Source organism: Marinobacter denitrificans, from assembly GCF_008795955.1.
Lineage (GTDB): Bacteria > Pseudomonadota > Gammaproteobacteria > Pseudomonadales > Oleiphilaceae > Marinobacter > Marinobacter denitrificans.
Map to the genome: position 1 here is coordinate 173,015 of NZ_VMHN01000006.1, position 41,116 is coordinate 214,130.

The following is a 41,116-nucleotide window of genomic DNA, read 5'->3' on the forward strand; positions in this document are numbered from 1 at the left end:
CTATTCAACCACCAGGTCACCCAGATACGGGAAGTTCATGACATTGAGCACCGGCTCAATATTCACATTCTTCTTAGAGGCCCAGGCCAGGTCCTGCCAGTGCAGGGGGACGAACGCGGCATCGTCATACAGACGCTTCTCTGCCTCCTGCAGCATGGCGGCTCGCTTGTCCAGATCCGTCTCAACACTTGCCTTGTCCACCAGCGCGTCCACTTCCGGGTTGCAGTAGTTACCTGCGTTGTACTGGCCGGCGCCGCTGTCTGCATCCGGGCAGAAGGTCAGGAATTCGAAGAAGTTGGCGGAGTCCTCGGTGTCCGCATGCCAGCCAATCAGCATCATGTCGGCGGCACGGTTATCGAACTCTGTCCAGTATTGGGCCTTTGGCAAAGTCTTCAGATCCACCTTGATATTGATTCGCGACAGCATGGCCGCTACCGCCTGGGCGATTTTGTCGTCGTTCACGTAGCGATTATTTGGCGCCATCATGGAAATGGTGAAGCCATCCTCATAGCCGGCTTCTTTCATCAGTGCCTGGGCCTTTTCCACATCAAAGCGCGGTGCCAACGACTCGTTGTGGCCCTGGTACCCGGCGGGAGACATCTGCGCTGCCGGTGTAGCAAACCCTTTCATGATCTTGGCGGCAATGCCTTCCTGGTTGATAGCGTAGGCAAAGGCCTGGCGAACCTTCGGATCCTTGAATGCTTCCACCCGCTCCTGGTTCATCTGGAACAGGATGACGCGGGTACCACTCATGGTGACCAGGTTGGCATTCTTATCGCGCTTGATCCGCTCGAGGTCATTGGGTGGTACCGGCGCAATGAAATCCACCCCGCCAGAAAGCAGAGCGGAAACCCGGGTGTTGTTCTCCTTGATTGGCGTCAGCACAATCTTGCCGACATTGCCCGGGGAGTCGGTATCCCAGTAGTCCTCAAAACGCTCGAACTCCATACGTACGCCCTGCTTTCGCCTGGTGACAGTATAAGGGCCCGTACCCGACAGGTTCTCGGAAGCGAAGGAGTTGCCGTGCTTGAGGATAGCGCTCTTGTCTTTACCGCCCTCGGTCTGGCCGCTGTAGAACTCGCTGTCCAGCGGGAAGATATAGGTTGCGGTGTTCAACACCAGCGGGTATGGCTCGCTGGTCACCAGCTCGAACGTATAATCGTCGATGATATTGATACCGCTGAACGGCTTGAAAATCGCCTTGAAGTCCTGACTACGCTTCAGACGGTCCAGGGTGAACTTCACATCGGCCGCGGTCAGTTCATTGCCGGAATGGAACTTCACCCCTTCGCGAAGTTTGAAGCGCATCGTATTCTCGTCGACCCGCTCCCAGCTCTCAGCCAGCCGCGGTTCGAAGCTCAGATCGCTTTTCCAGCGCACAAGGGGGTCGAAGGTCATGTGGGACAACTGCAGGATCCCACCTGAAAGCTGCTCGTGAATGTCGAGGGTTACCGGGTCGGCGTCATACGCCATTTTCAGTTCCTTGGTGGCTTCGGCAGACAGGGCTACTGGTGCCGCAGCCAGGACCATGGAACCCAGGAGTGCTCCAATCAGTTTTTTCATCGCGTTTTCCGTCGCTGTTTTAGGAGTTTTCACGGAATATCGGCGCAGAAGGACGCCGACTGCCTGAACAACAAGCTAGTCGCGGAAATCCCTTACAGCAATCGAAATTGCGACATGGGGTTATTCGTCAGATGAATCACCCGTTTGAGGGCGAAGGCTATTGGCGAGGTTACAGGTGGAACACCAGGGGCAGGATCATCGCAGTAAACACTCCGGTGAGACCCATACCCAGTGAAGCAAAGGCGCCGGCGGTCGGACCTATTTCGAACGCCCTGGCTGTACCGAGGGCATGGCCGTTCAGTCCCAGGGCAAAACCGAGGATTCGCTGGTCAGTAATGGAGAGCCAGCGGGCGATCAGGTCCACAAACAGCGTAGCCAACATGCCCGTAATCAAAAGCCCGCCCATCATCAGGGAGACGGAACCGCCGAGTTGCTCGGTGATGCCAATCGCAATGGGCGCCGTCACCGACTTCGGCGCCAGCGATGCCAGCACTTCCTCCGAAGCCCCCAGCGAGGCGGCGATCACCACGGCATACACCGCGGCCATCGTGGCCGCCACTGGCAGAGTGAACAGGATGGGGCGCCACAACGCCCGGATGTGATGCATCTGCTGGTACAGTGGCACGCCCAGTGCGACCGTGGCCGGCCCCAGCAGGACCGTTAACCATTGCGCGCCTTCGCGATAGTCTGCGTAATCGATGGTCAGAACCGCAATCATCCCACTGACCAGCATGGCCGAGATCAGGATGGGCGGCAGCCACACCGGTTGCTTCAATAACCTGAAAATGCGGTTACCGGCAAAAAAAGCCCCGAACGTCAGCACAATCGCCAACGCCGGGCTGGTAGAAAGCAGGCCCAGCAATTCCTGAAAACGGGCGGACAATTCACTCATGGCTACCATCCTCTGGCCCGCTGAAACGCTGCATCAGCCATAGGGTAGTGAGTACGCTCAGCAGGGTGCCTGCAGCCAGCGCGACACCAATGGCCAACCATTGCCCCGCAAACTCGTCGACCACAAAAAATACGCCCACGACGCCGGGCATAATCAGCAACACCAGCACCGAAATCAGTGCCTGGCTTGCTCCGGCAAGACTCTCACTGATGGATCCCCTGGCCATCAGCAACAAGGTGAGCAGTATCATTCCGATAACGCCGCCACTCACTGGCAATGCCAGCAGCACCCTGAGGACCTCACCGGCAATAAAGAATACCGTCAGCACCAGAAAACCGTACAACATCGACATGGCAGTTGTTTCTCTACGGAGTATTTGATTTACACTAGACTTCCGGCCAAACCAACGCAGGAAGCTCAATGGCTCTCAAGGCAACCATCTTCAAGGCGACACTGAACATCGCCGACATGGACAGACACTACTACGCTGACCATCACCTCACCATCGCCCGCCATCCGTCAGAGAACGACGAGCGCATGATGATACGCCTGCTGGCTTTTATACTGAACGCCAGTGAAAGCCTTGAATTCACAAAGGGTATCAGCACGGATGACGAACCGGACCTGTGGCAGAAAAGCCTGAGCGACGAAATCGAGCTGTGGGTCGAGCTTGGTCTGCCGGACGAAAGCCGCCTGCGTAAAGCCTGCAACCGCTCTGACCAGGTGATCCTCTACACCTACGGCGGCCGCGCAGTGCCCCTGTGGTGGGAAAAACACCAGGGCAAACTGTCCCGCTTCAACAACCTCACCATCATCAACCTGCCGCCGGAAGGCACCGAGCCACTCGCGGACCTGGCGGAACGCGGCATGAACCTGCAATGCACAATCCAGGACGGCACAGTGAATATCGGTAACGAGGAAACCCTCGTCAGCCTGACGCCAGAACCGCTCTACCCTGAATAAAAATCACCTTTCGGGGTCTACCAGAATTATACAGTTTACGTTAAGGTAAACTTTAGCCGATGTTGACCGGGGCCGCACCAGGTTCCGAGAGATTGGCTATACTCAAAAAAGCATCGACACCCTCACAAGGGGTGTTTTGTTCCTCAGGCCACCACCCCAGGAAGAGGATTATGACAACAACAAAAGCCAAAGTTGTTTATTCCCCGGTTTTTACCGACGGTGCGGAATTCCGTATTCCCACCTTCAAGTTACTGAAGCAGGACGGTTCGCTCTATAAGGGAGCCAAAGCCCCTGATCTCGATAAAGAGAAAGCCCTGCGCATCTACCGCGCGATGGTCACCACCCGGATTCTTGATGAACGCATGCTCGCTGCCCAGCGGCAGGGACGCCTGAGCTTCTACATGCAGTGCACCGGCGAGGAAGCCGCCGTTATCGGCAGTACCGCCGCGCTGGATGACGGCGACATGATCATGGCGCAGTACCGCGAACAGGGCTCCCTGGTTTACCGCGGCTTCACCATCGACGAATTCATGAACCAGCTGTTCGGCAACGAACTGGACTATGGTAAAGGGCGCCAGATGCCCGTTCATTACGGTTCCGCCAAGCTGAACTACATGACCATATCATCGCCCCTGGCCACCCAGATTCCACAGGCTACCGGCTACGCCTATGGCCAGAAAATGTCAGGCGAGGGCCATTGTACTATTACCTATTTCGGTGAAGGCGCCGCCTCGGAAGGGGATTTCCACGCCGCCCTGAACATGGCCGCTGTCCATCGCGTTCCGGTGATTTTCCTGTGCCGCAACAACGGCTACGCCATATCCACTCCGGCCGCCGAGCAGTTCGCCGCCGACGGGGTGGCACCCAGAGCCTATGGCTACAAGATGGACGTGATCCGTGTCGATGGTAACGACATTCTCGCCATGCACGAGGCCACCAAAGCAGCACGCAGCCTGGCGGTGGAGCACAATCGCCCGGTGCTGATTGAAGCCATGAGCTATCGCCTTGCCGCCCACTCGTCTTCCGACGACCCGTCCGGCTATCGCAGCAAGGACGAGGAAGCCGTGTGGCGCGAGAAAGACCCGATCCTGCGCATGCGCCTCTGGCTCGAGCGCAAGAAATGGTGGACCGAAGACGACGAGAAAAAACTGCAGGAGAACATGCGCCGCGAGGTTCTCGAGACCATGAAGCGGGCGCAGAAACGGCCACCACCTGCGCTTGATACCCTGGTGAGCGACGTCTATGACGAAGTGCCACCGGGTCTGGCTGAACAGTTCGACAGGCTCAAGGCGCATATCCGGCGGCACCCGGACGCGTACCCGAAGAGTGCAGAACACGCTAAGGGAGGCGCCTGAGATGACACAGATGAATATGCTCCAGGCCATTAACAACGCCCTTGATACCGCCATGGCCGCCGACGAACGGGTGCTGTGTTTCGGTGAGGACGTGGGCATCTTCGGCGGCGTTTTCCGGGCCACCAGCAACCTACAACAGAAATACGGCAAAGCCCGCTGCTTCAACACACCACTGGTTGAACAGGGCATCATTGGTTTTGCCAACGGCCTGGCGGCCCAGGGTTCTGTGCCGGTCGCAGAGATACAGTTTGCCGATTACATCTTCCCCGCCTTTGACCAGATCGTGAACGAGTCGGCCAAGTTCCGTTACCGCTCCGGCAACCTGTTCAATGTGGGCGGATTGACCATTCGCGCACCCTATGGCGGCGGCATTGCCGGCGGGCTTTATCACTCACAGTCACCGGAAGCCTATTTTGCCCACACACCGGGGCTCAAGATCGTGGTGCCGCGCAATCCGCACCAGGCCAAGGGCCTGCTTCTGGCTGCCATCCACGACCAGAACCCTACCCTGTTCTTCGAGCCCAAGCGGCTGTACCGCGCTTCCGTCGGCGACGTGCCGGATGAAGACTACCGGCTGCCACTGGGCGAAGCCGAAGTGCTCAAGGAAGGCACGGATGTCACCGTGCTGGGCTGGGGCGCACAGATGGAAGTGATTGAACACGCCGTCGAAATGGCGGAAAAAGAAGGCATTTCCTGTGAAGTCATCGACCTGAGAACCATTCTGCCGTGGGATGTGGAAACCGTCGCCAACTCGGTGTTCAAAACCGGGCGCCTGGTGGTGACCCATGAAGCCCCGCTGACCGGCGGTTTTGCCGGCGAAATTGCGGCGACGATACAGGAGCGTTGCTTCCTGTACCTGGAATCCCCGATCGCTCGGGTGACCGGGATGGATACCCCCTTCCCGCTGGTGCTGGAAAAAGAGCACCTGCCCAATCACCTGAAGGTCTATGAGGCCATCAGGTCGAGCGTGGAATTCTAGGTTGATATCAGGACAGGAGAGCAATCATGAGTGATTTTATACTGCCCGATATCGGCGAAGGTATCGTGGAGTGCGAACTGGTCAAATGGCTGGTCAGCGAAGGCGACATCATCGAAGAAGACCAGCCGGTTGCCGAGGTGATGACCGACAAGGCGCTGGTGGAAATTCCCGCGCCGTACAGGGGCAAGGTAACCCGCCTGTATCACAAGGAAGGCGACATCGCGAAGGTTCACGCTCCGCTGTTCGAACTGGTGGAAGAAGGCGGTGACAGCGATCAGGAGACAGCGCCTCAAGCCCCATCGAAAGAAGCCGGCGCAGACACCAGGGAAGCAGAGCCTGTGCATGAAACTTCTGGCACCACTACCGCCAATGACGACGAGACTGAAGACTTTATCCTTCCCGATATCGGCGAAGGCATCGTTGAGTGTGAGGTGGTGGAATGGCGCGTCGCCGAAGGTGACGAGATCGAGGAAGACCAGCCGGTAGTCGATGTCATGACGGACAAAGCCATGGTCGAGATTACCGCGCCCAAGGCTGGCCGCGTCACCAAGCTTTACCATAAGCAGCAGGAGATGGCCCGGGTGCACTCCCCACTGTTTGCGTTTATTCCTCGCGACCGTGACGAGCCCACCGAGGCAAAAGCTACTTCGAAGCCGGCACCGGAACCCTCCCCGGCCACCGAAAAACCGGTCTCAACAGGAAACCGGCAACGGATTCCCGCCAGCCCTGCCGTGCGCCGCCTGGTGCGTGAGCACAACCTCAACCTGGCGAACATCGCCGGTTCCGGCAAGGATGGCCGGGTACTGAAGGCCGATGTGCTTGCCCACCTCGATAAGCCCACTGCTCCTCCGCAGAGCCATGAAGGCGCTGGGGAATCGCAGCAAGCCATTCAGAGCAGCGGGCGCAGAATGCCGGAGCGTGAGCAGGAAGTACGGATCGAACCGATCAAGGGCATGAAAGCGGCGATGGCCCGCAGCATGGTCAAGTCGGCAACCACGATCCCCCACTTCATCTACAGCGAAGACATCGACGTTACTGACCTGCTGAAGCTGCGGGAACAGCTCAAACCGGAAGCCGAAGCCCGTGGCTCACGGCTGACACTGATGCCATTCGTCATGAAGGCGATGGCTTTGGCGGTTCAGGAGTTCCCGGTACTCAACAGCCGTGTTAACGAAGACATTTCCGAGATTCACTACCTGCCCAACTGCAATATCGGCATGGCGGTGGACGGCAGGGCCGGGCTGATGGTTCCCAATGTCAAAGGTGTTGAGAGCCTGACCCTGCTGGGCATTGCCGATGAAGTGGCCCGTCTGACCGAGGCGGCCCGCTCGGGCAGGGTAAGCCAGGAGGACCTCAAGGGCGGCACCATCACCATCTCCAATATTGGTGCACTGGGGGGCACCTACGCCTCGCCTATCATCAATGCTCCGGAAGTGGCGATTGTGGCTCTTGGCCGCACCCAGAAGCTGCCGCGTTTCGACGCCAGCGGCCAGGTGGTGGAACGGGCCATCATGACCGTAAGCTGGGCGGGGGACCATCGCATCATTGATGGCGGCACCATAGCGCGCTTCTGCAATCGCTGGAAGGGCTACCTGGAGTCGCCGCAATCCATGCTGTTGCACCTGGGCTGACGGGGCATCATGGCTGAGCAGAAGACACAACTGCAGCAGTTCTACATACCTGAAGAGCAGTCGATCTACCTGCTCAGCCATGATGATGCCAAGAAGCTCAAGGACTGGGTGGCACTGTGTGCCACCCAACTCCGCCAACTGGGTTACCTGGACATAGAACTGATTGGCAAAGGCGCCTACGGCTTCGTGTTCGCAGGCCGCCTGCCAAGCCCGGACCACAGCGGTCCCGAGCACGTTTTCAAATTCACCCGCATCAACCTGCCACAACACCTGCAGGACCGCCTGGAGGACGAAGCCTACATCCTCGAGCAGGTCCGGCACCCGAGAGTGCCCCGGCTGATCGCCTACCAGCGGGCACACAACCAGCCCATCCTGGTGATGGAACGGGCGGCCGGCCTTAACCTGGAAGAAGTCTCTTTGCGTGAGGGCCGCCTCAAACCGCGGGTGGTGATGCGCATCGCCGACCAGCTTGCAGACATCCTGCGCAACCTGCGCCGGGAGAACGGCCCCGCCGGGCGCCCTATCGTGCACGGCGACATCAAACCGTCGAACCTGGTGTTCGACGCCAGCACCGAGAACATCGCCCTGATCGACTGGGGCTCGTCGGTGTTCGCACAGCTCGACGCCAACCAGCAGTTCCTCACCACCAATGTCATGGAGCTGATGTCGGACAACCTGCAACAGACCAACGCTAGGCTGGGGGATGTCTACTTTATAGGAGAAGAACAGCTGAACGGCGGCCTGTCGTCTCCCCGCTTTGACGAACAGGGCGCGGCCGGTACGCTTTATGCGCTGGCTTCGGGCCAGTCGTGCCGCTTTGGCCACCAGGCCATTCCCGCCACCTCCCTCGGGCTTCCGATGGAATTCGCCCGCATGCTCGACGGCATGCTGGCTCCGGACCCGGAGACCCGCCGGGAAGCCGGCGACTACTATTTGAGCGAAATGCCCAGGATGGCGCGCACGGTGATGATCGATCTGCCGGAGCCGCCGGTGACCCCTTTGGTGCCGGTCTGGACACGCCCATCAGACCACGAAATCGACACCGTGGTGTACGGTTCCCGCAAATCTTTCCTGAGACAGGAAGGTGCCCCGGAAACCCTCAACGACGTCAACGACGTCCAGCTTGACCGCTACTATAAAAACTTCATGCAAGGGATGGGGGAGACGGAAAAGGCGTTTCTCGCTGCGGTCAGCCGGCTGGGCCGATATCCCGTGGAAGGTGGCCTCGCCGTGCGCTGGGAAAGCGACGGCGTGTACATAGACACATCACTGAACCTGCACGACCCCAAACTGAAGAATGCCTTCATCCGGGCCGTCAACAACATGGTCTACCTGGCCCAGGCCATTTACCGCCAGGGCATCTTCAAAAGCTGCCTGTTCAACGCCCGCAACACCCTGCACATCGACCGCGATGAACCAGTCCAGCCGTTCGTGCCGGAACCCGGCATGCAACTGCGGTACGAGGTAAGCGCGGCGCCGGAGGTGGAAGACGAATCCCGGGTACACTCCTACTTCGAGGATGGCCCCGATCCGGAAGAGTTTCTGGTGCTGCCGCAGACTATTATCACGGCGCTGGAATCCCTCAACGACATCCATCACACCGGCATGATCATCTTCGAAGCCCTGCCCCGCCACCTCAAGATCCACAGCCACTACCGGCTGCTGGATCCGGACCGGGAAGGCGAGTTTTCACGTCTGCTGGACGAAATCCTCTCCTCGGTGAGCAAAATCACCGGCCTGGGCGTTTCTGGCTTCATGAAAATGCCCTACAAGGACACCCGCTTCTTCCCCCACATCGAACGCCTGCCGGAACGGTACTACCCCAGAAATCCCAGGGCAGAGGCTGATTCAGCCTGAACCCTTAAACTGGCCAAACCAGAGCCGAGAGGGCTGGACAGAGCACCCCATCACACGTAAGATTGCGCACTCGAAATTGATGCCATCGCATTGATTCCGATACCCGCCCGTAGCTCAGCTGGATAGAGCGCTGCCCTCCGGAGGCAGAGGTCAGAGGTTCGAATCCTCTCGGGCGGGCCATTTTTATGGCAGATCAACACGTTACACGCTGCAATCTTTCCCAGTCACACTCAGTCTTCGAATCTGCACTTTTCCAAGCTTCTAATCGGGCAGTGACCTTTGCCCTGCTTTTAAAATCGTCCTGTTTAGCACATGAAATTGAGCTTGTGTCCAAATTGTGTCCATGGCGTGTCCGCACTAATTCGGAAGGAAATTGGCGCGATCGCAATCTGACCTTTGCACTGAAAAACCCAAAACACCTTTAGAAAAGAAGATTCATTGAGGGCGCTAAGGTCGCAAAGCGAACATTCAGCTTGGAAGATAGCGCCAGCCTAACGGGCCGATTCGTGGAATTGCACTGGAACACTCTGGTCCAGTTGACGGACTTTTTGAACTCGGAGCATCCCTTTCGCACCATCAAGCGGCAGTTAAGTTATGCCAAAGTCCGCGATCGCAGCCTGTCGAAGAACACCAACCTGTTCTACCTGTTCGCGGCGCTCAGCAACATGCGGAGTGACAGGTTCGCCGTTTTTAAGCCATTTTATGCGTCCTTCACCGCAGTAGTTCTTGTACTCTTCCGCCACGTCGGGGCGGCGGCTGCTTCGAATGCTTCTTTGGTCTTCGTGACACGCGCATGGCCCTGTTCTTCATGGAGCATCCATTGGTCGTCGCCGTAGATAATAGGCAGGTCCATGAAGGTCTTAACCCTCCATTAACCACCTCCTAGATAGTCTGTATCCCGTCGTTTACCGCAGATTTGACCGCGCCCGAATGGACTTTACCTATGTATCGCTTGCCCTGCTCGAAAGTAGTGCTGACTGCTTTATGCTGCCTGGTTATTGCAGGCTGCAGTTCGTTGTCCACGAGAACGGACTATCTCGCTCAGGCCGATTCCGAGCGTCAGAACGTCGTCTCCAAGTTTGAGATGGAGGTTGGTCTCGAAACAGCCTACCTGAATGAGCTGGTCAACAGCCATGACCTGGACGCGCTTATTGTCGAAGCGCGCGCGGCCAATCCTGATTTCCAGCAAACACGGCTTTCACTCCAAATTCTCCGTGCTCAATACCGAGCGACTCAGGCGGATCAACTCCCCGACGTCGAGGCTGGATTCGTCGCGAATAACACTGACGGTCTAGATACTGCCTACACCGGCACCGTCAGCATCAGCTGGGAGCTGGATTTGTGGTCGAAGATTTCTGATGAGGCGTCGGCTGCCGCCAGTGACGTTGCTGAACAGCTGGCTCTCTACCAAGCTGCGCGGGATACGCTCGCAGCCGAGGTCATGCAGGGCTGGTTGAAACTGGTGAATCTGAATCGCTCCGTTGCCATCGAAAAGCAACGCGCGGAGCTGGAAAAAAACGAACAGTGGATTCTTCAGCGTTACCGCTCGGGACTGGGTGACCTTGAAGATCTGGACAGCGCCCAAAGCTCTGCGGCCAGTGCCAGGGCGACATTGATTGCAGTTCAGGAATCCCTGCAGCAACAGCAAAGGGCGTTGAACCTGTTGCTCGGGCGAAGCCAGGCTAGCACGGTCATTTCCGCCGACTATCCGCAGGTTCTTTTACCCCTGTCCGACCTTGCAGAGCAAACATTGCAGCGTCGCCCGGACCTTAAAGCGGCCTATATGGCTATCAGGGCAAATGATTTTCGAACGTCCGTTGCCTACAAGGACATGCTGCCATCCATCAACCTGGAAACAGCGCTTAGCGAAACAGGCACATCGCCCAGTGACGCCCTATTGCGCAACCCGGTGTGGTCATTGCTCGGTCAGCTACCGCGTTGTGCCCTGGATCGACGAATTGATGGCAACGCATCCAGGTTTGAATCTCAGAGTTCAGATTACTGACACCAACGTGGACTTTTACCGGGATTCGGTCGACATGGCGCTTCGCTACGGCGCGCCCAGTGACACCAACCTGTATGGCTTCAAAATTTGCGATGTGCCGCGCCTGCTTTGCGCATCTCCTGATTACCTTTCGCGTCATGGTCGCCCCATTCATCCTGATGACCTTGAGAACCACAACGGACTGTTCTATCAGTTGCAGGACATCCCATTTGACCTCTGGACGTTCAAACGGGGAGACGAGGAATATCGAGTCAAAATGACGGGCGATCGCGCCTCAAACGATGGCGATCTGGTTCGCCGGTGGTGCGTCGCTGGTCGCGGTCTTGCGATAAAATCGTGTCTTGATATGTCGGATGATCTGCTTGCAGGCCGTGTCACCACAATCATGCCGGACTATGCGCCGCCGGTATCCGAGCTGTGGCTGATTTGTCCTACCCGACAGTCAATAACGCCGGCAATGAGGTTGTTGAGGGATGACCTGCGTGCAAAAGTAGGCGAACTGATGAATGCAATGATTGCCGGAGGCTTTTTTCCTCCGGATCGCTTGTCCGGAGGAAAAAAAGACGCCTGAAAAACAGCGGGTGCGTTATTGATGATAAGAAATTCTCATTAACGTGCAGTACACCACTGGCAGCACCACTAACGTCAATACCGTTGCAACACCCAAACCGCACACGATAACCACCGCCATGCTCGCGAAGAAGGCATCGCTGAACAGAGGAATCATTCCCAACATGGTGGTTACGGCCGCCATAAGCACAGGTCGTACCCGGCTTACCGCGGCCTCAACCACCGCAGTGAATGCATCATCCTGCTGTTCTAACTGAATATTGATCTCCTCAACCAGCACAACGGCATTCTTCAGTACCATACCGATCAGACTCAGAGTCCCGAGCAGCGCCATGAATGTAAAAGGCGCGCCGAGCAATACCAGTCCACCAATGATTCCAATCATCATGAGAGGAACAATCATCCAGATAGACAGAGCCTGTCGGAAGCTACCGAACAACAGCATCGAAATAATGAACATCCCCAGCAGTCCAAGAGGCAGCGAGGAGAAAAGCGAAGTCTGAGCTTCGGATGAGGTCTCGTACTCTCCACCCCACTCAATCGAATAGCCGTGGGGAAGCTCCAGCGCGTCGACCTGCGGGCGGATCCTCTCCAGCACACTCGCCGCCGTCTCCCCCGACAAAGGCATGGGTTCGGCATAAACCGCCAACATCCGCTCCCTGTTTCTGCGTTTTATCAACGGATCCCGCAGTTCCGTATTGATGGCATTGATGACGTTGCCCGCGCTGACATAGCGGCCCTGCTCTTCACTCCAGACATTGATCGAGGTAAGGTTTTCGATGTCAAAACGCTGCTCCTCTCTTGACCGCATAATGATCGGAATGAGGTCGCTCCCCTCACGGTACACTCCAACCTGCTGCCCCTGATTATTCAGCAACAACGCCTGGTGCAGTGATTCGCGAGATACGCCAAGGCGCCGGGCCTGTTCTTCGAGGAACTCCGGTACGATCACGGCTTCCCGATTACCCCAGGACAAGCGCACGCTGTCGGCCAGAGGTTCATTTTCAAAAATTGCCTGCACGCGCACACCGATTTTCCGGAGTTCTTCGGGATCTTCTCCAAAGATACGAGCTTCAAGACTGGCTTTGGCTGAGGGCCCCACCTGCAAAGCCTGCACTTTGTAATGCACGTTCGGGAAGTCTGTACGCAGTTGCTCAATGACTTCCTCCATACGGGCCTCTCTCGACGCCTTATCCCGGGTCTCTACGATCAATTGGCCAAAACTGGCGTATCGCTGCTCCGGTGAATACGTCAACGTAAAACGCTGGGCTCCGCCACCGGTGACACTGGTCACCTGAACGACCTGGTCCATGTCATTCACGCGCGATTCCAGCCGCTTTACGGTCTCTTCGGTTTGCAAGATGTCGGCGCCCTCGGGCAACCAAAGGTCAACAAAGAAGAGTGGCGTTGTGGCATTCGGGAAGAAAGCATTCTTAACCTGTCCCGAGAACGATAGAACCCCAGCCAGAAGCGCGATCGCAAGTGTTAATGTCACGAAGCGATAATGAATCGCGTAGGTCAGCAGGCGGCGGAAGACGACGAAAACAATTCCCTTATAGGGGTCGTTATCGGATGACTGCCCGACACTCTCGAGCTTGTCGGGATAGAACATATCAAAGAAAAACGGGGTCAGAGTGAGTGCCGTCAGCCAGCTCAGGAAAAGCGAGTAGCACAGAACCCAGAACAGGGAGCCAATGAATTCTCCGGTGGTGTCTGGTGAAAGGCCGATAGGAGCAAAGGCCGTAATGGCAATCACGGTAGCGCCGAGCAGCGGGTACCGGTTCTGCGAGACCACTTCTTTGGCTGCCTGCCTTTTGGACTTGCCCTTGGAAAGGCCAATCATCATGCCCTCGGTGACGACGATGGCATTATCGACCAGCATCCCCAGCGCAATGATCAGCGCACCCAATGAAATCTTCTGGAGCTGAATACCGTGTATTGCCATAAGCACGAATGTACCCATGATGGTAATCAGCAGGATCAGCCCCATGAGCAGGCCACTTCGCAGCCCCATGAACAGCAAAAGCACAATAATGACAATGCCCACCGCCTGAGCAAGGTTCATGAGAAAAGCAGATACTGCCTCCTCGACTACTTCAGGCTGGTTATACACTGTGTTCAGTGTCATGCCGATGGGTTGCTGTTTTTCCAGGCGTTTCAAAGCCTCATTGAGACTCTCACCTACATCAACAACGTTGGTGCCCTCTGCAAATGACACGCCGATGGTCAAAGCAGGCAATCCGTCAGAGTGGTAAAGCAAGGCGGGTGAGTCATTGGTCACCCTGCGAACTTCGGCCAGATCGCTGAGCCGGATAATACCCGAATCAGCGCTTCCAACTGCCAGTTGCTCAAGTGCCTGAACGGAATCAAGCTGACCGGTTGGCTGAACGGATAACGACAGCCCTTCACTGCGCAGGTGGCCAGCGTTGCCCACCGTATTCTGCGCATTCAGAAGGCTTGCCAGGTATTCTGGCGAGATGCCAAGAGCACGCATACGGTCACGGTCCAGTGACACGATCATCTGCTCGTCGACACGACCACCGATACTGACTTTTGCGACGCCCTCCAACAATCGCAGTTCTCGCTGAATGAGATCCGCATGGTCACCAAGATCTTTCAGCGAGTAGCCGTCACCACGCAACGTGAGCAGCAGGCCGAAGACATCGCCAAAGTCATCGTTCACGATGGACGTGTTCACGCCTGGTGGCAGACCAGGCTGGGCATCATTAATCTTTCGCCGAAGGATATCCCAATACTGGTCTAACTCCCCTTCTCTGACCGTCTTCTTGAGTTGGACAGTAATCTGCGACAAGCCGTCCGAGTTCACCGAAGTAATGTCATCGATGCCCGGCATCTGCTGGATCGCTTTTTCCAGAGGCAGCGTAACCTCCTCCTCGACTTCAAGAGGCGTTGCTCCGGGATATTGGGTGGTCACCAAGGCGGAACGTAACGTGAACTCCGGGAATTCAAGCTGGCCAAGACCCAGAAACGCGAACATGCCCCCAACCCCAAGCAACAGCGTGACCATCCAGCTGATGGACTTCCGATCAAGAAAATAATCGACCATCTCAGAGCCCGCCCTCTTTTTCCCAGGGACGGACCGAACGATCCCTGTTCATCCGGTGAGCGCCGGCAACCACGATTCTGTCGCCCGGGCTGAGCTCTCCCCGAACAAGCACGCCATCGTTCATTTTCTTACCCGGCTCGACATCCACCGGCTCGACGCTGCCCGTGTTATCGCCATTCTCACCATCGGCAGCAGCCACGTATCGCCAAACCACGCTAGTGCCGGGTTCTGCGTCAGGTGTTACAAGCGCCGCGGTTGGTATCAGCCACGACGGGGCGCTCTCTCCAGCCAATGTGCCGTAATCAAGCAGAACGGTCGCGCTCATCCCCGAAAGCACTGTGATGTCCTCGGGTTCAGGGAGCGTTACGGTAACCTCATAACTGAGCGACCCCTGAGAGGCATTGCTGTCATGCTCTTTGTAGCTCGCGGCGTAGCGTTTATCGGGAAGCTCGGGAAACTGTACCCACGCGATAGTGTTGCCATTGGCGCGAACGTTCCTGGATCTCTGTGGTTGAAGGCGGCGGACCTGTTGTTCAGGCATCTGGAACGAGACGTCGATAGAGCCGGGCCGTTGCAGTTCGGCAATGGCCTGCTGCGCTGATACAACCTGAAAGACATCCACCGGCACCCGTGAAATGACGCCATCAAATGGCGCTTTGAGAACGGTATAGGAAAGTTGGTCCTCCGCGCTGGCCAGTTGCGCTCTGGCAGAGAGGTACTCGGCCTCGGCCTCATCGAAACGGGCCTGACTGATGGCCTGGCGCTCCAACGATATTCGCATTCGCTCGAAGGTGGCCTGTGCCAGATTGAAATTTGACCGGGCGTTTTCCAGGCGGGTTCTTGCGTCCCGATCGTCCAGGCGGGCAACGACCTCCCCTTTTTCCACAGTGTCGCCTGCTTTAACGGCCAGCTCCGTCAGCTCTCCTCCCACTCTGAAAGAGAGTTCTGAATGGTCAGACGCCGAGACTCTGCCCGGATACTGATTGAGCGTGCCTGACTGCGCCTGCTCCAGCGTCATGAGCTTTACCGGGTAGACAGTTTGCTGTGTCAGAGGGGGCGCCTCCGCCGAACATCCCATCACCAGGAGGCTCGAAAGCATTGCAAGCGCTTGTAGGCCTCTCAAGGGCATGGCGGTACTGACCATCTTGAATTTCATAACGCGTCACTCTCCAGAAAAAATTAGGTATTCCGACGATCGGCAACCGCATCCCAAGCCATATTAAACGCTAATTCGATATGCTCATCGGTACCTTCGAACGACCCTTGCAGGCATCGTTGAACGAGGTGGTAAATCGGGCGGAACATAAACGTTTCGAGAAGTGGAAAAGGTACCGGTTTGATCAGCCCGGATTGCTTTCCCTGATCAACTGCATTCAAAAGATTTGCGGCTCGGCTTTCGTTTCGTGCCTGGATCTCGGGAGTCATCCAAGCAGAATGCGTGAACGTCTCGTGGTAGCGGAATAGTTCCGGACGCTCAAGGCCGATCCTGGACAGAATGGCCATTGGGGGCTCCATCAGGCATCTGTCTCCAAACCTGGACTGTAGTTTTCATGTCGTCACGAAGTCTCTTGAGCTCCTTTAACTCCTGATCCAGTCTGCAAAGGCGGTCTGTGAATAGCTCCTTCAGGTCGCTGCCAGCCAAGCCACCCTCCGTCCCATGACTTAGAATGACTTTGACTTCACGCAGGTTGAATCCCAGCTTGTTTGCCACGCGAACAAACCGTAAGCGCCACAGGTCTTCCGAATTATACAAGTTGTAGCCATTTCGGGGATCTTTTCGTGGCCGAAGTAACCCTTCACGGTTATAGAAACGAACGGTGTCCGGAGAGACATCCGCCAAGTTTGCAATTTCATTGACTTTCATCGTGCCCACATCGCTCGCATGAAACAGATCCCGATATATCAGAGGAGAAAACGCCAGCATGACCACTCTGAAACTCTCTCAATTTGTTATTGCATAAATGAAGTCGACCTTTATCCGCCCGTCGCCACCTTTACGTTATTGATCGGTTGGCTTTTCGACCAAGCGACTAACCCAAGGCCTCCAAGGATCATCGGCAAGGTCAACAACTGCCCCATGGTCACCCAGTCAAGGGCAATGAACCCCAGTTGCGGGTCGGGGAGGCGAACAAACTCGACCGCAAAACGGAAAATTCCGTAGAGCAACAGGAACAGGCCGGACGTTGCGCCCATCCGACGAGGGTGGCGTGAGAACCACCACAGCACCACAAACAGCACAACACCTTCCAGGGCAAACTCGTACAATGACGACGGGTGACGTGGCGCCGACCCCATATTCGGGAACACCATGGCCCAGGGCACGTCGCTGACCCGCCCCGGGAGCTCGTGGTTGATAAAGTTGCCAAGGCGCCCCGCCCCCAGGCCAATTGGCACCAGTGGCGCTATAAAATCCGTGAGTTGGAAAAACCGCAGGTTCTGCTTGCGGGCGAAGACCAAGGCTGCAATCAGGACGCCGGTCAAGCCGCCGTGAAAACTCATGCCCCCTTCCCAGATCTTGAGCAGCCAGAGCGGGTTGTCTGCCAGCTTGTCAAAACCGTAGAAGAGCGCGTAACCGACGCGGCCACCCAGAATGACGCCCATCGCACAGTAGAAAATCAATGTTTCAACAGCGTCTGCGTTCAACCCGAGTCGATGAGCCCGACGACGCCCCAGCCACCAGGCCGCGAGAAAACCGACAAGGTACATCAGGCCGTACCAATGGATTTTCAGTGGGCCCAGTGCAATGGCTACCGGGTCTATTTGAGGATACTGAAGCATAAGCTTCCCTGATTTCGTGTGTGAACGTGCGTTAGGGTTTCAATCAGTAACACGTTCCGCTCCATTGGCTGTCTCCTCCAATCGTTGCCTGGCAACAGCGATACCTTTACGAATGACCTCTGCGGAGGCGGAATCCTCGAAGCCAGCCAACGCTCGGCGCCAGTAACCGATCGCCTGTTCATAGCGGCCATCGTCGAAAGCCTCAACCCCCAGCATGCCCAACACTGTCGGCTGACGCGGATCCTTATCGAGTGTTTCATCTACCAGCGCCTGAACTTCATAGGTCAGGCTGCCTCCGGCCACATAGAATTTCAACTGAGCCAGTTGGGCCAGAAGATCGGCTCGGCGGCCTTCCAGTTCGATCAATCGCTCCAGGGCGCGAATCGACCGATCTGGCTGACCGACCTTCTGGTACAGCGGAAACAACAAAGCCCAGACCTTGGGATTATCCGGCTGACTCTCGGCCTGCTCTTCGAGCCGGACAATCAGGTTCTCCGGTGAGGCACCGGGAGAGTTAAGAACCTCCTGCACCACGGCATACAGAGCCAGATCGCCATTGGCGCCCACCCATCGATAGCCGGTTACGGTGGCGGCAATCAATGCCGTTATCACCAGAGGGATAACAAAACGTCCTGCCAGCGGGTTCCTGAGAGGCACGCGACGACGGGCCTCGGTGTCCTCCAGAAGATTGCGTTCAAGCTCGTGACGGCTTTCTTCAAAGCGTGCGACGTCAACCTCGCCGCGCTCGCAGGCGCTTTCCAGTGCCGCAAGCCGACGCTCATACACGGCCAGATTCTGCTCCTCCGCGCGGTCATCCGTTTCAAACCCTTGCTGCCAGTCATGGATCGCCCTTGCTCGCCGTAACGGTAGACTCAGGAACCACAGCGCTATAAGCAACAGTGTGCCGATACTTAACCAGAGCATAGTCATTCCGACCTCTCACGATGACGATGAATCAAAGAGGACAGGCGGGCACGCTCCTCCTCGGATAGCGGCCGAACTCGCCGGTGTCTGCGTGCCTGGACAAACGCAATCACAACCAGGCCACCACCCACTACCAACGCCGCCGGCAACGCCCACAGCAGCCACGTGCGCCCGTCAAGGCGCGGATTGTAAAGAACGAACTCGCCAAAACGATTAGCCATGAAATCGAGGATCTCCTTATCCGCACGCCCCTCATGAAGCATCAGCGCTACCCGCTCCCGCATGTCCGCCGCCACCGGCGAATTGGAACTGTCGATGGCTTGCGCATCACATTTAGGGCACCGCAAAGACGCCGTAAGGTCGCGATAACGCTCCGCCATCACCGGATCCTCGAAATGACGCGCATCGATTGCCGTGTCCGCCATCGACTGGAACGAAGCCAGCAAAAGCACGATGACCACACAGCAACGGCTCTTCAGGGTTAGTGCCATTTTTCTACCTCCGCCATGACTTCATCCACCTGGGCGGGCGTGATATACCCAACGTGCTTGTATCGAACGATACCGTTTGCGTCGACCAAGAAGGTTTCGGGCACGCCATACACGCCAAGCTCGAAACCCAGGTCACCGGCAGGATCGAAGATGTTGACCTCGAAAGGTTTTCCAAACTCTTCAAGAAACTGTCGTCCCAGGTCGCGGGCGTCTTTATAGTTGATGCCCACCATCTGAACGCCGCGCTCAGAGAGCGCCAGCAACTGGGGCATCTCCTCCTTGCAAGTCGGGCACCAGGAGGCCCAGACATTGACCAGAGACATCCGGCCACGAAGCAGGGATTCATCCACCTCGGCGCCGGGTTCCTCCAGCGTTGAGAGCGTGAACGACGGAAACTCCTGACCCCACAAGGCCGACTCGCGAGCACTGGGATCCAGCGAAAGCCCCCGGTATAAAAAGAAGGCCAGGCCAACGAATACCAGAAAAGGAAGCAGCAGCAACAGCCGGCGTATCATGCGCGGACCTCGCGCGTCGGCCCCGTCGATTCCCCGTTAGCGGCGACTGCACGGCGACGACGGTAGCGGCGGTCTGCCACGGCGAGGACGCCCCCGAAAGCCATCAACAGCGCACCCAGCCATAGCCAGCGTATGAAGGGCTTGACCTGTATGCGCATTGCCCAGCTACCGTCGTCCAGCTCCTCACCCATGGCCACATAAAGGTCCCGAAGCAGGCCAGGATGCAGCGCGACATCGGTCATCGGCTGCCCTCGGGCAATGTACAGGCGCTTCTCCGGGTACAGGGTGGTGACAATCCGGCCTTCACGGGCAACCTCGATGGTCGCCGTATCGGCGAGGAAGTTGGGCCCCCGACGCTCGCCCAGTTCGGTCAGCGTAAAATCGTACCCGCCCAGATTCACCTGCTCACCGATATCAAGCCGCACATTACGCTCCATGGCGTAGTTCGACACCATCACCACGCCCACGATGGTGACGGCCAGGCCCACGTGGCCGACCACCATGCCCCAGTATGAAGGGGTCAACTTACGCAATCCGGACAGCGCAGAGGACGCATTGCGGACTTTATCAAACAGGTCGCGCACCAACGCCAGTACTACCCACAGGGCCGCCACCATCCCCAGCGCCACGGCGACATTCCACTGGCCGTTGTAAAGAAACGGTATCGATATCGCAATCGCCAGTGCGGCCAAGCCCGCCCCCAGTAGTCGCCGGAACAGCTCCCGACCGGGCATCTGCTTCCAGCGTGAGACCGGCCCCAGCCCCATAAAGGCACACAGCATGACGGTCAGTGGCACGAACAGGCTATTAAAGTAAGGCGCGCCGATACTGACCTTGCCCAGCCCGAGTGCATCCAGGATCAAGGGGTACAGGGTGCCCATCAGGACCGTGATCGTCATGATGACCAGCAAAATATTGTTGATCAGCAACAGAGCATCCCGGGAAAGCCAGCTAAAGCCCGCATTGGCGCTCATTCGCGGCGCCCGTAGCGCAAAGATCAAAAGCGAGACGCCGACCGTTATTCCCAGCAACGCCAGAATGAAGAGCCCCCGAGATGGATCATTGGCAAAGGCATGAACCGAGGTCAGTACCCCTGAGCGCACCAGGAAGGTGCCCAGTAACGAGAGTGAGAACGTGAAAATCGCCAGCAGTGCCGTCCAGCTCTTGAACGTGCCGCGTTTTTCCGTGACCGCCAGTGAATGTATCAGCGCTGTCCCGCTCAGCCAGGGCAGGAGCGATGCATTTTCCACCGGATCCCAGAACCACCAGCCGCCCCAACCCAGCTCATAGTAGGCCCACCAGCTACCCAGAGCGATGCCGAGGGTCAGAAAGGCCCAGGCAATGTTGGTCCACGGCCGAACCCAGCGCGTCCAGGCCGCATCGAGACGCCCTTCGATCAGCGCAGCGATGGCAAAAGCAAAGACCACTGAAAAACCCACATAGCCCATGTAAAGCATCGGCGGATGGATGATCAGGCCAACATCCTGCAACAACGGATTCAGATCGGCACCGTCGGCTGGCATGCCCGGCAACAGGCGATCAAAGGGACTGGACGTAACGACGATGAAAAGCAGGAACCCTGCGCTGACGACACCCAGAACTCCCAGAACCCGTGCCAGCATATCCCGTGGCAACTGGCGGGAAAACAGACTGACGGCAAAGCCCCAGCCACTGAGAATCAGACTCCATAACAGCACCGAGCCTTCATGAGAGCCCCAGACGGCGGTGAACTTGTAGTACCAGGGCAGCATCGAGTTGGAATTACGGGCCACATAATCCACGCTGAAATCATCCAGAAGAAAACTGGCGGTCAGGCTGGCATAAGAAACCAGTAGAAAAACAAATTGCCCCCATGCCATGGGCTCTGCAAATGCCATCCACAACGGGCGCCGGGTGGCGGCTCCCAGCAAGGGCACGGTCGCCTGAAGCAGCGACAGGCAAAGTGCAATCAATAACGCGAAGAGACCAACTTCAGGGATTGTCAGGGTAAGCATTTCGGGGCCGTGTTCGGTTGCGGGTTCGGCGATGACCGAACCTATCGGTGAAGGTTTCTCAGGTATTGCTTCGTCAGCCAGCCACAAGGCCAGCTGACGAATTCTCTATTACTTCCGACCAGGTTGGCGGGTAACGCGCAGATACGGTGTCTGCTCATCCCATCCGTCGGGGAAGCGCTCTTTGGCCTCTTCGTTGGAGAGCGACGGAACGATGATCACATCCTCGCCATTCTTCCAGTCCACCGGCGTGGCCACTTTGTGGTTGTCGGTCAGTTGGAGCGAATCAATGACGCGCAGGATCTCGTCCAGATTGCGCCCGGTGCTGGGCGGATACGTCAGCATCAGACGGATTTTTTTCGCGGAATCGATAATGAATACCGTTCGAACAGTCACCTTGGGATCGGCTTTTGGATGGATCATTCCGTACTGGTCGGCAACCACCTGATCCTTGTCTGCCAACAGGGGAAAATTGAGCCCCTTGCCCTGGGTTTTCTCGATATCCTTCGCCCAGTCTTTATGGGAGTCGAGCGGGTCGACGGAGACCCCGATCAGCTTCACACCGCGACTGGCGAACTCGTCCTTACGCTTGGCGAAGGCGCCGAGCTCTGTGGTACAGACAGGGGTGTAGTCGGCGGGGTGTGAAAACAGCACGGCCCAGTCGTCTCCCAGCCACTCATGAAACTGAATGTTTCCCTCGGTGGATGCGACGGTGAAATCGGGAGCGGTTTCTCCAAGTTGCAATGTCATCGTTTCATTCTCCTTTGCTTTGGCTGTCGTTCTCGGTTCGTCAGTACAGACGATATCTTTAAAGTCAACTTTAAGGTCAAGGCGTTTGTCAGATGTTTTTTAGCCTGATCCATCGAGCTCGACGTTCGTGCCCGATTTTTCGGGTATGAAACTGACATAGAGGAAAAGCACGGTGCCCAGCACAATGGCGATATCGGCAAGGTTAAAGGCTGGCCAGTGCCAGGATTGCCAATAGACATCAAAGGAATCCACAACATAGCCACGAAATATCCGGTCAATCAGGTTGCCCACGGCACCGCCAAGAATAAGGCTGTACGCGATGGCTTCTCCCCTGCGGCGGCACTGAAGAATCAGCCCGATCAGTACAATCGAGACAACTACCGCGACTGTGATAAGAAAGTATCGCTGCCAACCTCCGCCATCGGCAAACAGGCTGAATGCGGCGCCGGTGTTCCAGACATGAACCCAGTTAAAGAACGGGGTCACCGGAATCGATTCGCCATACGCCATTGACTGCTGGACCAGCCATTTTACAACCTGATCAGACGCCGCAATCAGGCCCGAAATCGCCAGCAGGCTATACGGCAAGAGTTTTTTGGTAACGATGGACATTGTTTAACCCTTAAGCGCCAGGATGCGCCTGGCACCGTTGAGTACGATAATCCCCGCGATGCTGCCGATGATCAGGTCCGGATAATTGGAGCCAGTCCATGCGACCAGGGCGCCAGCGGTAATGACCCCCAGATTGATGACCACATCGTTGGCTGAGAATATCCAGCTCGCCTTCATGTGGGCACCGCCCTCCCGATGTTTGGATATCAGCAGCAGACAGGTGGTGTTAGCGATCAATGCGATGAACGCAATCCCCATCATTGCCAGCGACTCCGGCTCACTGCCGAAGACAAAGCGCCTCACCACCTCTGCGAGTGCGCCCACAGCCAGAATCAGTTGGAGTACGCCCGCGAGATGCGCCGCACGCACCTGCATTTTCACGCTGTGCCCAACCGCATACAGGGCGAGCCCATACACGGCCGCGTCGGCGAAATTGTCCAGGGATTCTGCAATCAGTCCGGTAGACTGGGCGATCAGGCCGGCCGTCATTTCCACCGCAAACAGGACGGCATTGATACCGAGCAACCAACGCAGGGTGCCGGACTCCTGCTCGGCCGAGATAGCCGTACCCCCGACCGCCTTGATTGACTCAGGGTCGGCAGCGGCCGTTTCCTGAAGCGAAGCTCCCAGCCCGAGGGTTGCCAGCTTCGCGGTGATAGGCTCAGCCTCGCCATCGTGCACAACCTTCAACCGCCGATCAGACAGCTCAAAGGACAGCCCGCGAATGTCTTCAAAACCGTTCAGGGCCAGGCGAATCATCCGTTCCTCCGAAGGACAATCCATCTTCGGTACGGTATACACACTGATCCAGTTGCCGGACGCTTCAGAGGCCCACGACCCGGTATTACCCTCGGCGGGTGTTGCGTCGCAGCCACAGGCGTCTTCACAGGATTTACTCATGATACGGCTCCACTTGAGTATTGTCGGATTATGATTTAAAACTATATAGTCACTATAAGGTCAATAGAACAGATACCATTTGTCGAGGAGAAGCCCGATGCGCATTGGTCAGTTGGCACGGTCCGTAGGCGTCGATACCCAGACCATCCGTTTCTATGAGCGAGAAGGCTTGTTACCACCGCCGGATCGTCAGGACAACGGCTACCGTATTTACACCGAACGGCATGTTGAGCGACTGGCCTTCATCCGGCGCTGCAGAATACTTGAGCTGTCACTCGCTGAAATTCACGAGTTACAGCGTTATCAGGGCGCGCCCCATCAGCCTTGCAGGGCCATCAACACCTTGCTTGATGATCAGATCGCTCATGTACAGTCTCAGATAACCGATCTGCAGGTACTGGAGAAACAACTTGTGTCGCTGCGAGCAAGTTGTAACGATGATCGGGAAATTGAGGCCTGTGGGGTTCTCGAAGGGCTCAGCGAAGGAAGCATGCAGTAGTAGCCTGAAGCAGGTATGCTCAGTATTAGGGTAGCCAGCGTGGAAAGATCAATATACTTGCGTAGGTGCTGAACATCCGCTCCCTGGCGGAGTTTTTCGACAACACGGAGCCTGAGTAGTCGGCAGATAGAGCAAGCACTTCATCATGTCTTGTTTCGTTGAAAAGGCTGCATCAACTGTTGCCAGTAGTTCATTGGTAATTCGGCGCTGAAACAATACCAAGATCCTTAGTGCTGATCGCTCGCTCGGAATCGTAGTAAGCCGTGCCGTGCAAGGATCTTAGCGGCAATGGGTGAAGTGATCATTTGTATCACTGCAAAGAATGCGGCAGGAATCGCAATTTCTGAAGGTAAGCCAGATGCGGCGACAAAAGCAGCAGCAATGCTAAATTCTTTTTTGCTCACGGTGAAGAGATAGGTAATCACTTCTTTCCGGTCAGAGGTTAGCAACCGTGAGGACATTCCTATCAGGTAGCCAATCAGATTAAGACTCAGGGCTGCTCCAGCAATCAAAAAAGCGTACCAGCCATAACCAATGATAGTTTCTGCGTTTGGGCCTACTACAGCCAGTAGTATCAGAAGATATATGATTGATCCAATTCCCGCGTACGTTGAATCATGGCGTGCAAAAAAATCTGGAAATCCTGTGCGTAAGCTCACTCCAACAACAGTGGGAACGAGAACGATCAAGGCTAATTCAAAGATGATTGCCCCGAGAGGAACTTCCAGCTGTATTCCAGTCAGCCATAAAAAAACGAATGGAACAATGAATGGCGATAGTGCTGTATTGACCGCATTAAAAACGGCTGCTAAGGCAACATTCCCCCGCGCCATTAATACCAGCAGCGGAGACGAAACATCTGTCGGCAATGTGCCAAGCAACGTTTGACCTGCTGCAAGAGGTCCGTTCCCGAAAAATAAACGGCCAGTCAGAAAACCGGCAATCGACATCGGACCATAGACCAGACCTAGTGCTAAAAATTGCCTTGAAGGTTTGCGAAAGACCACTCGAACGGCATGTGCGTCGAAGGTAAGACTGATGACAAGCATCAGCAGCGCGAGCAGTGGACCGATAAAGGGCTCTAGGTGCGTTCCTAACCCTGGGAATACTAAGACCAAACCAGCTAAAGTGATAACGAACCAAACAAGATTAGACTCCACAAAATAGATGAATCTGATCATATCTTGGAGTCCACCGTGCCCGATGAGGTTGGGCGACCTTCACACTGCGCGAACAACTCGATGGCTTTGTCGCAATAAGCACAGTGCCCATCGCAGCAGTCGTGCATCAGAAACGCTATGAGATCAGCAAGTACAGGAAAAATAGCACTGTCTTCGATCAGAAGAGCGTCGTCGGTGAAAATACGGTCGTCCAGACGGTATGCGAAATGGCCATCGGTATGGCCCGGCGTGTGAATCGGCTGGAAGCTGAGCCGACCGACCTGAAAGGGCCTCCCCTCCTCAACTCCTACGTCCGTGCAGGGCAGGCAATCCATGGCAGGCGCCGCGATTTTACTGCCCGCTTTCTGCTTTAGCTCGCGGGCGGAAGTGATGTGATCGGCGTGGATATGGGTATCCAGAGTGTATTCCAGCTTGAGCCCCAGCTTTGATACCTCTGCCAGGTCGCGCTCGACCGAGTTGATAACCGGATCAATCAGGACCGCTCGTCCGGTTTCCTCGCAGCCCAGAAGATAGGTGTAAGTGCTGGATACGGGTTCATACAGTTGTCGAAAGATCATGTGTTGTTCCCTGTCTGCGTCGGCGCTTCCATCCGCAAATGCTACCATCAACCTGCATGCTGCATGGGCAACCAACCCGGCTTGCTGTGTGCTTTATGAGAAAGAAGCTGCGTATATCTGGGATAGGATCCAAGCGTGCGTCAGCGAAAACTCTAGCCGATTCCGCGGCGACGGCTGCCTGGCTGATGTCGTATTTCGGCCCAGATAAAGAGGGCAGCACCGAGGACGATCCATACGTCCGCCAGGTTGAACGATGGCCAGTGCCACTGGGCATAATGAAAATCGAGAAGATCCTCGACGTAGCCCAAGCGTAAGCGATCTGCGACATTGCCCAACGCACCGCCGAGGATAGCGCTGAGTGCGAGCCGATAACTCAGTACGCTCGGTGAACGCCAAAGCCAGTACACCAGTAACGTCGAGATAACCAAGGCCAGCCCGATGAAAAGCGGCTACTGCCAACCGCCGGCATCCGCTAGAAAGCTGAACGCCGCCCCCGTATTGTGGCGGTGGACCCAATTGAAGAAGGGCGTGACCGATACACTTTCTCCATACATAAGCATGGTACTGGCAAGGTACTTGCTAGCCTGATCCGCCAGCAGTAACAGGAGCGAGAGCCACAGCCAGCGCATCGTTTTTCTCGGCTCGTGGGCTTTCTCTGCGAGCCAATTGCCATAAGTAGACAAATTCCTTCCTCCTCACCCAATTGAAAATCTGCTCGCTATAGAGTGGCGGGCGTCATGTACCCAGCCGATGATACTGGCGAATTCGAAGAAGCAGGAGCAAGCCGAGTCCGAGTGCGATCACACCAAGGACAGGCCAATCCCTCCAGCGCACATAAGGGGTCGCACCAGTTCGCGGTGTCACCTCGACGCTGAGGCTGGCTACGCGGAACTGAGGAGCGCGCTTGAGGATCTTTCCCTCGTAGCTGACAGCTGCTGTGATACCCGTGTTCGTGGCTCGCAGTAGGTCACGTCCGGTTTCGATGGCACGCATGCGGGCCATCTGGAAGTGCTGGAGAGGGCCGAGCGAGCTGCCGAACCAGGCATCATTACTGACATTCACCAGCACCTGCGCTTCGGGCAGAAGTTCCGTGACTTCAGCACCAAAGACCGCCTCGTAGCAGATGAGTGCCCCTACGGGCACCCCTGCTGCATTCAGGACGTGCGCGTCCCGTCCCGGTGTAAAATCGGACATGGGCGCCCCGAGCACGTCGAGGGCCGAACCCAAAAACTCCCGAAACGGAACATATTCACCGAAGGGCACCAGGTGGCGTTTGTAGTAGAAGCCTGAGGGATCGGAGAGGCTTACCACTGCATTATAGGCGCGGCCATCCGCCTCGCGTACCGGGACGCCAATCATTAACAAGGTGCCTGCCTGATCGGCTAACGCCTCAAGCTCAGCAAGATATTCTTTGGCCTGGTCATGCCACATCGGGATTGCCGCTTCTGGCCAGATCACGATGTCGGCCCCGAGATGCTGCTTCGTAAGCGCCTGATAGCGCTCAATTGTGATTTCCCGGTAATCCGGGTCCCATTTCTTGTCTTGCGCGATGTTTCCTTGCAAGAGGGCGACATCGATAGGGTCAGCGGCTGGCTGCGTCCACTCGCGGTCCAGGAGCTGCAAGCCAGCGAGAGTAACGATTAACACGGCACCGGCTACCGCTGCACGGCGCAGGCTTGGGCCTAAGATAACCCACGCAAGACCGCCGGCGAACAGTGCCACCAGAAAACTCACGCCAAGCACACCAAAGACAGGAGCGATAGTGGCGAGTGTGGTGTCGGTCTGGCTGTAGCCGATAAAGAGCCAGGGAAAGCCGGTCAAGAACCAGGTGCGCATCCATTCACTCAACACCCATGCCGCCGGTAGTCCTAGCCAGAGCGCCATCGCATCCATCTCAGGTCTCAGGCGGCGCACGAGATAGGCGACGCCCCATGGGAAGAGGGCGAGCAGCGAGACAAAGGCCGCTGTGGCTAACCCCGCCACCACAGGGCCATTGCCGTACTGGCTGATGCTGATGAAGACCCAGGAGACACCTACGCCGAAGTAACCAAGGCCAAAGAGGTAGGCCGACCATAGCACCTGACGCTTTGAAGATTGCGCGGTCAGGGCAAAAAATGCAGCCAGAGCGATCATTGCAAGCCATGCCCAGCCCACAGGGGCAAAGGCAAGCGGCATGGCGCCTCCGGCAAGTAGAGCTATCCCCCTTGTTAGAAGCTCCTTGTGGCGCATGCCCGTGGAGGGTAGCGCGTACTTATCACCCAATGCTCTCGCCTCCGAAGCCAGTATCAACCCTGTGGCTCATGCTTTTTTGCTCCGCTCAATTCAGTCCGCAGCCACAGGCGTCTTCACAGGATTTACTCATGATACGGCTCCACTTGAGTATTGTCGGATTATGATTTAAAACCATATAGCCACTATAAGGTCAATAAAGCAGATACCATCTGTTGAGGAGAAACCCGATGCGCATTGGTCAGTTGGCACGGTCCGTAGGGGTCGACACCCAGACCATCCGTTTCTATGAGCGAGAGGGCTTGTTACCGCCGCCGGATCGTCAGGACAACGGCTATCGTATTTACACTGAACGGCATGTTGAGCGACTGGCCTTCATCCGGCGCTGCAGAATACTCGAGCTGTCACTCGCTGAAATTCACGAGTTACAGCGTTATCAGGGCGCGCCCCATCAGCCTTGCAGGGCCATCAACACCTTGCTTGATGATCACATCGCTCAAGTACGGTCTCAGATAACCGATCTGCAGGTACTGGAGAAACAACTTGTGTCGCTGCGAGCGAGTTGTAACGATGATCGGGAAATTGAGGCCTGCGGGGTTCTCGACGGGCTCAGCGAAGGAAGCATGCAGTAGTAGCTTGAAGCATTACGCACCTGCCTTTTCAATTGCGTAAATCCAGTCAGTCCGGAACCCCTTCAATGGTGCGGGTCATCAAATCCACCATGGCCGGGCTGTCCCATTCCGCGGCACCGACCAGACGGCCAATTTCGCGACCGTCGTGATCAATCAGCAGCGTTGTAGGAACACCTTCTATGCCCAGTGTTGAGGTCGCCAGTGTCGACGGATCAATATAATGGCGAAGATGTTGGATGCCTGTTTTCCGGTAGAATTTCTCAACAACACTGATGCCTGCGTGGTCAACGGACAGCGGGACCACTTCAAATTGCTCGCCGCCCAGTTGAGCCTGAAGTGAGTCCAGCGTCGGCATTTCCTCACGGCAAGGCAGGCACCAGGTCGCCCAGATATTGAGCAATATCGCCTTACCCTTAAAGTCAGCCAGTGTCAGCGGCCTGCCGACTTCGTCTTGAAAAGCCAGCTCGGGCAGAGTGCGAGGGGACTCCCAGATCAGGAAACCCTGGGGCCCCACCGACTTCGGAACCTTCCCTGCAGCCATAACTTGAGCGGCTATGGAAATAGCAAGCGCGAAAAGGACTACGGCGATTCCCCGGGCGGCAGATATGCGCTGGTGACTCATTGGACATTACTCCTGATTACAGTGGTCGGTTTGTTGCCGGCATGGTGCCCCACGCGTTACTCACTCTGTAACAGCTCTTCAATTCGCCCGTGCAGTCGGCCCCAGAACCCATCATCGGCTGCCGCGTTGGGGCCTTTGGCAATGGCCGTCAGGTAGGTCACCAGGTGTTCAGGCTTGAATTTCAATCCATGGAACCGGGCCCGCATCTGCCCTTCCGGGTCAATCACGTGGGTTACCACACCATGGACCTGTACACCCTCACCCGTATCCCTGAACTGAACGCCGTAGGCTTTAGCAAGTTCTGGTGTCAGTTCAGGTGGTTCCATCCTGGCTCGGTAGAGGAATTGCCAGTTGCGGGGATTCAGATCGAAATTCTCGCCGTAGGCACGCATGTTTCTCCGGGTGCCTGCAACATCTTCCCGGTCCGTGGCAATGGTGATGAACACCACCTCTTCACTCAGCCCTTCTTCTTCAACCCCGGTTTGCAACTGCCGGATCAGGTTCATATGCAAAGGGCAGGCCTCGGTACAGCGCGTGTAGAGAAAGTTAAGCACAACGGTTTTGCCGTTTAAGTCGGCAAGGGCAAGGGTATTGCCATCAACGCCTGTAAGATCAAATTCAGGGGCCGGCTGATCCACAAACTGGGCATACCGCTCTTTCTCGTTCAACGAGGCCTCCACATCTTCCATGGAATGGGCCATGGCATTGGTGCTGACCTGGGCAACCATGGCAATCAGCAATTCTGAATACACTGTTCACAGTCATTCTCCATTTGAGTTGTTTTCCGAAGGGAGTCCCGGTTTATTGTGGCTTGATATCGTCCAGATTCAGCGCAACGGGCAGGTCAGCTGGTGCCAGGCAAACGCCCTCGTCACTGCAGGCCTGTACCCGTACCGTCATGTCTAGCTTGCCTGCCTCTTTCAGCGCGGCGGTCTGTTTTTCGTCTGGCAGCAGCCGGATACTCGCACCGTCGTCGTACACCTCCAGGGCGGTGTCACCCAGTGTGATGTCACTGACCCTGCCGCGGGGGTACTGGGTCGGGATGTCAAGCGACTGACCGTTGACCGAAGAACTGGCGACGGTGGGAATCAGGAACTCCAAGGAGGCCGGGTTGGCGTTCACGTGCCAGCCCGATTCAATGTCCAGTGTCAGAATAATTTCACCGGTCTCCCCTATCAGGGCTTTGCCGCCTTCCGCAAGATTGAGGCGGACCTTATCGGAAGAATCTGCCAACCCCGTGCGGGCAACTGGTGCCTGGGGGTCGGAATTGGCTCGTTCGGTCTGGGCCGAGCCAGGAGCGTTTCCGGAATTGGTACCGATCAACGTGAACGCCGCGATCGCGATCAGAAAAACCGCTACGCCGGTCAGCAATACTTTGGTTCGGGTTGTCATGGTTCATCTCCAGTAGCTAGCGTTGTGAGTTCTCGGTGCGGTTGATCGCCTCGACCAGGCTGTCGGTATCAAATAGCCCAGTGAAACGGGCGACAACGGTGCCGTCAGCGTCAAAAATCGCCGCAAAAGGTAAAGCCTGCCCTCCCGTTGCGGTTAACAATGCGTCTTTTTCGGGATCGCTTGCTGTCACATCAACCTGAATCGGCACCATGCCGGCCCGCGCTACGGCTTCAGCCACAGCGGGCTCTTTATACACGGTGCGCTCCAGGACCTTGCAGTTGATGCACCAATCGGCAGTGAACTCCAGCAAATACGGTGTGTCCCGGGCTTTTGTGTCCGCCAGGAGTTCTGCGGAGTAGGGCTGCCAGACAAGTTCGTCTTCGCCGCTGCCCAACGGAGATGCGAATACCACTGTCACCGCAAGGGCAAGGCCTGTCGCCGTTGCAGTGATCACGCGAACGGCACCGCTCCCCTGAACGAAACGACGGAGACCCCAGACCAGCACCAGCGCCAGCCAGGCCCACCACAGCCAGGGGTATACCGCTTTGGGCACCAGGCTCGCGCTGAAAAAGACGGCGGCGGCCAGCAATATCAGCGCGAGCACTTCACGAATGGCCAGGGTCCAGGGGCCCGCCTTGGGCAACCGGCTCAGCCACTCGGGCCTGAGCATCAGTACCGCGTAGGGCAACGACAGCCCCAGCCCGATACTGCCGAATATCCCCATGATGACCGGTGTCGGCTGGGTAACGGCAAAGGCCAGAACGCCACCGAGGAATGGTCCTGCGCAGGGCGCGGCCAGAATCGCACTCAACAGCCCGGATACATAGGCTTCAAAGTAACGCCGGCCATGCGCCGAGGCGGCGAATGTCGGGACGGGGATGGGCAGATCGAGCCAGGTAATCACCGCAAACCCGACCATTAACGCAACCAGGACGGCCACGAATAGCGTTGACTGGAACAACGTGCCCCAGTTCCACTGCAGCAGTGCGGTCAGGCCGCCCAGCGTCAGGAAAAAGGTGAGTGTTCCGGCCGTGAATGCCAACGCGGCCAGCACCCGATGGGACCTCTGGCCGCCCGCCTCCCGCAGGATGGTCCGGACCTTGATGGGAATCGCGGGCAGAACACAGGGCGTCAGGTTGAGCAGTAGACCTGCCATAACCGCCATCATGATCTGGCCGGCAATGAGTAATGAGGGCAGCTGATCCATTACTCAGTGACTCCCAGCATCCTGCCGAGCGCTTCCTGGCTGGGCACACCAGTCTGGCCCCGCCATTGTCCGCTCGTGTCCTTGAACAGCAGCCCTGGCGTCCCGCTGAAACCCGCCTCGGCCATCCACTGACCGTGTTGTTCGAGGGCCTGTTGAAGGTCGGCCGGGATCGGAGTGAGTTCAGAAATGCCGCGGCCGTCACCGCTTTTTCCGAAGTTTTCCTCAAACACCTGGAGCGCCGCGGCTCGATCCTCTGCGTTCATGATTGCTGCAGAAAGCCCCAGGCTGGACGGTTTGAGAAACCCGACCATGACCCAGTGCAACCTGACTTTCCCCTCCGCAACCCAATCCCTGGTTTGCTGCCAGAATTTGTGGCAAAAAATGCAGTTGGGATCCGCGAAGATATAGACCTCAGGGGCATCTTTACCGCCCTCGCTCACCAGATGGGGGTCCCGGGAGAGCTGCTCGGCAACCGACGCATACGTCGGCTTCGGTATATAACGAGCGGAATATTCGCTGGTCAGATCGTTGCCATCACTCTCCAGAAGTGCGCCGGAAAAAGTGAGGTCACCGAGACCATAGAGGATTCCGGTTTTCCCGTCGCCGGTCTTTACAACATAGCCGGTCACGCCCTCGGCTGGCGTGGAGAAGCGTTCAGTCACCGTAAAACCGATTCTCTCCTGCAGTGCCTTGATTCCCGGGTCCATTGGAGGGTTGGCAGACAAACGTGAAAAATAGTCTAAAAACACCCCTAACCAAATGAATTAGTTGTAGTTTAGCCCGTATTTTTCGGCTCATGTTTGGGGTTAACCTGATCACCGGCCGTCCCTTGAGGGGTAAGCTCAGCAAGTTTCAAATCAAACAACTGCTGCCCTACCGGACGTCTAAAGTCCAATGTGTAATCTCCAAAACGATTGATATGACGGGTTCGGTACGGCGATAGCGCTTTCAAGACATCTTCGGTGATGGCGATCCCTTCCGCTGCCATATCGCGTAACACCCGGCTGAGGGCTTCGACGTTGTGTAAGATAAGCATATTCGCCACCAGGTGGTTGTACTTCACCACCTTTTGCTGTTCGTGCCGGAGGTTGGCCGCAATGATGCCCTCGCCACCAAAAAAACTCCATTTTGCAAACCCGTTAAACTGCTCGTTCTTGTTGGTTGCGGCGTGAATGGTCTGACGTAATTCCACATCGTCGATGTAGTTCAACAGGAAACCGGTCCGCACGACCTTACCCAGCTCCCGGAAGGCGAAATACAGTTTGTTCTTGCGGCTGTAGGTTCCCAGCCGCCTCAGGATCGTTGATGCCGTAATTTTACCAAGCTTGATGGACACGGCCACACGCAACATATCCGGGAGGTGTCGTTCAATCCGCGCCCAGTCTATATGACCGTTGAACAGCTCTTCGATATGCGCGTAACGGAACCGCCTGTCGGGCCGGTAGAAGTTCAGATCCTTGATATTCCGGATACGCGGCATCAGCTTGATCCCCAGTAGGTACGCCAGCCCGAAAACGGGATAGCTCTGGGCCTGCGTATCACCGTGCAAGGTATCCGGCTGGATATCGCTCTGGTTCTCAAGCAATCCGTCGAGGATGTACACCGCCTCGTGAACCCCACAGGGGATGAAGTGACTGAACAGCGCGATGTAGGTGTCCGAGACGTGGTAGTAACCGATACCGCCGTAACCGCCATAGCGGATGTGGTATTCGCTGAGCAGGTTTTGCTCGTAGAGGTTCCATTTAGTGCCGTCGGCGGCAGCCCGTCGGCCTGTGCCCCAGTAACCGGGCAGTTCGTATTTTTTGTACGCGTTGATGACCTTGACGACCGCGCGGTCCAGTCTATCTTCTGTGACGTGGTTGAGATTGAGCCAGGCCACTTGGCGACGGTTCAGTTGCTTGATAGAGTCCGCCGTCTGGGAGGGACCCAGATTGCAGCCGTAGCAGAAGAGCGTAGCGATGAACCGTAGCCTGGGATTTTCCACGCGCCCCTCGTAGCCTGACAGTGGCCCGAATTCACGGTGTAACCCAAGCCATCGCTCCGCATCAACCAGTACGTCGACGATGCTGCGGGTGCCAAGCCGCCGCGTGATGTCGTCATCCAGGGCCTGCCAATTGGTCGGTGACCCCTGCTTCTGGTTGCGTTTGATCACGATGCGACCGTCTTCGATTGCGGCGTGTGTATTGTCCGGGAAGGCGGCATCCACCAAGCGGCTTACCTGAGTCAACTGATCTTTGAGATGGCGGCTGAGAGCCTTCGGTTCGATGGGAAGCTCCACTTCCAGCCCGTACTGATCAATTTCCTGCTCGTAATCCGACCAGCTCACCAGTTGATCGCGATGGTCATCGAAGCGATCCCCGTGAACAACCGCCAGATCGGCAGACTTCAGTTCCTGTTTCACCAGATTCAAAACGGCCAACTCAAAATATTTACGGTGAACCGTCACACTGTCCGGCCGGATGAAAATCAGACGGCGCCACTTTTCGAGCGTCCACTTGGTCTGCTGGATGCTTTCGACCAGATCCGGCGCATGGACCCGCAAATCCAACGTCTCGGCTTTCAATGAACGGGTCTTCCGGAGTAACTCGATCAGTTGAATCGACAGTAAGTCGCTGGAGGTGCTTTGAAACGTGAGTATTTCCAGGCAGTTGTACAGCAGGCTGCGTTTGGTTCGAAACGGTCGCAACATGAACGGCAGGTAGTTATTGCCCGCGTAGGCCAGATGCTCCTCGCATTCGTCCAGCCACTCCTGGCGCTTGTCTCCGACAACGGCCTGAAGCGATTGCCACGGGTTCGGCTCGGCCTCCATGGCAGTCAACACGTCTTTAAAGCAGGAGACCAGTCGATCGGTGCGCTGGGTCTGCTCCATTTGATAGGCCAGGAGATTTTGCTGGGCGGTGGTTTCCAGTTGCCTCATCAGCTTGATCAGAAGCTCGGCGGTATCATCCAGCGCCTGGGCATACTGTTGCCGGATCAGGACCACCGCCAGGGCATAGCGTTTACGCGCAGGGATTCGAGCCATTTTGGCCACATCCAGCGCTCGTGCTTCGTGGGCGAACTGTCGCCGCTTGATCACGGGAATTGATTTGACACCCGGCAATTGCTCGACGATATCCTTCAGCCACTTGAGGTGTTGCAGGTAGGACCGGATTTCTTTATTGGTCGGCTTGCGGATTTCTCGCTTCAGTCGTTGCCAACCGCTGATCTCGATTCCCGGTGGCGATACCAGCAAGTCATTGACCAGTGCCTTTGTTTCGTCGTTGAGTTCGCTGACGATGGACCGGTAACAGCGGTCATTGACGGTGGCCCGGGCATTCTTGGCGAGCCTCAATAACACCGTAAAGCCGGGAATTTCGAAACGGTGACGCACCAACTCTTCCAGAAGGATATTGATGATATCGGCCAGCACCTCGCGGGACTCGGCGGCTTTCGTTGCTTGGCTCGATAGCCAAGCATGAGCCGCCTCGTCCAGAGTCCGGCTGCCCACATAAGTTCGAATCCACGGGATATGGCGTTTACGGGTGGCAGAACGATCATACTGTTGTCGTTGGGCTTTGGTCGGCTGCTTGTCGAGACCAAGGCACTGCGCAATGTGACGACGCAAATCGCCCGGCAAATCGACCGACGAGGAAAAGAACCCTTGTTTCTGATACGCCTTCAGATGCAGTAATAGAAAGAAGCGCTCCTGGATCTGCCTGGTGCGCCGACGAGCCCAGCGCTGTTCGACGGCCGTCGGCGTGTACACTGCATCAAGTTCCTGTTGCGGGATATCCGTCCGAAACCGTGGGTAGGCTGTTTCCTGAATAGCACTCATGACCGGCTCAATCCCATGCTTGCCCGGTGGCCGGGTCCGTGATCAGTGTCTCCACCCAGCAGGCTTTGTCGGACGCAATGCGGTGTATCTCATCGATCAAGTCGTCCATCATTTCGTCCAGCTGCTCATCCGACGTTGCAGGCACCTCAATGCGGTAGTCTCCATTGTTCTGCTGTTCCATCTCGAACGGTTTCAGGCAATGGGCTTCGATTACCGTGCGGGCCTGGTGGTGTTTCCGGCTGCGAGGGCGTTGCGGCTCCAAGGTGAGCTGGACGGTTAATGCCCGGTGTCGCGGTTCGGAGACGCTCGCCAGGCGTGGCTGGCCGACAGAAGACGCCACTTGGGTTGGGATTTGCATCAGGGCCTGCTCGAACGGCGATTTAGCTTCAATGTATCGCAAGGCGGACTGGGTATCCTGCCAACCGACGTACTCCATCAGCGCTTTGATTTCCCAGCCGGACGCACTGGCCCAGGTGGCAAAACCGCGTCGCAGCGAGTGGCTGCTGAACGCTTCCACAGCGTCAATGTCTGCGTCGGCCAGAAGCTGGTGCAGTAGCGGCACGATGCTGTTCGGGTGCAATGAAGTATTGGAAATATTCCCCCAGCGATCAATCGCCCTGAATAGCGCACCGCTGGGCTGGTTCAAAAAGTCCAGCCAATCCTGACAGGCCTCCACGGGACAGCACTGCCTCAGAGCTGGCACCTTGTACAGGCGACCTTCGGCCTGACGATCCCCCTTGCTCCTCCGCAAGTACAAGGACATACCGGCAGCGGGGGCCAGTGCGACATCTTCAATGGTTAATCGGCAGAGTTCGTCACTGCGAAAGGCTCGCCAGAATCCGAGCAAGACCATGGCCCGATTGCGCAACCAGACCCCGAGACGCCGGGCATCGTGCTGCCGCGCCTCCGCGATCTTTCCGGCCAGCCACTGATCCAGTTGCTGGAGCTGGGTGATGGCCAGCGGCTTGGCCTGTTTTTGCCGGTACGGATGCTCTTCGCGAATGCCCTTCAGAACCGTGCGTACTAAAGGAGCTTTCGTTGGATCTGGAAACCCCTGATCCCGGTGCCAGCGAGCCAACGCCGCCAAGCGCTGCTTCAGAGTGGCAGCAGAAAGACGTCCGGCATGGTCGGCCAGATAGCGAGCCACGCTGTCGGCTGTTGCGGGCAGAAACCCGCCCCAGGTCACCTCAAAATGCTCGACCGCTGACCGATAGCTGCGCCGGGTATTGTCCCGAGTGGCGGCGCGAACGTACCGATCAATCGTCATTGGGCGCACCGACGTCGTCCGACTTCGGCAGTGCTCTTGTCGCTTCCCTTATCCAACGTTCGGCTGCTTCGCACACGTGTTGATCGAGTGGTTCGGCTTGTTTGTGCATCTTTGATCTCCTGGTGCGGCCTTGGTCCGGGGCGGCAAATCGACTCATATCGTACCGAGCATCGGTCAGTATAGCCGTCGAAATGAGCATCACAATGGATAACTCTGGATTATCACATGTCTGTTAAGCTGTACTTTCCAACGATCTTTCTGGTGTATATAGTATGTAATTACATAATACGTACACCAGTACGAAATAAACACGAGGACACCATAATGGCCCGAGGCGGCATCACCCAACCCCTGGTCGAGGACGCCCGTAAACGTCTTCTGGCTCGCAATGTTCACCCCTCCATCGACGCCATACGAGCCGAGCTGGGCAACACCGGCTCAAAGACCACCATCAGCAACCACCTGAGAGCGATTGAGGCGCGTGAAGGCACCCGTCTAGACGACGAAGCGCTTCTGAGCAACCACGTAACCGACTTGGTGGGCCAACTGGCTCGGCAATTACGCCAGGACGCGCAGGAGACCATTGAGCAGGCCGAACAGCGCCACCAGGCCGAGGTGGCTGGCCTGCAGGAAGCTTTAACAGCACAGACCGCTGAAACCAGGCAACACCAGGCGCAAAATGCAGTGTTGGCTCAGGCCCGGGATGATTTACAAACGGAGGCCCGTGGGCTGCGTGAGGCGCTCTCAAAACTCGAAAGCGATAACCGCGCACAGGCCCAACGCATTGAAAGTTTGACTGAGCAGGTTCAGGACAAGCAACGCCAGGTGAATTCACTCGAAGAAAAACACAACCATGCCCGGCAGGCGCTGGAGCACTATCGCGGCTCCGTGAAAGAGCAGCGCGATCAGGATCAGCGGCGGCATGAGCAGCAGGTCCAGCAAGTCCAGGAAGAGCAACGCCACCTGCAACAAGCCCTGGCCGTGAAACGTGACGAGCAGACCCAGGCCACCCGGGAGATCACCCGGCTGTTCACGGAGGTGACTGAAACTCGAAAGCAGTCGGATCAGTTGGCCCAGCAACTGGGCGAGCGGGAGCGCGAAAATCGTCGTCTGGCCGACAAAACGGTACGGCTAGAGCAGCAAGTCGTGGCGTTACGCCAGCGAAAGGCTGCCCTTGAAAAGCAGCAGCGCGTGAACGACCAACAGAAAGCGAAGTTGCAGCAGCTTGAAACCGAGCTGAGCGTGAAGAATGAGCTGTTGGATCGCTTGAGCGCTGGCAACGACTCCGACGAGGTGGACAGAGTTTCTTGAAATTCCTCCAGACTATGTTTTAAAGCCTACTGCAAGGCTATTGTCGCTCAAGTCTCAGGTGTTTTTCATTGGGGAGCCCGCGTGGTTTGGATGACGGGTTTAGGGCGACGTGTTGTCCGGTCTTTTGTCGTCCATCATGCTTAGCTGTAAAAATAAAAGTCGTTTTTTTTCCTCTGTTTCACGGCATACATGGCCATGTCTGCCCGCTCTACCAGCGTTTCCGCCCCCGCCCCGTCTTCAGGGTACATTGCAATCCCGATGCTGGTTCCGATAGAGACACGAAGGTCGGTGCCCTCAAACTGAAAAGGGGTTTCGAGCGAGTTCAGAAGTTTGCGTGCGACCGTTGCGGCGTCCTTTTTTTCGTCAAGCGAGGGCAACAGGACCGTAAATTCATCACCACCATAGCGGGCAAGGGTATCCCCCTCTCGCAGACAATGTGTCAGACCGGCGGCGACTTTTTGCAACAGCTGATCGCCAACCCCATGCCCGTAGGTATCGTTTACCGCTTTGAAATCGTTCAGGTCGATAAAAAGCACGGCAAGCTTCTGCCCATTACGGCTCGCCTGACTGACAGCCAAGGTAAGTCGGTCCATAAACAGGCTCCTATTCGGCAGCCCGGTCAGTGTATCGTGAGAAGCATGAAACTCCATCAATGCCAGTGTCCGTTTGTGCTCCGTGATGTCCCGCACAATGCCCAAAAAAAGAGGCTTTGCTGGAGGGGGCTTTGCATAAGTTAGCGCGGTGTCGTTCGCCTCGAGCGGAGAGGCAACTGTAATGTCACAATCCAGGTAACCGATCCCTCCATGGTAAGTTTTAAGTTTGATCTCTTGGGTTACTGACTCTCCCACCTCGTTCTTACCAAATAACAGTGGAAGCTTAGCGATGTCACCCTCATGAACGAGCCGAGAAAACGGTTGGCCAATCAGCTCCTCTGTCGGTAATCCCAAGAGACTCTCGGAGTGATGATTCAGATAGTTGATGCACTTGCGCTCATCCAGTGAAAAAACCAGATCCGGAAGATGATCAAGTGTGTGCTTAAAAAAATCGGCCGTTAGCGGGTTAGACCAGCCCGTAGCCGCCTGAGAGCGGGCCTGCCGTCGTTCTAAAACCGTGCCGCCGACAGCCCGAATTAATTCATCTACATCGTAGGGCTTTCTTAGATAATCGCAGGCACCCAGCTTGAATGCTTGCCTGACGATGCGATAGTCGGAATGCCCGCTGATAATGATGACCGGAGCGTCAACGCCCGTTTCTTTCAACCAGGCCATGATCTCTAAACCGCTCTTTCCAGGCATGCGGATATCCAACAAAACCAGATCATAGGCATTCTCTCGTAATCGCTGGCAGACGGCGTCGCCATCCTCGGCACCGTCAACCTCGAACCCCTTGTCACGCAATATCGAGCATAAACTGTTAAGCAACCGCGGCTCATCGTCACCAATGAGCAGCCGCCCCAAATACTCTGAAGTTTCGCCGGTGACGTGGGGAGTTATATCAACGTCATCACTGGCGGAGTTTTCGCTGTAGTATTGCAAGATGGACACCAGTATGTCGGAGCAAGGGATTTGCTCCGATGATCAACCCGATAATAATAAACTGTACATTTTGACCTCACTAAAAAGCCTGAAGTCATCATCTCCCGCTTTTGGCCGCAGAGATGAAATGCGTTCATAAATTGCGTGTTAAGAAAGCCCCGATACAACAACCACGCCCCTGATCTACAGCGGAAAGTCAGTTTGAAGAGACGCACTGAGCGCTTTGGTTAGTTCGCTCGGTAAACCAATGGCTTATTGATCGTCTGCCACTAATCTCCAGGTGGTTACTTCCGCCGTTGAGATCCCTTCATTTTTGAAAACGCGCTTTACAGAAGCTTGCACGGGCCCATGTCACCATAGGAAATTATTGGACGTGTATGGACCCCCTCCTCTATTGCGGTGGTGTGGACCTCTGTGGAAACTCTGTTTAACTCACTTGCGTGCTTCCGATAGCGCCTTCACATGCTAGCCGCAGCCATGCTGTGGTCATAGCCCGTCTCATTCTTTACCAATGCCCAGGCGCAGGCCGGACAAACGTGCCAGTGGTGGCGCCACCAAGATCGGGGCTCGCTGGTAAGGGCGTGCCAGCCAAAGCAACACCGGCAGCAGGCGCGCTGGCGGTGTGCCAGCGGTCAGATCAGCCGCCCTATCAGGGCGGATCAGTTATCGCTGGTGTCAGCCAGGTAGGCTCCGTCCTCGTCATGGACTTCCTGGCCGGTCACCGGCGGGTTGAAGGCGCAGATCAGGCGCATGTCCTCGGTACCACCGTACAGAGTGTGCTTGTCATGGTTGTCCAGGGCATAGAGGGTACCGTCGGTAATCTCGTGAACTTCACCCGTGGCGAGGTCCTTGATGCGCCCGTTACCGGCAACGCAGTAAACGGCTTCCAGGTGGTGCTTGTACCAGAAAGTGTGCTCGGAGCCTGCCTTGATGATGGTTTCGTGGAAGGAAAATCCCATTCCGTCCTTCTTGAGCAGCAGGCGGCGGCTGGTCCACTGCTTGTCGCTGACTTCACGCTCGGTACCAA

Annotated in this window: 37 protein-coding genes, 1 tRNA gene and 2 pseudogenes; 12 read left to right on the forward strand and 28 right to left on the reverse strand. The window is 56.5% G+C overall.

What is annotated here, in order from left to right; translation table 11 throughout:
* From FO268_RS16645 to FO268_RS16655, 3 genes are all read right to left on the reverse strand, one after another.
* Window positions 1–1,563, reverse strand: coding sequence for an ABC transporter substrate-binding protein (locus FO268_RS16645; protein ID WP_150994381.1), 1,563 nt, complete (start codon window positions 1,561–1,563; stop codon window positions 1–3).
* 169 nt (window positions 1,564–1,732) lie between these two features.
* Window positions 1,733–2,455 (reverse strand): LrgB family protein, encoded by a 723-nt coding sequence (locus FO268_RS16650; RefSeq protein ID WP_150994382.1) that lies wholly within the window; start codon window positions 2,453–2,455, stop codon window positions 1,733–1,735.
* The gene (locus FO268_RS16655; RefSeq protein ID WP_150994383.1) at window positions 2,448–2,807 is read right to left on the reverse strand and encodes a CidA/LrgA family protein; all 360 of its coding nucleotides are present in this window, start codon (window positions 2,805–2,807) and stop codon (window positions 2,448–2,450) included. The genes FO268_RS16650 and FO268_RS16655 overlap by 8 nt, the downstream gene beginning before the upstream one ends.
* A gap of 68 nt (window positions 2,808–2,875) precedes the next feature.
* Between FO268_RS16655 and FO268_RS16660 the strand changes: the two genes are divergently transcribed.
* The 9 genes and pseudogenes from FO268_RS16660 (at window position 2,876) to FO268_RS16700 (ending at window position 11,816) form a co-directional block, all read left to right on the forward strand.
* On the forward strand, window positions 2,876–3,418 hold the full coding sequence (locus FO268_RS16660; RefSeq protein WP_150994384.1) for a YaeQ family protein: 543 nt from the start codon (window positions 2,876–2,878) through the stop codon (window positions 3,416–3,418).
* Between the two features lie 170 nt (window positions 3,419–3,588).
* Window positions 3,589–4,773: a thiamine pyrophosphate-dependent dehydrogenase E1 component subunit alpha gene (locus FO268_RS16665; RefSeq protein ID WP_150994385.1), complete on the forward strand. Its 1,185-nt coding sequence runs from the start codon at window positions 3,589–3,591 to the stop codon at window positions 4,771–4,773.
* 1 nt (window position 4,774) lies between these two features.
* Complete coding sequence (locus tag FO268_RS16670; protein WP_150994386.1) at window positions 4,775–5,752, forward strand: alpha-ketoacid dehydrogenase subunit beta; 978 nt, start codon at window positions 4,775–4,777, stop codon at window positions 5,750–5,752.
* 26 nt (window positions 5,753–5,778) lie between these two features.
* Entirely contained in the window at window positions 5,779–7,383 is a 1,605-nt protein-coding gene (locus FO268_RS16675) for a dihydrolipoyllysine-residue acetyltransferase (RefSeq protein WP_150994387.1), read from the forward strand.
* A gap of 9 nt (window positions 7,384–7,392) precedes the next feature.
* Window positions 7,393–9,240 (forward strand): protein kinase domain-containing protein, encoded by a 1,848-nt coding sequence (locus FO268_RS16680; protein WP_150994388.1) that lies wholly within the window; start codon window positions 7,393–7,395, stop codon window positions 9,238–9,240.
* Between the two features lie 103 nt (window positions 9,241–9,343).
* Window positions 9,344–9,420, forward strand: a tRNA-Arg gene (locus tag FO268_RS16685).
* Between the two features lie 377 nt (window positions 9,421–9,797).
* Window positions 9,798–9,908 (forward strand): annotated as a pseudogene (locus FO268_RS23340) (IS5/IS1182 family transposase); the annotation flags it as partial.
* Window positions 9,909–10,255: 347 nt separating this feature from the next.
* Complete coding sequence (locus FO268_RS16695; RefSeq protein WP_191966980.1) at window positions 10,256–11,245, forward strand: TolC family protein; 990 nt, start codon at window positions 10,256–10,258, stop codon at window positions 11,243–11,245.
* Window positions 11,202–11,816, forward strand: coding sequence for a substrate binding domain-containing protein (locus tag FO268_RS16700; RefSeq protein WP_227716182.1), 615 nt, complete (start codon window positions 11,202–11,204; stop codon window positions 11,814–11,816). The genes FO268_RS16695 and FO268_RS16700 overlap by 44 nt, the downstream gene beginning before the upstream one ends.
* A gap of 15 nt (window positions 11,817–11,831) precedes the next feature.
* Here the strand turns inward: FO268_RS16700 and FO268_RS16705 are convergent, their stop codons facing one another.
* The 12 genes from FO268_RS16705 to FO268_RS16760 form a co-directional block, all read right to left on the reverse strand.
* The gene (locus FO268_RS16705; protein WP_150994390.1) at window positions 11,832–14,882 is read right to left on the reverse strand and encodes an efflux RND transporter permease subunit; all 3,051 of its coding nucleotides are present in this window, start codon (window positions 14,880–14,882) and stop codon (window positions 11,832–11,834) included.
* Between the two features lies 1 nt (window position 14,883).
* Window positions 14,884–16,038 (reverse strand): efflux RND transporter periplasmic adaptor subunit, encoded by a 1,155-nt coding sequence (locus FO268_RS16710; protein ID WP_008172291.1) that lies wholly within the window; start codon window positions 16,036–16,038, stop codon window positions 14,884–14,886.
* 23 nt (window positions 16,039–16,061) lie between these two features.
* Window positions 16,062–16,385, reverse strand: coding sequence for a hypothetical protein (locus tag FO268_RS16715; protein ID WP_225316800.1), 324 nt, complete (start codon window positions 16,383–16,385; stop codon window positions 16,062–16,064).
* Window positions 16,357–16,806: a MerR family transcriptional regulator gene (locus tag FO268_RS16720; RefSeq protein ID WP_225316801.1), complete on the reverse strand. Its 450-nt coding sequence runs from the start codon at window positions 16,804–16,806 to the stop codon at window positions 16,357–16,359. The genes FO268_RS16715 and FO268_RS16720 overlap by 29 nt, the downstream gene beginning before the upstream one ends.
* Before the next feature lie 50 nt (window positions 16,807–16,856).
* On the reverse strand, window positions 16,857–17,660 hold the full coding sequence (gene lgt / locus FO268_RS16725) for a prolipoprotein diacylglyceryl transferase (RefSeq protein ID WP_136630492.1): 804 nt from the start codon (window positions 17,658–17,660) through the stop codon (window positions 16,857–16,859).
* Between the two features lie 39 nt (window positions 17,661–17,699).
* On the reverse strand, window positions 17,700–18,584 hold the full coding sequence (gene ccmI, locus FO268_RS16730) for a c-type cytochrome biogenesis protein CcmI (RefSeq protein WP_225316802.1): 885 nt from the start codon (window positions 18,582–18,584) through the stop codon (window positions 17,700–17,702).
* A gap of 2 nt (window positions 18,585–18,586) precedes the next feature.
* Window positions 18,587–19,075 carry a cytochrome c-type biogenesis protein gene (locus tag FO268_RS16735; protein ID WP_094625687.1) on the reverse strand — a complete coding sequence of 163 codons (489 nt, stop codon included), beginning with the start codon at window positions 19,073–19,075 and terminating at the stop codon, window positions 18,587–18,589.
* Window positions 19,066–19,590, reverse strand: coding sequence for a DsbE family thiol:disulfide interchange protein (locus tag FO268_RS16740; protein WP_091700878.1), 525 nt, complete (start codon window positions 19,588–19,590; stop codon window positions 19,066–19,068). The genes FO268_RS16735 and FO268_RS16740 overlap by 10 nt, the downstream gene beginning before the upstream one ends.
* Entirely contained in the window at window positions 19,587–21,584 is a 1,998-nt protein-coding gene (locus FO268_RS16745; RefSeq protein ID WP_091700881.1) for a heme lyase CcmF/NrfE family subunit, read from the reverse strand. Before FO268_RS16745 ends, FO268_RS16740 begins: the two co-directional genes overlap by 4 nt.
* Window positions 21,585–21,692: 108 nt before the next feature.
* The gene (locus tag FO268_RS16750) at window positions 21,693–22,331 is read right to left on the reverse strand and encodes a peroxiredoxin (protein ID WP_058089838.1); all 639 of its coding nucleotides are present in this window, start codon (window positions 22,329–22,331) and stop codon (window positions 21,693–21,695) included.
* A gap of 99 nt (window positions 22,332–22,430) precedes the next feature.
* Window positions 22,431–22,943, reverse strand: a complete 513-nt coding sequence (lspA, locus tag FO268_RS16755; protein WP_141066969.1) for a signal peptidase II — start codon at window positions 22,941–22,943, stop codon at window positions 22,431–22,433.
* Window positions 22,944–22,946: 3 nt separating this feature from the next.
* Window positions 22,947–23,843 carry a cation transporter gene (locus tag FO268_RS16760; RefSeq protein WP_150994391.1) on the reverse strand — a complete coding sequence of 299 codons (897 nt, stop codon included), beginning with the start codon at window positions 23,841–23,843 and terminating at the stop codon, window positions 22,947–22,949.
* Window positions 23,844–23,940: 97 nt separating this feature from the next.
* On the opposite strand from FO268_RS16760, the gene cadR (FO268_RS16765) reads away from it, so the two are divergent.
* On the forward strand, window positions 23,941–24,342 hold the full coding sequence (gene cadR / locus FO268_RS16765; RefSeq protein WP_150994392.1) for a Cd(II)/Pb(II)-responsive transcriptional regulator: 402 nt from the start codon (window positions 23,941–23,943) through the stop codon (window positions 24,340–24,342).
* Between the two features lie 227 nt (window positions 24,343–24,569).
* Here the strand turns inward: cadR (FO268_RS16765) and FO268_RS16770 are convergent, their stop codons facing one another.
* The 4 genes and pseudogenes from FO268_RS16770 to lnt form a co-directional block, all read right to left on the reverse strand.
* The gene (locus FO268_RS16770; RefSeq protein WP_058089841.1) at window positions 24,570–25,523 is read right to left on the reverse strand and encodes a bile acid:sodium symporter family protein; all 954 of its coding nucleotides are present in this window, start codon (window positions 25,521–25,523) and stop codon (window positions 24,570–24,572) included.
* The gene (locus FO268_RS16775) at window positions 25,520–26,080 is read right to left on the reverse strand and encodes an MBL fold metallo-hydrolase (protein WP_011784895.1); all 561 of its coding nucleotides are present in this window, start codon (window positions 26,078–26,080) and stop codon (window positions 25,520–25,522) included. Before FO268_RS16775 ends, FO268_RS16770 begins: the two co-directional genes overlap by 4 nt.
* 152 nt (window positions 26,081–26,232) lie before the next feature.
* A pseudogene (gene lspA, locus FO268_RS16780) lies at window positions 26,233–26,709 on the reverse strand (signal peptidase II).
* Window positions 26,710–26,815: 106 nt separating this feature from the next.
* Window positions 26,816–28,255: an apolipoprotein N-acyltransferase gene (gene lnt / locus FO268_RS16785; RefSeq protein WP_011784893.1), complete on the reverse strand. Its 1,440-nt coding sequence runs from the start codon at window positions 28,253–28,255 to the stop codon at window positions 26,816–26,818.
* Window positions 28,256–28,539: 284 nt separating this feature from the next.
* Between lnt and cadR (FO268_RS16790) the strand changes: the two genes are divergently transcribed.
* A complete protein-coding gene (gene cadR, locus FO268_RS16790) occupies window positions 28,540–28,941 on the forward strand; it encodes a Cd(II)/Pb(II)-responsive transcriptional regulator (RefSeq protein ID WP_150994393.1) in 402 nt (133 codons plus the stop codon).
* A gap of 46 nt (window positions 28,942–28,987) precedes the next feature.
* Here cadR (FO268_RS16790) and FO268_RS16795 read toward each other — a convergent pair whose 3' ends face one another.
* The 7 genes from FO268_RS16795 to FO268_RS16825 form a co-directional block, all read right to left on the reverse strand.
* Window positions 28,988–29,563, reverse strand: a complete 576-nt coding sequence (locus tag FO268_RS16795; RefSeq protein WP_150994394.1) for a TlpA family protein disulfide reductase — start codon at window positions 29,561–29,563, stop codon at window positions 28,988–28,990.
* 56 nt (window positions 29,564–29,619) lie between these two features.
* Complete coding sequence (locus tag FO268_RS16800) at window positions 29,620–30,315, reverse strand: SCO family protein (RefSeq protein WP_011784891.1); 696 nt, start codon at window positions 30,313–30,315, stop codon at window positions 29,620–29,622.
* 49 nt (window positions 30,316–30,364) lie between these two features.
* A complete protein-coding gene (locus FO268_RS16805) occupies window positions 30,365–30,955 on the reverse strand; it encodes a protein-disulfide reductase DsbD domain-containing protein (protein ID WP_091704921.1) in 591 nt (196 codons plus the stop codon).
* A 16-nt stretch (window positions 30,956–30,971) separates the two neighbouring features.
* The gene (locus tag FO268_RS16810) at window positions 30,972–32,162 is read right to left on the reverse strand and encodes a protein-disulfide reductase DsbD family protein (RefSeq protein WP_091704924.1); all 1,191 of its coding nucleotides are present in this window, start codon (window positions 32,160–32,162) and stop codon (window positions 30,972–30,974) included.
* Window positions 32,162–32,869 (reverse strand): thiol:disulfide interchange protein DsbG, encoded by a 708-nt coding sequence (gene dsbG / locus FO268_RS16815; protein WP_225316803.1) that lies wholly within the window; start codon window positions 32,867–32,869, stop codon window positions 32,162–32,164. Before dsbG ends, FO268_RS16810 begins: the two co-directional genes overlap by 1 nt.
* A gap of 68 nt (window positions 32,870–32,937) precedes the next feature.
* Complete coding sequence (locus FO268_RS16820) at window positions 32,938–35,976, reverse strand: Tn3 family transposase (protein ID WP_225316804.1); 3,039 nt, start codon at window positions 35,974–35,976, stop codon at window positions 32,938–32,940.
* Between the two features lie 7 nt (window positions 35,977–35,983).
* Window positions 35,984–37,243, reverse strand: coding sequence for a site-specific integrase (locus FO268_RS16825; protein WP_150994396.1), 1,260 nt, complete (start codon window positions 37,241–37,243; stop codon window positions 35,984–35,986).
* A gap of 324 nt (window positions 37,244–37,567) precedes the next feature.
* Between FO268_RS16825 and FO268_RS16830 the strand changes: the two genes are divergently transcribed.
* The gene (locus FO268_RS16830) at window positions 37,568–38,554 is read left to right on the forward strand and encodes a DNA-binding protein (RefSeq protein ID WP_191966981.1); all 987 of its coding nucleotides are present in this window, start codon (window positions 37,568–37,570) and stop codon (window positions 38,552–38,554) included.
* Window positions 38,555–38,694: 140 nt separating this feature from the next.
* Here FO268_RS16830 and FO268_RS16835 read toward each other — a convergent pair whose 3' ends face one another.
* Window positions 38,695–40,089 (reverse strand): diguanylate cyclase domain-containing protein, encoded by a 1,395-nt coding sequence (locus FO268_RS16835; protein ID WP_150994398.1) that lies wholly within the window; start codon window positions 40,087–40,089, stop codon window positions 38,695–38,697.
* A 659-nt stretch (window positions 40,090–40,748) separates the two neighbouring features.
* A partial coding sequence (locus FO268_RS16840) for an ectoine synthase (protein ID WP_150994399.1) occupies window positions 40,749–41,116 on the reverse strand: 368 nt, incomplete at its 5' end.

Coding starts and splice junctions, on each gene's coding strand:
- lgt (WP_136630492.1), bottom strand. CDS start 17,660: ATGCTTCAGTATCCTCAAATAGACCCGGTAGCCATTGCACTGGGCCCA.
- FO268_RS16675 (WP_150994387.1), top strand. CDS start 5,779: ATGAGTGATTTTATACTGCCCGATATCGGCGAAGGTATCGTGGAGTGC.
- ccmI (WP_225316802.1), bottom strand. CDS start 18,584: ATGCTCTGGTTAAGTATCGGCACACTGTTGCTTATAGCGCTGTGGTTC.
- FO268_RS16680 (WP_150994388.1), top strand. CDS start 7,393: ATGGCTGAGCAGAAGACACAACTGCAGCAGTTCTACATACCTGAAGAG.
- dsbG (WP_225316803.1), bottom strand. CDS start 32,869: ATGGACCCGGGAATCAAGGCACTGCAGGAGAGAATCGGTTTTACGGTG.
- FO268_RS16735 (WP_094625687.1), bottom strand. CDS start 19,075: ATGGCACTAACCCTGAAGAGCCGTTGCTGTGTGGTCATCGTGCTTTTG.
- FO268_RS16670 (WP_150994386.1), top strand. CDS start 4,775: ATGACACAGATGAATATGCTCCAGGCCATTAACAACGCCCTTGATACC.
- FO268_RS16750 (WP_058089838.1), bottom strand. CDS start 22,331: ATGACATTGCAACTTGGAGAAACCGCTCCCGATTTCACCGTCGCATCC.
- FO268_RS16795 (WP_150994394.1), bottom strand. CDS start 29,563: ATGAGTCACCAGCGCATATCTGCCGCCCGGGGAATCGCCGTAGTCCTT.
- FO268_RS16825 (WP_150994396.1), bottom strand. CDS start 37,243: ATGACGATTGATCGGTACGTTCGCGCCGCCACTCGGGACAATACCCGG.
- FO268_RS16805 (WP_091704921.1), bottom strand. CDS start 30,955: ATGACAACCCGAACCAAAGTATTGCTGACCGGCGTAGCGGTTTTTCTG.
- lspA (WP_141066969.1), bottom strand. CDS start 22,943: ATGTCCATCGTTACCAAAAAACTCTTGCCGTATAGCCTGCTGGCGATT.
- FO268_RS16760 (WP_150994391.1), bottom strand. CDS start 23,843: ATGAGTAAATCCTGTGAAGACGCCTGTGGCTGCGACGCAACACCCGCC.
- FO268_RS16655 (WP_150994383.1), bottom strand. CDS start 2,807: ATGTCGATGTTGTACGGTTTTCTGGTGCTGACGGTATTCTTTATTGCC.
- FO268_RS16705 (WP_150994390.1), bottom strand. CDS start 14,882: ATGGTCGATTATTTTCTTGATCGGAAGTCCATCAGCTGGATGGTCACG.
- FO268_RS16775 (WP_011784895.1), bottom strand. CDS start 26,080: ATGATCTTTCGACAACTGTATGAACCCGTATCCAGCACTTACACCTAT.
- FO268_RS16650 (WP_150994382.1), bottom strand. CDS start 2,455: ATGAGTGAATTGTCCGCCCGTTTTCAGGAATTGCTGGGCCTGCTTTCT.
- cadR (WP_150994393.1), top strand. CDS start 28,540: ATGCGCATTGGTCAGTTGGCACGGTCCGTAGGGGTCGACACCCAGACC.
- FO268_RS16830 (WP_191966981.1), top strand. CDS start 37,568: ATGGCCCGAGGCGGCATCACCCAACCCCTGGTCGAGGACGCCCGTAAA.
- FO268_RS16770 (WP_058089841.1), bottom strand. CDS start 25,523: ATGATCAGATTCATCTATTTTGTGGAGTCTAATCTTGTTTGGTTCGTT.
- FO268_RS16700 (WP_227716182.1), top strand. CDS start 11,202: ATGGCAACGCATCCAGGTTTGAATCTCAGAGTTCAGATTACTGACACC.
- FO268_RS16660 (WP_150994384.1), top strand. CDS start 2,876: ATGGCTCTCAAGGCAACCATCTTCAAGGCGACACTGAACATCGCCGAC.
- cadR (WP_150994392.1), top strand. CDS start 23,941: ATGCGCATTGGTCAGTTGGCACGGTCCGTAGGCGTCGATACCCAGACC.
- FO268_RS16710 (WP_008172291.1), bottom strand. CDS start 16,038: ATGAAATTCAAGATGGTCAGTACCGCCATGCCCTTGAGAGGCCTACAA.
- FO268_RS16810 (WP_091704924.1), bottom strand. CDS start 32,162: ATGGATCAGCTGCCCTCATTACTCATTGCCGGCCAGATCATGATGGCG.
- FO268_RS16645 (WP_150994381.1), bottom strand. CDS start 1,563: ATGAAAAAACTGATTGGAGCACTCCTGGGTTCCATGGTCCTGGCTGCG.
- FO268_RS16745 (WP_091700881.1), bottom strand. CDS start 21,584: ATGCTTACCCTGACAATCCCTGAAGTTGGTCTCTTCGCGTTATTGATT.
- FO268_RS16665 (WP_150994385.1), top strand. CDS start 3,589: ATGACAACAACAAAAGCCAAAGTTGTTTATTCCCCGGTTTTTACCGAC.
- lnt (WP_011784893.1), bottom strand. CDS start 28,255: ATGCCGCTTGCCTTTGCCCCTGTGGGCTGGGCATGGCTTGCAATGATC.
- FO268_RS16740 (WP_091700878.1), bottom strand. CDS start 19,590: ATGATACGCCGGCTGTTGCTGCTGCTTCCTTTTCTGGTATTCGTTGGC.
- FO268_RS16820 (WP_225316804.1), bottom strand. CDS start 35,976: ATGAGTGCTATTCAGGAAACAGCCTACCCACGGTTTCGGACGGATATC.
- FO268_RS16720 (WP_225316801.1), bottom strand. CDS start 16,806: ATGCTGGCGTTTTCTCCTCTGATATATCGGGATCTGTTTCATGCGAGC.
- FO268_RS16715 (WP_225316800.1), bottom strand. CDS start 16,385: ATGGCCATTCTGTCCAGGATCGGCCTTGAGCGTCCGGAACTATTCCGC.